This is a genomic window from Dietzia sp. UCD-THP (genome assembly GCF_000349585.1).
In the GTDB taxonomy this organism is placed as follows: domain Bacteria; phylum Actinomycetota; class Actinomycetes; order Mycobacteriales; family Mycobacteriaceae; genus Dietzia; species Dietzia natronolimnaea_A.
Genome location: NZ_KB714668.1, coordinates 78,537 through 132,736, shown reverse-complemented (window position 1 = coordinate 132,736; position 54,200 = coordinate 78,537). Strand labels below are relative to the sequence as shown.

Here is a 54,200-nt window from a genome sequence, read left to right as displayed (position 1 = left end):
CCGAAGCACGTCCCTAACAGCTGCAGGCGCTCAACGTGAGCATGTCGGGCAGGGCGCCGAGGGCGAGAAATTGATGAGCTCCCGCGAGGTAAGGGCGAGAGCCAGCTCGAGGATTGGACTCAGTAATCGAGCCTATTTCTCGGACGTAGACGCCGTCGGCGTTCAGCCTCAAATCTGGTGCCGTAGCGATCACGAACAGTCATCGTTACGAGGCGGTCATGGGCCACTGCCTCCGTGGCCGCATCCACCTCAGCAATATGACCGGATACGACATCAGGATCGATATCCCTGTCACCAGGTCCCACAGCACCGTCGCCTAGGCTGCCTTGCTCGTCGTTGCCCTGGCTACGTTGGCGGCGCCGCTCCCGGATTTCACTCCACAGAAAGTAGCCAAGCCCAATTGGCGCTAGAACTCCGAATGCAAGCCATTGAAGCCCATAGGACAGGTACGAACCCGCCTCGACTTCCGGTATCGGAGTTGGCTCGAGTGATCCTGGTTGACCTCCGGGGAGCTGGAGATGATAGCCAGCAAGATCGAGATCCAGAACCCGACCGATCGTCGAGGTTTCAATGGAGCGCACCATGTGACGATCGTGCAGAACTATCGGTTCGGCCGGGGTGTCGGTGGGCATTCTGAGCCTGGCGGTGATGGTCACTGGATCGGCTACCGCGGCCGGGTAGGTCGGCACCGTGTTGTTCTCGCCAACGCGAACCCATCCACGATTAATAAGCAGATCATCGCCGCCCTCGGTCCGAAATGCGGTGAGAACTTGGTAAACCTGTTCCCCGTCGACAGCTTGCTGCCGCAAGAGCACTTCGTCTTCGGGCAGATAGCGACCGGTTACTGTGACCCGATGCCACTCGGATTCGTCCAACGGCGCGTCCCGCGCCGTCAATTCCGTCAACGGCACTGGATCGGCTTCGACGCTGTGAAGAAGTTGGGAATTGCGCGTCTTCAAATCCTCGTTCTTGCCTAACTGCCATGGCGCCAACAGTGTGAAGCACGTATAGACGAACAGTGCGACGGCGATGAAGGAAATCAACCACCCCGGCGTCATCACGCGAAAGACCCTCTGCACGCCGTTCACGATAGGCGTGATGGCAAGACGGTCGGCATCGGGGCCCTCCTGTCGGCACCAGCTCCGGCGATCATTAATCGTGCCCGCCTCCCGCCACTGTCGGCAGGGATGGTTCCGATCCGGCGAGATCAGCGTGTTGCGTGCCGAATTGTGGCATCCGGGCCTGGATCGGAAGTGTCGAGCAGCAGGTCGTTGTCTACGTCCTCAGATGACGACGCCGTTCGCGGCCAACCATGACACCGAGTCGATCCACTGGCCGGCGGGATTCTGTACGCCGAAGTGCACATGCGGACCAGTCGAGTAGCCACGGTTACCGACTTCACCGATCACCTGGCCGGCGGTGACCTGCTGGCCTTCGGTGACGTAGTTGGCATTGTTGTGGCCATACTCCAAGAGATAGCCGTCATCGGTCTTGATGCGAATCCATAACCCATAACCGGAAGCGGGGCCGGAGGCCACGACCGTGCCGGACTTGGCTGCATACAAGGGTGTGCCGATCGGCGCAGCGATGTCGGTGCCATTGTGGTTAGCGCCCCACCGCGAGCCGAAGCCAGAGGTGATCGTTCCATCAGTCGGCCTGTGAGCTTGGCTGGCGACCGAAAACGCCGAAGACGACGACTGAGCAGTATCGAATCCGAGCGCCTGGCTCAGCCCGGGGGCCTGACTTGCATACTGGCGGACCGCGTCAGCTCCGATGCCATAGCGGGCGGCAGCCTCTTCGACCATCTGTCCGACGTGCTCGGGATCAGACGATTGGGCAGCGGCCACAGGGGCGACACTAAGCGCCGCGCCACCGGCGATTGCGGCGCCAGCCAGCGTGGTGGCGGCGATCCGGCCCACTCCCCTGGATCGGTTGGCGCGATGACGCCCACCAGCAGAGATGCGGTGGCCCACACCAAGCGAGTCCATGAGATCGGCGAACGGAACGCTCTTGGAGGAGCTCGACATGATTGATTCCTTCAACTTAAGCGATGGTCGCAGCTTCATACCGACGACCACTGGAGACTCCCGAAAAGGTAACAGTTGCATATCGTCCTGTCACGGAGAGTTTCCTGAGAATCCAGAAATCAGCAGTTCATACGCCATTTGTTATTCATCTACGGCATCGCCCGACCGTTACCCCGACGTGATTTTTGGTTCGAACGCGGGCCGGCCGGAGCCACCCCGCAATCGTCCCGGGTGACTAAACCGCGATCAACGCAAGCAGGATCAAGGTCCTTACTCCTGCCCCCTCCTCGTACCCGCCGCACGTGTGATGTCGATCGCTGCTGCCGCAGACTCATCGGGACAGTCGGTCTCCACCTGCGCAGTAGAAAAGAAGAAGCCGTACCGATCCTGAAGCAAGTTGGAGGCGGATTGGAGAACGATCTGCGGATCGGCGCTTGCGGAGGTGCGCAGGTGGCCGGAGAACACGAAACGTCCACTGGTTAGTGCCCAAGCATGGGCATGATGGACGTCTTCCACCCCATCTATCGCTGCCAGGTCTTCAGTCACGTCAGACAGGTAGACCTCGTCGGGTGTGCCCTCCATGAGCAGATGGGTGGCGTCGCGCAGGATGCTCCAGCTTGCCCATACAAGCACGAAGCCGAACGCCAAACCGAGCAGCGGATCGATCAGCAAGAACCCGGTGAACTTGATCACTAGTGCGGTGACGATGATGAGCAGGCTGCCGACGAAGGTCTGGATGATGTGCCACAACGCGCCACGAACGTTCATGTCGCTGCGGCTTTGTTTCCAGATCAGGCTCAGGGCAACGATTTCGGTAAGCAAGCCTCCCGCGGCTGCCCACAGCATGGGCGTCGTGGGCAGGTCAACCGGAGCATTCATGCGCATGGCAGCCATCACGATCACCACCATCGCCATGATTAGCAGGAAACCGCCATTGACCAGCGCGCCTACGATCTCGGCGCGGTACCAGCCAAAGCTGCGATTTTCGTCTGCGGGGCGGCGGGCGAGTCGAGCAGCGAAGATGGCGACTAGGACACCACCGACCGCCGAGAAGGTGTGAAAAGCGTCCGAGATCACCGCAACCGAGCCGGTCCACAGCCCGATCGCCAACTCGATGACGAAGTAGATTCCCGTCAGCCAAGCCGAGATAGCCATGCCCCACCCACGAGCCTGCACCTGCCCGTGTCCACCATGCCCATGCGCCATGGGGGTCTCCTTTTTTGCACTCGGAATCCGGTTCTCGTGTCAGCTGCATACTGTGCATCGGTCTCGCGGTGCCCACAGCTTCTCTTGGGAATCTTGATCAGACCTTCATCGAACCCCGACCGAACCAATGGGGTAGGGGCGGCACAATCGTCCGGTGTGACTGTGCAGGCAAGAGTGGTGCTGATGCTGTGATGACGACGGATGTGTTCGGCAAGGGTGCGCAGCCCGGTAGCTGGGGCAGACGGGCAAGATGCCAACTGGCCGCAGTGGTGGTGAGTTCGCTTGTACTTACTGGCTGCGCTAGCGGCACTGATGCCGTCGCTTCAGGTGAGACGTTCGATTTTGTCAGCCCGGGCGGCCAGATTGAGATCTTCTATGATCCGCCGGCGGACCGCCAGAAGATCGCGCCGATGTCTGGCCCGGAAGTAGTAGATCCGGAGGCCACTGTGGCGGTCGCAGACTTTCCTGGCGAGGTGGTGCTGATCAACCTGTGGGGTCAGTGGTGTGCTCCCTGCCGGACGGAAACCGACGACCTGCAGCGACTACAGGACAAGTACCAGGCGCAAGGGTTCACCAATCTCGGCGTCAACTTGCGCGACCCGAATCGGCAAAAGCCTGTCGACTTCATCAAGGACAACGGGGTCACCTATCCCTCAATTTGGGACCCATCGCAGGCCGCGGTGGCAGCGCTACATGGTTTCCCCACCTCGGTGGTGCCAGCGACACTGATTCTCGACAAACAGCACCGAGTCGCTGCGGTATATCTAGCAGAGGTCACCGACACCCAGTTGGAGCCGGTCATCGAGAGACTGCTGGCCGAGCCTGCTGAAAGCGACGCTGCATGAACACGGTGCTGATCGCGCAATCCATTGGCCAGACGTTCCAACAAACAGCTGCTTCCGGGCCTCTACTTCTCGCGTTGGGAGCATGTGTCCTTGCGGGACTCGTCTCGTTCGCCTCGCCGTGCGTAGTCCCGCTCGTGCCCGGGTATTTGGCATATATGGCCAGCATCGTGGGTGCAGAGCGCCCGGCGGTGACCGTGCAGGCCGCCGAGCAACGCCGCGCCGAAGCCGGCACGCTCACTCTTGAACAGCAGCGTCAGCGGGTGTCATCGCGACGACGAGTCGTCCTCGCCGCGGTGCTATTCGTTGCTGGATTCACGGTGGTCTTCGTGCTGCTGTCGGCGATGGTGCTGGGCACGGTGCAATACCTCGCCCCCCAGCAAGAATTGCTGCAGCGGCTCGGCGGTGTGGTGACCATCTTGATGGGTCTGGTGTTCATCGGGGCCATACCCGCCCTCCAGAGGGACACTCGAATGCAGCCGAAAGCGCTTTCCACCTGGGCGGGCGCGCCGCTACTTGGCGCCGTCTTCGCCCTGGGATGGACGCCGTGTCTCGGACCGACGCTGGCAGCGGCGTTGTCGGTGGCCGCCGGAACCGGACTCGACGCCGCACGCGGAGTACTGCTCATCGTGGCGTACTGCCTGGGGCTCGGACTGCCTTTTATCGTGGTGGCCTTCGGTTCGACGAGAGCCATCCGCACGGTGGGCTGGCTGCAACGACACACGCGAACGATTCAGATCGTCGGCGGCATCATGCTCATTGTCGTCGGAATCTTGCTGCTCAGCGGCATATGGACGCAGTTCGTGTACTGGCTCCGCGACTTCGCCGTCTCAGACACCACTTTGCCGATCTGACAGTGCTCCGATGGTCTCTCCTAACTCGAGTCGAGTCTGTCTGTCCGAAAAGAACCTTGATCGGATCTTGACGAAACGATGACCCAGATCTCGCATTTCGCCCCGCAGAATCGAGTTTCTAAGACAGGCAAGGAGTTGAGTCTGATGGGGTGGTTTTACGGTGTGAACTGGATCGACATCGTCCTGTTGATCGCGTTCGTACTCGGTTTCTGGGCGATGGTTCTGGCCTTGACGACCAGTCTTTTCGGAGGGCATCGGCACCTACGCGGGTCTCACTCTCCTGCTACTGGGGTCGTCTCTTCCGGTATCTCTTTCGGATCTCACGTAGGGACCGCGACTTCGCGAACCGCCGATCATGATGAACGCTGACGCCACGGGGCGGGCAGGTGCGCTAAGACGTGCGCCGCGCGTGCTGGTCTCCCGCCGGTCTTTCTTGGCCGGATCGCTTCTCGCCGGCGCCGGCGCTCTGACTGCATGTTCTGGTTCCGGAGCAGCCACGGGCAGTCCCGTGGGAGCCTCGTCAGATCTCGTGAGGCGGCTTGAACAGGAGCGACGCTCCCCCGGCCAAACGGTGGTATCCGCGCAGTTGACCCCCCGTCCGGTCGACGTTGATCTGGGTGGCCGAGTCGTCTCAACGTGGGGATACGACCAACAATTGCCAGGCCCACTGGTGCGGGCCCAAGCTGGAGAGCGGCTGCAGATCACCGTGGACAACCAGCTGCCCCAGGAGACCAGCGTGCACTGGCACGGGATCGCCATGAGCAACGACATGGACGGGGTTCCCGGGTTGACACAGGACCCGATCGCACCAGGCACCACGTTCACCTACGACTTCACCGCCCCAGACCCAGGCACGTACTTCTACCACTCACATTCGGGTCTGCAACTCGATCGGGGCCTGTACGGAGTGGTGATCATCGATGATCCGGACGAGCCCGGCGACTACGACCATGAATGGCTCGTGGTCCTTGACGACTGGGTCGACGGGACCGGTCGGACTCCCGACGATGTCGCCCGTGATCTGGGCATCGGTGCCGACACCGCAGATGCCGGGATGCAGGGGATGGACCACGACATGATGGACATGCACGGGGGTGAGGGGTCGATGATCTCCCCCATCCTCGGCAGCGCCGGGGATGTCACCTACCCGCACTTTCTGATCAATGGTCGACTCCCTGTCGACCCCTACGTCTGGAGAGCGTCGCGGGGCCAACGCGTGCGCATCCGGTTCGTCAATGCCGGCGCCGACACCGCGTTCCGGGTCGCGCTTGGCGGGCACCGGATGACCGTCACTCACACCGACGGCTTTCCCGTGCTTCCCGAGGACACCGATTCCCTTCTGATCGGCATGGGTGAACGGTTCGATGTTGTGGTCACGCTCGGCGACGGCGTGTTCCCGTTGTTCGCTCAGCCCGAAGGCAAGGATGGCCACGCGCAGGCCCTCGTACGTACAGCAGCGGGCGATCTCCCGACGAATTCCCGACCAGTCGAAGTGGACCGGCGTCCGCTATTGGGTACCGACTTATCCCCCAGCGAGGCAGTACGTCTGTCTAGCCAAAGTCATGATCGGTACCACAGTGTTGACCTGGGCGGGACGATGTCGCCGTACCGGTGGACCCTCAACAGCCAAGTCCACCCGGATTCGGCGCCGCTGGAGGTCAACAGTGGGGAGCGGGTGCGGATGCGGATGCGGAACATGTCCGACATGTTCCACCCGATGCACCTGCACGGACATACGTTCGCGCTCGCGGACAGCGGGCTTCGCAAAGATACCGTCACGATTCGGCCGATGCGCACCATTGAGATCGAGTTCGACACCGATAATCCTGGCCAGTGGGCGTTGCACTGCCACAACGCCTATCACCAAGAGGCCGGGATGATGACCACTCTGTCCTACCTCGCCTGACCGGCAAGGTAATCCACCCGCGGGCCCAAAGGTCCGCAGAAGAAAAGGAACCTCAGATGAATCGAAAGAAGCTTGTGATCACCGCCGCTGCCGCCGCGGTCCTGCTGGGACTGTCCGCCTGCACCAGCGACGAGACCGACACGGCCAGCGAGACCACGACCGCCGTCGAGACCACTGCGACCAGCGGGAGTTCGACCACCGAGCAGGCAGAGGAATCAGCTCAGCATTCCGAGGCTGACGTGATGTTCGCCCAGATGATGATCCCCCACCATGAGCAAGCCATCGAGATGAGCGACATCATCTTGTCCAAGGATGATGTCCCCGCCGACGTCACCTCGCTGGCCGAGGAGATCAAGGCGGCCCAGGGGCCCGAGATCGCGCAGCTGACCGACTGGCTTGAGCAGTGGGGCGAGCCGACGCAGCCCGAAGGCATGGACATGGACATGGGCGGTGACCATGACATGGCGCAGATGGAGGGCATGCTCTCCGATGAGGAATTGCAGCAGTTGTCCGACGCTCCCGGCCCTGAGGCTGCCGAGTTGTTCCTTAACCAGATGATCGCCCACCACGAAGGTGCCGTGGCCATGGCCGAAGACCAGGTGGAGAACGGCACGTACCCGCCGGCTGTCGATCTGGCGCAAACCATCATCGACACCCAGCAGCAGGAAATCGACACCATGCGGCAGTTGCTTGACCCCATGTAGAAAACGAAGCCTTGTATACCCGGCGGGGTCGATGGCAGTCCGACCCCGCCGGAGACCGTCTGGGCATCAACACATTTTCTTGTCCCTGCCAGAAACGAGATACGCATTCATGCTTTCGCACCGAAAGCGGGCCTGGGCCTCAATAGCCATCCTTGCATCGGCTCTCATCGCGACCGCGTGTTCGAGCCCGCAGCAGACGCCAGCACCCGAATCCGGGGACGCCTCATCGACGGTCGGCACCGCATTAACACCCGCGCTTGACCATGTGCACGGACTCCACCTCGATGCTGAGGGAAGGGTGCTGGCCGGCACGCATACGGGGCTTTTCGTCCTCAACCCCGATGGCGCGACCACCCGCGTCGGCGACGCCGACGACGACTTCATGGGGCTCACAGGCGCGCCCGGGACGGATAACCTCTACGCTTCGGGCCATCCTGGCCCGTCAAGCTCCGCCCCCAATCCTCTCGGACTCATCGAGAGTGTCGACGGCGGCCAGTCGTGGGCGACGAAATCCCTCTCCGGCGAAGTCGACTTTCACGCCCTGACCACTGACGGAAACACCCTTGTCGGATTCGACACCGCCAACGGAATTCGAACGTCCACCGACTCGGGCGTCAGTTGGACCGACGGCATCGAGATAGCCGCGAGAGCATTGGCGATTACCGACGAGGGCATCTGGGCCACAACCGCAGGAGGCCTACAACTCAGCACCGACATCGGGCGCACATTCGCATCAGTACCAGCTGCTCCCGAACTCCTGCTGATATCTGCAGCCGAAGACGGCACCCTCTGGGGGATCGATACCGACGGCACCGCCTGGCGCAAGAACGTCAACGACGATGAGTGGCAGCAGGGACCAGTTGTCGGTGATGTCGAAGCCATCATCGCCGCGGACCAGGACACTGCCTACGCTGCTGATGGACGGTCATTTCATACATTAACGATTCCCTGAAACGTCGTCGGCGGCGCAAACCAAGGCCGACCGAAGACGGAATGGAAACTACCGGTCAGAACGCATACGAACTCGAGGGAGAAGTGGTGAGGAAAGAAGCGATGCTCGCAGGCGGAGCCGCACCAGAGCGCACACCGGCGAAACGGCTTGCCTCGGTCGCGGTGGCCTTGGTGGCCGCAGTAGGGCTGAGCGCGTGCACGATCGGAGATACCGAGGACACCTCGACGGCCGCTGCACCGAAAGAAGCCCCCGCCGCTGCGGCCGTCATTCACACCTCGTTCGAAGATGGGACAGTGGCCGCGACGCCGCGGGAACCGATCGTCTTGGATGTGACAGACGGTGCGTTCGACGATGTCACGGTCACAAACGAAGAAGGCCGCGAGGTCGAAGGCGAGTTTAACGCGGAACGCTCCCAGTGGCGCACCACCGAGACTCTGGGCTACAACCGGGATTACTCGATCGAGGCGAGCGCTACTAACGACGACGGTGAGACGATTACAGACTCGTCCTCGTTCAGGACCGTGGTCCCGAACTCGACCACCAGCGCGAGCCTGGTGACCGGTCAGGGCCACACGGTAGGTATCGCGCAGCCGGTCGCGGTGCGTTTCGAGTCCGCCGTCGGCGACCGTAAGGCCGTCCAGGACGCCATCGAGGTCACCACGACCCCCGCCGTCGAAGGAGCCTTCTACTGGGTGTCGCCCTCGGAGGTTCGCTGGCGCCCCGCCGAATTCTGGGCACCGGGCACCGAGGTCGACGTCGACGTCAACATCTACGGCACCGATATGGGCGAAGGCCTTTACGGAGCCCAGGACGCAAACAGCAACTTCACGATCGGCGATGAGGTCATCACCACGATCGACGACAACACCAAGACAATGACGACCCGAATCAATGGCGAGGTCGTCAGCAGTAGCCCGGTCTCACTAGGAAAGGCATCGACACCCACCCCGAACGGCACCTACTACATCGGCGACCGATACGAATCGCTCATCATGGATTCATCGACGTTTGGTGTGCCGGTCGACTCGGCCGACGGCTACCGGCTTTCAGTCAACTGGGCCACCCAGATGTCCTACAGCGGGATCTACGTCCATGCCGCCCCATGGTCCGTTGAACAACAGGGCTTCACCAACGTCAGTAACGGCTGTATCAATGTCACCGACGCCTACGCCAAGTCGTTCCAGAACAGCAGCAACCGGGGCGACGTGGTCAAGGTCATCAATACCGTCGGACCGACGCTTCCCGGGACCGACGGGCTGGGCGACTGGAACATCCCGTGGGAAACCTGGCGTGCTGGAAATGCCGACCTAGCCTAAGAGGCCCTCGGCCAGGGTTCCGAACAATTGGTTGCGGATACAGACATGGCCGGGTGTTGGCCTGCGTTAATACGCGTCGCCCGTCTCTATGACGAACTGCTCGACTGCGGCAGCAAGGGCCTGGTTCGCGCTGCACCGCCAGCACGGTGAGCTCGTCTCCGCGCTTCCAAAGACCTTGCCGCCACGGCTCTTGCGCCCGCCTACTGGTCAATCCATACGGCGTCCGGGCGATCAGAGTGCAGGCGGAGTGAGCCGCGGACACAAGCGAACATCACCCTTGACCACTACCCCTACGGGGTATAGGTTCATTGGTGTTCGGATTGATCCGAGCCATCGGATGTCTCAACGAACTACACCCGTCAACGGAAGGAGCCGTCATGGCTACCAGCACCAAGGAGTACACCGTCCAGGGCATGACCTGCGGACACTGTGAGTCGTCGGTCAAGGAGGAAGTCGGCGAAATCGCGGGCGTCTCCATGGTGGAGGCCTCGAGCAAGACCGGAACGGTGTCGGTCTCCGGCGAGGGCTTCACCGACGAGCAGGTCGTCGCCGCCGTCAAGGAAGCCGGCTACACCGTCACCTCTTGACGCGAAGCGATCTCGCCAGCCCCAGCAGCTGGCGAGATCCCTGGCCCCGAGCACACCACCCGTTCACCGTGAAGGATTGATCCTCGATGACCCAGACTCAACCCTCCCAGATGCACCCCGCGGTGGATCTGATCGACATAGATCTGGGCGTCACGGGCATGACCTGCACTTCGTGCTCGGGGCGGGTCGAGCGCAAGCTCAACAAGCTCGACGGGGTGGACGCCACGGTCAACTTCGCCACCGAGTCCGCGTCCATCTCCTTCGACCCGAGCAAGGTCGACACGGACGCGCTCATCGAGACCGTGCGCGGTGCGGGATACGACGCGTTCACGATGAAGAATGACGACGACCAGGCTGTGGACGCAACTTCCGCAGGTGGCGGCGCCGGTCCCCGAGACCAGATCGAGGAGGCCAGGGAACGCGAGACCGCAGACCTCAAACACCGTCTGATTGTCTCGGCTGCACTCACGGTCCCGGTGGTCTTGCTGAGCATGATCCCGGCACTGCAGTTCACCAATTGGCAGTGGGCCGTGCTGACCATGGCCACCCCCATCTTCTTCTGGGGAGGCGCACCCTTCCACAAGGCCACCCTCGCCAACCTGCGGCACGGCTCGTTCACCATGGACACGCTGGTCTCCATGGGCACGGCGGCCGCCTACCTCTGGTCACTGTGGGCACTGTTCCTCGGCAACGCCGGCATGCCCGGCATGACCATGGAAGTGCATCTGCTGCCCACAAACTCCACGATGGACGAGATCTATCTGGAGACCGCCGCCGTGGTGATCTCCTTCCTGCTGCTGGGCCGCTGGTTTGAAACCAAGGCCAAGGGGCAGTCCTCCGCCGCACTCAAGGCGCTCCTCGACATGGGAGCCAAGGACGCCGCCGTCCTCCGCGACGGCGTCGAGGTCCGCATCCCCGTGGGTCAGTTGAAGGTCGGCGACATCGTCGTGGTGCGCCCGGGCGAAAAGATCGCCACCGACGGTCGCGTCACCGAAGGTTCGTCCGCGATCGACGAGTCCATGCTCACCGGCGAATCCGTCCCGGTTGAGGTCACGTCCGGCTCCACGGTGACCGGCGCAACCATGAACACCTCGGGAAGACTGCTGATCGAGGTCACCCGCACCGGCGAGAACACCACACTGTCCCAGATGGCCAAGCTGGTCACCGAGGCGCAGTCCAAGAAGGCCCCGGTCCAACGACTGGTCGACCGCATCTCGCAGGTCTTCGTGCCCATCGTGATCGTCATCGCGATCATCACCCTGCTCGTGCACTTGTTTGTGGTGGGAGCGGGACTGGCCACCGCGTTCACCGCCGCCGTGGCCGTGCTCATCATCGCCTGCCCGTGCGCACTGGGCCTGGCCACTCCCACCGCACTCCTGGTCGGTACCGGCCGCGGCGCCCAGATGGGACTGCTCATCAAGGGGCCCGAGGTCCTAGAGTCCACCCGGCGCGTCGACACCATCGTCATGGACAAGACCGGCACCGTCACCTCCGGAGTGATGTCCGTCAGCCAGGTCACCACTGCCGCCGGATTCGACCGGACGGATCTGCTGGTCAAGGCCGCTGCGGTGGAGGCCGCGTCCGAGCACCCGATCGCCCAGGCCATCGCCCGCGAGGGTGCAAAGAGTCTGGCGGGCGAGGGCCCCGTGGCCGACAGGGAGGCCGGATCCGCCATTCTGCCGGAGGTCACCGGGTTCACCAATACTGCAGGCCGTGGCGTCACGGGCACCGTCGACGGTGCCGTGGTGACCATTGGTCGCCCTGAGGGCTCCCTGCCGGCGGACCTGCGGACCGCGTTCGACGATGCCCAGAAGCAGGGCGGCACCCCTGTGGTCGCCCAGATCGACGGCACCGTCGCGGCCGTGATCACCGTCCGCGACACCGTCAAGCCCACCTCCGCCGAGGCGGTAGCCGGACTCAAAGCTCTCGGATTGACCCCGTGGCTACTCACCGGCGACAACGCCGGAGCCGCACGTGTCGTGGCCAGCGAGGTCGGCATTGATCCGGCCAACGTGATCGCCGAGGTCATGCCCCACGACAAGGTCGCCCAGATCGAGAAACTGCAGGCCAAGGGCAAGAACGTCGCCATGGTCGGCGACGGCGTCAACGACGCGGCAGCTCTCGCCCGGGCCGAGCTCGGACTGGCGATGGGCGCCGGCACGGACGTGGCGATCGAAGCCTCCGACATCACTCTGATGAACGACGACCTGCGATCCGCCGTGGACGCGATCAGGCTGTCACGCCGGACCCTGGGCACCATCAAGGGCAACCTATTCTGGGCGTTCGCCTACAACGTCGCACTGATCCCCGTCGCTGCGATCGGACTGCTCAATCCCATGCTCGCAGGCGTCGCAATGGCGTTCTCGAGTGTGTTCGTGGTGACCAACTCCCTACGCCTGCGCGGGTTCACCTCAAGCCACGCGACCCCCAACCACGACCAGACCAGGAGCCAGCAATGACGGATACCCCGGACCTCGCCATCGACCCTGCAGCCGAGCACGATGCCGAAGCCGCTGGCTGCGAGACCCACAGTCACCACGGCTACATGAAGGAAAAGGACCGCTACAAGGCCCGGCTCAAGCGGATCGAGGGCCAGGTGCGGGGCATCCACCGCATGATCGATGAGGAGCAGTACTGCATCGACATCCTCACCCAGGTCAGCGCCATCAATTCCGCACTGCGCAACGTCGCCCTCGGCCTGCTCGACGACCACATGCGCCACTGCGTCGCCGACGCAGTGAACGAGTCCGACGAGGCCGCAGAGATCAAATTCAAGGAAGTGGCCGACGCCATCGCCCGCTTCTCCCGCTAAGCGGGGGCGGGTAGGTGCATGGGAGGCCCCGGCAAGGTCGCGAGCAGGATGCTTCGCGGATGTAGCCGAGCCCCGAAATTCGGTGAACACGCCTCACCAACATACCCCGTTGGGGTATAGTTTGCGGGTGGGAAAGCCAATGAACTCGCACGGCAGAAACCAGGAGAGAACATGACATCTGATCGAATTCAGGATCCGGTCGACGCCGCCGGTTAGCTCGACGAACTCGCGGGCCCTATCCCGGGCTGGCAACCCGGTTGTTCCAATCGTCCCAGGCCATCACCGCAGGTCGTCACCGAAAAAGCCTTCGGGTTCGAGCAATGTGGCTACGGAGTCGGGCCAAAGGCAGCTCACCCTGGCCCACGCCCTTGGGCGCCCGAAAGACCAGCAGCGGCGGAGGGTGCTTCCATCGTTCCGAGCGCCCTAGAAGGGAGCCGCCATCATCGTGGCGCCAGCCCGAACCACTCCCCTGACGAACATCTTGAGCAAACCTTCACACAATCTCCACCACAATCCGCTGGCTCACCCACGATCCTGACTGTCGGCCGGACCCCAGAACGCCAGGACGTGCGTCATCACCGACGGGAACGGCGATCCTGGGATGGGCGGTGTCACGAACGTGGTCGGCCGAGCACAGATGTCAGCACGATTCGATACCCTGCGGCGGTATCGGCTCGTGGCCCGGAGCAACTGCTACTTGGCCCCACGGGAAGAGATGTCCATGACCCCTAGAACACATCATGCGCTAGGGCTCACCGCTGTCAGGGAATCATGTTCTTGCTGTTTCACTCCCTCGAAACTCCTGCATATCGAAGCTGCCGGACGCATGCCGCTCGAAGATCACGCCAACCAGGTGGCAATGGACAAGACGGAAGGGACCAAATGAATCAGTCGCACGATCATCATGACCACGCCCACAGTCACGGATCCGGCGGAGCCGCGGCCGGGCACCTCAACGAGCGAGACACGGCGGTAGCTGAGCACCATCACCCGGACGGGCCCCAGGAGACGACGGGCCACGCCCATGCGGGGCAGCATCACGCTGGCCATGAAGACCATGGCGGTCATGCCGGGCACGGAGACCATGTCGGGCAGTTCCGACGTTTGTTCTGGATCATGCTCGTCTTGGCGGTGCCGGTGGTCGGCTTCAATGACATGTTCGCCGACCTCATCGGTTACCAGCTGCCCGACGCCGGATGGGTGCGGTGGGTCTCCCCCGCCCTGGGCACAGTGATCTACCTCTGGGGCGGCCGGCCGTTCCTGACCGGCGCGCTGTCCGAGGTCCGCGCTCGTCAGCCCGGCATGATGCTCCTGATCGGCTTGGCGATCACCGTGGCGTTCATCGCCTCCTGGGGCGCAAGCCTGAGCTTGTTGGATCATGAGCTGAACTTCTGGTGGGAACTGGCGCTGCTGGTAGTCATCATGCTGCTGGGCCACTGGATCGAGATGCGCTCCCTGGCGCACACCACCTCTGCACTCGACTCCCTGGCGGCACTGCTACCCGATGAGGCCGAGAAGGTCGACGGCGACGACGTGGTCACCGTCGCACCGGCCGATCTGGCGGTCGGCGACGTCGTGATTGTCCGCCCCGGTGCTTCTGTGCCCGCCGACGGCAAGATTATCGACGGCTCGGCCAGCATGGACGAATCCATGGTCACCGGCGAGTCCAAGGCGGTCCGCCGTGAGATCGGCGAGCAAGTGGTCGCCGGCACGGTGGCCACCGACTCCGGCTTGCGCGTCGAAGTCTCCGCAATCGGTGACGACACCGCGCTGGCCGGAATTCAGAAGCTGGTGGCCGACGCGCAGGCATCCTCCTCGCGTGCCCAGCGCATCGCCGACACCGCGGCCGGCTGGTTGTTCTGGTTCGCCCTCGCATCGGCGGCGATCACCGCTGTCATCTGGAGTGTTCTGGGGATGCCGGATGCGGCGGTGGTGCGCACGATCACCGTGCTGGTGATCGCCTGCCCGCACGCCCTGGGATTGGCGATCCCGCTGGTGGTCTCGATCGCCACCGAACGCGCCGCCCGCGGCGGCGTACTGATCAAGGACCGCCTCGCGCTCGAATCGATGCGCACCGTCGACGCCGTCCTGTTCGACAAGACCGGCACCCTGACCAAGGGCGAACCCACCGTCACCGGAATCGAACCGATCGAGGGACACACCCAAGACGAGGTACTCGCCCTCGCCGCGGCGGCCGAGAGCGACAGCGAGCACCCGCTCGCCAGAGCCGTGGTCGGGGCCGCAAGGGCCCGCGAACTGACCGTGGCGAAGGCGACCGACTTCTCCTCCTCGCCAGCTGTGGGCGTGAAGGCCACGGTGGAGGGCACCGTGGTCGAGGTCGGCGGCCCCTACCTGCTCGATCAGCACGCACGCGATGAACTGCCCGTCGCCGATCAGTGGCGTACCGAGGGCGCGATCATCCTGCACGTCCTCGCCGAGGGCCGGGTGATCGGCGCGCTGCGGTTGGCCGATGAGATCCGGCCCGAGTCCCGTGACGCCGTCGACGCGCTCCATGCTGCCGGTGCGCAGGTCGTCATGATCACCGGCGATGCTCAGGCCGTCGCTGACACCGTCGCCGCCGAGCTCGGCATCGACCGGGTCTTCGCCGGGGTCCGGCCAGAAGACAAGGCCGCCAAAGTCGCCCAACTCCAGCACGAGGGCCGCAAGGTCGCCATGGTCGGCGACGGGGTCAACGACGCGCCCGCACTGGCCCAAGCCGATGTGGGCATCGCCATCGGCGCCGGGACCGACGTGGCGATCGGCTCCGCCGGCGTCATCCTGGCCTCATCGGATCCCCGCTCTGTGCTCTCGGTCATCGAACTCTCCCGGGCGAGCTACCGCAAGATGAAGCAGAACCTGTGGTGGGCCGCCGGCTACAACCTCGCCGCCGTGCCTCTCGCCGCTGGAGTGTTGGCTCCGGTTGGATTCGTGCTGCCCATGAGCGTCGGCGCCATCCTCATGTCGCTCTCAACAGTCGTTGTCGCTCTCAACGCCCAACTGCTGCGCCGCCTCGACCTGCGTCCAGAATCCGTCACAAGAGCGATGGAGCGAGGATAAACACGATGAACACCAGACACCACTCGCGGCGACGAGTCACGTCCGCTTTCCTTGCTGCCGCCGCGTTGACTCTCGCCGGCTGCTCGACCGGACCGTCCGAGAGCGCTTCGACAGAACCACCCGTCACCTCGTTGGAGTCCTACGGCCTCGCCGGTCTCGATGCGACCCAGATCATCGAGAAACTCGACACCATGCCGGTGGCCGATAGGCCGGATGATCTGATCGCCTCGGTGCAGCCGAACGAACTGGCCTTGACCAGTGGCGATGTGAGCCTCGCAACGATGCCTATGCCAGATGACCAGTTCTATCTGTCAGTGGCGCCCTACAACACCAGCACCCACCCCTGCCAGTTCCACAGCCTGACCACCTGCCGCGGTGAGATGGCCACCGAGGAGGTGCACGTCACCATCACCGATACCGCCACCGGAGACACCCTCATCGACGAACCACGCACCACCTATGACAACGGCTTCCTCGGATTCTGGCTACCGCGAGACATCACTGCCACGCTCACCATCGATTACGACGACAAGTCGGCCACTATTCCGATCGCCACCGGAGACCAGGACCTCACCTGCCTGACCACCATGAGACTCGCCTGACAACCCCCCCGCCGGGTCGCGGCCACCGGCCGGCAGGGAAGGAGGTGCGTCCCGCATGGGCCACAGCACCGACAGTCAGAGGTAGCGGCAGATCGTCTCGGCTTGGCAGGTCGCAGGGTCCACTGTGCGATTGGCGGACTGGAGCTGGGCGACTGCCTGACGCAGCTGCAAGAGGTCGGCTATCTGCTGGTCGATCTCGTCCAGTCGAGTCACCAGGAGCGTGTCGACGTGAGCGCAAGGTGCCTGTCCGTCATCGCGAATCCGGAGGATCTCACCGATGCGGGCAAGCGATAGTCCCGCGCTCTGGCCCCGCCGGATAAAATCGAGCCGGGAGATGACGTGCTCGGGGTAGTCACGGTAACCGTTGAGGGTTCGTTGTGGGGGCGGGAGCAGGCCCACGGATTCGTAGTAGCGAAGGGTTTTCGGAGTGGTGCCCGCCGTGGCAGCCAGTTCGCCGATCCTCATTGAAATTACCGCTCCTTCGAGACCGCCTGGTTTGACCTTCCAGTGCGCTGGAAGGTCCATCCTAATGAGCGAAGAAAGAGAGGGGCCATCTGATGGAACCGGGTTTCGAATTCGATTTGGCGGTGGTGGGCTCCGGCGGGGCAGCCATGGCGGCCGCTATCACCGCTCGGCAGGCCGGCAGGACGGTGCTGGTGATCGAGCGCGGCACCATCGGCGGCACCTGCGTGAACATCGGGTGCGTCCCGTCCAAGACGCTGCTGGCCGCTGCCGGCACCCGCCAGGCCGCACTGACCAATCCCTTCCCCGGGGTCCCCACCCTTGCCCGGGACGTTGATCTGGGAGCGCTGGTCAAGCAGAAGGACCAGCTGGTCACTCGACTGCGAGAGACCAAGTACGCCGACGTCGCGAACGCCCATGGCTTCGAAATCCGCCGTGGGGAGGCTTCCTTCCTCGATCCCGACACTCTGGTGATCGATGGGGATCCGGTGGCGGCCGGTTCGGTGGTACTGGCCACCGGAGCAGAACCGGCACTACCGAAGGAGGTAACCGGGCTGGACGAGGTGGAGCATCTGACCTCGACCACCGCCATGGAATTAACTGAACTGCCCGACTCCATGATCGTCATCGGCGGTGGCTACGTCGGTATCGAACAGGCCCAACTCTTCGCCCATCTGGGCACCCGGGTGACCATCATCGGCAGGATCACCCCTGCTGCCGAGCCGGAACTGGTCGCCATCCTTCGCCAGGCCCTGGCCCAGGACGGGATCACGGTGGTCGAAGAGCACGCCACCTCTGTCGACCGGCAGCACGCACAGGTCACAGTCCGCACCGCTTCGGGCCGCAGCCACTGCGCAGAGCGTCTACTGGTGGCCACCGGGCGTCGCCCGTCCACAGACCGCCTCAACCTGCCAGCCGCAGGAATCACCACCGACCCGGACGGATTCATCCTCGTCGACGAGCATCAGCGCACCACCAACCGGCGCGTCTTCGCCGCCGGTGACGCCACCTCGGCACCCCAGTTCGTCTACGTCGCTGCTGCCACCGGAAAAGCCGCCGCCGCCAATGCCCTTCGCACCGATCCGCAGGGCCCAGGCGAGGTCGTCGACTACACCGGACTGCCAGCGGTGATTTTCTCCCGCCCCCACCTGGCCACCGCCGGGCTCACCGAGGCCGCAGCCCGGGCCGCCGGGCACCGCTGCCAAACCCGGGTGATGAGCTTCGAAGACCTGCCGCGCGCCTTAGTCGACCAGGACACCCGCGGGGCGATCAAAATGGTCGCCGAAACAGAAACCGGAAGAATCCTCGGACTCAGCGCCATCGGAGACCACGCCGGAGAAATCATGCTCGCGGCGACCTACGCCATCACAGCCCGGATGACCACCCGCCAGATTGCCGACATCTGGGCCCCGTATTTGACCACTTCTGAAGTCCTGCGCCTGGTCGCAGGCACCTTCCACACCGAACTACCCACCTCCTGCTGCGCCTGAACACCGCCTCCACGTGGGGGCTTGGCCATTCGCGATCGAGGTATCCTGCCGCCTGGGCTTCGAGTCGAGGAGGATGACGTCATGCCGAAGGACGTCAATCCCGTTACTGAACCACCCCACCAAAGCGAACAAGGTGCCCTGGCGCGAACTGCTCTGGTCGTCTCCGTCGTACTGCTGGCCACGGCGGACCTCGGAGCTAAGACTTGGGCGGGCGGAGCACTGGCCGACGGCCATACGGTGGACCTGGGACTAATGCAGCTGCGCCTGGGCTTCAACTCCGGGGTGGCGTTCAGCCTCGGCGATGGCCTTCCCGCCGGCGTCGTTCTCGCCATCACTGGACTCATCATCGGTGCGCTGGCGATCTTCGCCTGGCGGGCCACCCGCACCGCAACGCGCACAGTACGACTGGCGCTGGCCCTGATCCTGGGCGGAGCTGTGGCCAACTTCATCGATCGCGCCACCGACGGGGTGGTGACTGACTACCTGCACACCGGTTGGTTCCCTACCTTCAACCTCGCCGATGTCTTCATCACCGGTGGCGCTGTGGTGCTGATCGTGGCCACCCTTACCGGCCGCGACAGGATCGAGGTGTGGGAGACGCCAGAAGTTGCGGCCCGGCAAGTCAGGGGACCTCATGACAACTGAGGTGGCCGCGGCAGCATCGGCCTTGTGGTTCGGTCTCGTGGCCGCGTTCGGGGTGCGCTCCTAGCGCCTCCATCAGAGCACCGCTTTCGCCGACCTGCGCGACCTGCGCGGCCTGCGCGGCCTGCCCGGATCAGTCGAGTGGTTGAGGTGGGAGCTGGTGACGTCAGGTCTTGCGTGCCGACCGCGAGACGAGTCCGAGTTACACCGAGATTCTGCGACAGATGCTCACAGTGGCTGACCCACGCTCAGGGCGGCAGCGCTATCCCCGCTGCATTTCCGCCGATCCCGAGCCCGCTTGGTCGGCAGCCAGTCGATGCAGTTGCGCTCGCCTCTAGTTCGGCCGTACCTGACTGCTCAGGTGCCGACGTGGCCGCACCCGGCCGGTGCGGTGGCCGGCTCTGTCGTTTCTACAACCCACCCACGGCCGGTGGGTTGGACCAAAGCGCGGCATTATAGAGTCCTGGCTAGCCGTTGCAGCCCGAAACGCGCCGTAAATAATCCACGCCGGTGCGACGCTCCGTTTGGACAACAGGGGCGGTCGCGGTTCAGGTGCGTGGAGTTACATGGATGTGAGTGAGCTATGCGTAGGACTCCCTTCGTCGCGGTGATCGCCGCGGTCGCCCTGGGCCTGGCCGGGTGCACCTCGGAGAACACCGAGACCGGGACGGAGACGACCGCAGCCTCGACCGTCGGCGCGGCGCCCCTTGTGGTGGAGGATGCGTGGGTCAAGGCCACTGATGTCAATGGGGGCACTGAACACGGCGAGGCCGCCACTGGTGACCCCGGTTCTGCTGACCCGAATGCGCACGGCGACGGTGGCGCGATGGCACCGGTGTTTGGGATCGTGCGGAATCAATCCGATGAGGATGTCCGCTTGGTCGAGGTGGCCTCCGTGGTCTCCGGTGAGGCCGAGTTGCATGAGACCGTCTCGGGGGCGGCGGGTGGCTCGATGATGCAGGAGCGAGAGGGCGGCTTTGTCATCCCGGCAGGTGGAGAGCTTGTGTTCGAGCCTGGCGGGAACCACATCATGCTGATGGGCGTGCACGAATCGATCCGCACGGGTCAGGATGTCGCCGTGACCCTCACATTGGAGAACGGCGATACGAGCGAGATCGTCGCCTCCGCGCGGTCGTTCGAGGGGGGCAATGAGCAGTACCAGGGCGGAGAGTGACCGGCAATGGGTGACAGTAACGGCCGCTCGGCGTTGAATCGCAGATCCTTCCTGGTCGGCGGTGCGGCTCTCACCGGTGGTGCCGCTGTCGCCGGAGGAGCTGCGGGGTGGGGAGTTGGTGGGCGCACCGCGACCGCGCGGACCCCTGATCGCGACGCGATAGCCAACTCCCGGGCCGTCGGCGCGGCCACCGAGCCTTTCCATGGTGACCGTCAGTCCGGCATCACCACGGCGCCGCAGGCGCATGCGGCGTATATGGCATTCGATCTGCGAGACGGTGTTCGCCGCACCGACCTCATCGGCGTACTGCGAGCTTGGACGCAGGACGCGGCCCGGCTCACGCAGGGGCGCGGCGGTCTGGCCGACCTGCAGCACGAGTTGGCTGAAGGACCGTCCCGGTTAACGGTGACCATCGGCTTCGGCCCGGAGCTGCTCGGCAAGATCGGTCTTGGAGACCGCACCCCGGAGTGGTTGCAGCCGCTACCGGACTTCCCGCAGATCGACCGGCTCGAGGACCGGTGGTCCGGCGGCGATCTGCTGCTGCAGGTCTGTGCCGACGATCCGCTCACCGTCGCCCACTCGGCCCGGATTCTGTCCTCGGGTGTTCGCGACGCGGTTCTTCAGCGGTGGGCGCAGCGAGGGTTCCGTCGTGCCGTGGGCACCGACCCGTCCGGGCAGACACAACGCAACCTCTTCGGGCAGATTGACGGCACCGCCAATCCCGCGCCGGCCGATGCCGACTACGACCAGTTGTTGTACTCCGATGGCGCCGACCGGCGATGGATGCGGGGCGGTACCTCCCTGGTGCTGCGTCGTATCCGGATGACGATGGACACCTGGGAGGAGATCGAACGGAGCTCCCGTGAGCTCACGATCGGACGGAAACTCGACTCGGGCGCGCCATTGACCGGTGCCACTGAACACGATCCCGCTGACTTCGAGGCGATTGACCAGACCGGGTTGACCGTCATCCCCACCGAGTCACACATGGCCCGGGCTCGGCCGCGGGTCCGGGCCGAGACGATTCTGCGACGACCGTACAACTATGACGATGTCCCGGATTCCGGCCAGATCAGCAATTCTGGTCTGTTGTTCGCGTCCTACCAGGCCGACCCGGTACGTCAGTTCGTGCCGATCCAGCAGCGACTGGCAGAGCAGGACATGCTCAACACCTGGACGGTCCCGATCGGCTCCGCCGTTTTCGCGATCCCACCGGGGTGCCACGAGGGCGGCTACGTCGGCGAGAGCGCATTGGAGGGATAGCCGCACGCAACCACCGGGAGTTACGGTCGCCGTCCCGCTCGATTCGGGTCTGGGCCGCCTTCGTCTCGTGGGTCGATCGCGCTCCGGTTGCCCGCCTCACCGCCGAAGCAACGGCTGCCCGATTATCATCCAGTGATCACGTCGGGGCACGCATGAGTTAGAAAGCGGACAATCTGTTGAGTAAGAATCTGAAGCTCTCGCTAGCGCTGATCACGGCTGCGCTGGTCGTCCTGGTGGTGGCCTTACTGGCTGCCGGGAACGATTCCGGCTCCGAGCAGGCACGTCCTGATGACAGTCCGGGCACCGGAGTGTTGGTGCGTGAGGACAGTCCCCGACTGTCTGAGGGCGGTGACGCCGTCTTCGTTGAGTTCCTCGATTTCGAATGCGAAGCCTGCATCGCGCTCTATCCGACAATTGAGGACCTCCGCGAGCAGTACGGAGACCGGGTGACGTTCGTGGTGCGCCACATGCCCCTGCACGACAACTCTATGGCGGCGGCCCTGGCCGCCGAGGCCGCCGCCGAGCAAGGCCGGTTCGAGGCCATGTACCGCAAGTTGTTTGACACTCCCGAGCAGTGGGGCCACCAACAAACCCCGCAAATGGACACATTTTTCGGCTATGCCGAGGAACTGGGGTTAGATATGGAGCGCTTCGAGAGCGCATACAACGACCCGGCCACCCTCGAGCGCATCGAGCAGAGCAAGCAGGACGGTCAGAGCCTCGGGGTCAGTGGCACGCCGACCTTCTTCCTGGACGGGGAGCGCCTCGAGCCGACCAGCGTCACCGATCTCGAGAACAGCATCAATGCTGCCCTCGAATAGCTCAGCCACCCCGGTCGCACACTCCACCAACGCCGGCCCGGATCAGTACCCCCACCGCAGGCTCGCGGTGGTGCTGATCGTTGGTGGGCTCATCGGCCTGGTCGCGGCGGTAGTGCTGCTGGTGGAGAAGATCGCGCTGATCGAGAACCCGGGCTACGTCCCGTCCTGCAGCATCAACCCTGTCCTGTCCTGCGGGTCGGTGATGACCACCGCGCAGGCCGAGGCCTTTGGCATCCCCAATCCGATCATCGGCATCGCCGGATTCGCCGCCACCACGGCCCTGGGTGCTGCGCTCCTGGCGGGGGGAGCATTTCAGCGCTGGCTGTGGGCCAGCATCCAAGTAGGCGTCACCTTCGCGGTGGTGTTCATCCACTGGCTCATCTACCAAAGCTTGTACAGCATCGGTGCCCTGTGCCCGTACTGCATGATCGTCTGGGCGGTGACCATACCGATCTTCTGGTACTGCACCCTGTGCAATCTTCAGCCACTACGCCGCAGCGATTCGGCGGGTCTTGCGCGCCTCATCGCCGTAGTTACCGAATACCGGGGCGCGATACTTACCGCCTGGTACCTACTTGTCCTGCTGCTCATCACGCACCGCTTCTGGGACTACTGGACCACCCTCGTCTAGAAACGCTCGCCGAACAGCAGATCGCGTTCCGCGAGTCAGTCCTCGGCTCACTCGGGGGCGGCACACCGCAGTCTGCGCAGGCGCTCCCAGATCAAAGCAGCGCACGCCGGATGGCTCTCGGACCCGGTCCCCCGCCCGCTGTCCAACTCCTCGTACAGCTATCGACTGCTGTCGCAGACGATCAGGCGCGGTTGCCTCCACGCGAGCTGCGTCGATACTCGGATGCGAACCGGTCACCGTAGCGATCACGCATGGCCGCCGCTACGAGCCGGTCTGAGTCCGCGGCCTCGTCCGATGGACCATCGTCTCCAACCGTGGCCGCGGGAGGGCCCGACGGGGCCTGCGACGCTGTGGTGTCCTGCCCGGGACCTGCTGCCCGGTTCCCGCCCTTGCGTGGCCGCGCCGCGGCGGCATCGTTGTCCTCGTCGTCCAGACGACGGCGCTGACGTATCTCGCTCCACACGAAGTAGCCCAGGCCGATGGGAGCGAGGACCCCGAAGGCCATCCACTGCAGGCCGTACGACAAGTACGGACCCGACTCGGTGGACGGCACTGGCATCGGTTCCAAAGACCCGGGCTGCCCACCGGCGAGCTGGAGATAATAGGGCGACAAGTCGGTGCCGAGGAGGTCCCCGATGACGGGGGGGTCGATGTTGCGCACCATGTTCCAATCGTGCAGAACGATGGGTTGGGCGGGAGCATCCATCGGGATCCTGAGGCGGGCGATGATGGTCAGCTGGCCCGTCGGCGCGGACGGGAAGTCCGGGACCGCGTTGTCGTCGCCGACGCGGACCCATCCGCGGTTGACGAGCAGGGAGTCACCACTGTCGGTGCGGAATGCACGAAGTGCCTGGTACACGAGTTCACCGTCGACGGACTGCATCCGCAACAGGACATCCTCCATGGGCAGGTAACTTCCGCGCGCAGTAACCAGATGCCACTCGGAATCACCGAGAGATCCCTCCCGCCGGATCACTTCGTCCAACGGAACCGGCCCTGCCACGCTGCTCTCAACGAGCTGGCATTGCGTGCCTTGAGATCCTCGTACTTGTTCAACTGCCAGGGGGCAAGCATCGTGAAGCACAGGTAGGCGAAGAGGCTGATGAACAGAAGGGTGATCAACCATCCCGGCTTGAGCATGCGAGAGAACCGTTTCACCTGCCAAACAGTAATCGTGCCGGCTGTCCGATCACCCTGCGCATCACCACGGCGACGGGAGCCGGCTGCACGGGCCTGTCGGAAAACTGGGCTGACCGGGGGGCGCGCACCTCATTTACGACCTGTCCGGTGCCCTGGTGGTCCGTGATCAGCGTCGTCAGGTTTTCGACCTCCCGCCGATCGAACATGCTCGCCATCGAGCACCGCGCCCAGCGGCGCGCATGTTCATGCGGAGTAGTGACTACCGCTGCGTTCCCGGCCGAGGCCAGAGCCCCGGTGTGTTACGGGCCCGGCGTGGCTGCGCTGGGCGCCTACCTACTGGGCCGCCAGCACCTTCCGGTTGACCGGCGTTCCGCAGAATTCGGTGGTTCTGAAGCCATTCCGGGGTGTTCGCAACGCTGTGCCCTGCACGGGCATGTTGAGGTCTAGCAATTCGTGTCGACTCTGCCCGTGTCACCTAACCCCCCAAGCAGAAACGCGGGACTCATGACCGAATGGGACACTTGAAGAGCGCCCTGGAGTCTCGCCCCCAGCAGCGTCCGGGACCGTAGCCTGATTAGGCGTCGTTGGAGCCGATGACTGCTCGCAGAGCAACGGGCGTGCCAGCCTAGCTGCAATCAGATACCGACCTAGGAGATCAGCAATGATCGCATTGACCACGTGGACGGGCGGCATCCTCACCGCCACCGGACTCATCGCCTACTTCACCACCGGGATGGAGAGTGCCACCTCGCTGATACCGGCGTTTATCGGTGTGCTGCTGCTCATCGCGGCGTTCATCGCGAGCCGCGTCCCGAACGCCAGCCGAGGGGTGATGATCGCAGCGCTCGTCATCGCCGTGCTCGGGGCACTGGGATCTCTCATGCCGCTTGCCGACCTCGGCGCGTTGTTCGCCGGAGATGCAGAGCGGCCTGCTGCGGTAATCGTCAGCGGGATCATGCTGATCGTGCTCGTCGTGTACTTCGTGGCGGGCCTTCGTCAGATCCTGACCACTCGCGAAACGGGGCCAAAAGCAAATTGACAAAGACCCCGGCCTTTCGCGGTGGGGTGAACATCGGGAGGAAGATTCCCGCGGATCGTGAATCGGGGCGCTCGCCTCGCACCGCGGCTGACGCGGGTTGCCGGGGTCGAGAGCGTTCAGGACGTAGTCGGGGGCGCGGGGATCGGCCACGGCAACGTGCTCGGAGAGGTTCTGCTCGCAGCCGTCCTGGACCACCACGTTGGTCGCCATCGAACCGGGGGCCAGGCCCGACGTGTACGGCAGGACGACCTCGACGTACCGGGTAGCCCGTTGAGGTACCGCACGCCCGGCGCGTACGGAGTCCCGTCGGCCCACAACTCCTGCAGCACGAGCGAGCCCGGCAGCATCTGCGTGAGGAGCACCGCAACCAACTCGACGCCGCCGGTGGAGGCGGTAAGCATCTGGTCCGGTCACCGGCCTGCTGATCGAATCCCGTACGACTCAGCTCAATGACCGCGATATCAAGACGGTCCGCGGAACCCCGGTTTTCGCTCCCAGCCGGGACACGCTTCCACGTCGCGCACGCGGCCGGAAACCAGGAACCACTCCTGCCAGCGTTCCGGAGAATTCTCCGGTTCTGGAGTCATTTCGGAGTGGGCGCAACGCCGTGACCTGCAGGGGCTTGTTTGAGATCTAGTAAGTCGGGGATTCCCCGAAGAAATGCACTACCGCGCGGGGTTGCAACGCCGGCCCGGAAATTGGCGAACACCAGCACGCGCTCCCCCGCGGGGAGGCGGTCGGCACGCCCGAAGTGGACGGTGCTAGACGAGGACTCCTTGGGCCGCGAGCCACGGCACCGGGTCGACCCACTGACCGGCGGCGGTCTGTACGCGAAAGTGCAGGTGGGGGCCGGTGGAGTCTCCGCGGTTGCCGACGGTTCCGATCACTTCACCGGCGTTGACCCGCTGGCCGACGCTGACGTAGTTCTGGTCGTTGTGGCCATATTCCAGCAGTTCGCCGTCATCTGTGCGGATGCGGATCCAGATGCCGTACCCGGCGGCGGGGCCAGCGGCTTCGACAACGCCGCTCTTGGCGGCGTAGAGCGGCGTACCAATCGGCGCACCGAAATCAGTGCCGTTATGGAAGCTGCCCCAACGCGAGCCGAACCCCGAGGTGATCACGGCCTCCGTAGGGGCATGTGCGCCGCCGATCTGCGGACTCCCGGCGCTTTCTCCGAGGGAGCCGAGTCCGAGTCCGGCGGCGTACTGCCGGACCTCACTTGGGGCGAGGCCGAACTGCTCCCCGATCCTCTGGATCTCGGCGGGGCCGATGCCGAACTGCTCGGCCGCGGACTGGATCGCCTCGACGACCTGGGCCTGATCGATCGCGACGGGTTGAGCGGCGGCGGCTGGCGCGAAAGCCAGACCAAGGCCGCCCGAGAGGGCTACGCCGACGACGGCGCTACCAACAAACCGCGACACCGTCGCGGTTTCGCTGGCCACACGATGGCGGCCGCCGGCCAAAGTCGCGCTGCGCACGCCCAAACGCTCGGTGAGCTCTGCGACGGTCACGGGCCGGGTGGAGTCGATCATGGGGCTGTCTCCATCGTTCGGGGTGATGTGTTCCCGCGACGTCTAGGCGATGCGGGTGACCGATTTCGTCGGCAACACGACCCAATATAACAACTCGGTATCGATCGTGTCACCCCTCAGCGCGTAATTCGTGATCATCGCCAGCCCCAGTGCGCCCAGATCGACTCCCGGTCGGGGAGAAGTCGTCTCCACCTCGGAAGCTCAGCCAGCGCCTAACCCTGGCGGAGCTGTCACCTCACTGGTCCTCTCTGTGACGGTCGTCTCGGCCGTGCATCTGCCTTGCGACCCGGTTGGTCAGCCACTACCTTTAACCGGGGTCAGGTCACGAAACGATTACGGTTAGACGACGACGGGATTCGGTAGCAGTGGAGAAGCGAGCAGGACCGAAGCACGCCTCTCAGTCGACCAGCCCCCCGCGGCGCCGCCGCGGAGCCCATCGCCGGCCTTCACCGAACAACCACCGCAGTATCGCCGCGGTCGTGGCCCTGGCCGCGGGTGCCTCTATTGCCGCGGCGGCGCCCACCAGTGATCAGCAGATCGTCCTCCTCGCGACCGACGAGCACCCGACCGGTGGCGCCGCTGACGCGCACACCAAAGATGCCCTGGCCGCGACCCCCTCGGCTCCGCTCCCCCTCACCTCCGATGACGCGAACGTGTCAGGCGAGCCGGGACCCACCGCCGCGGGTTTCGTCGCCAGTCTGCAGAGGGGCACCGAACTCAACTACGAGCGTGAGATTGCCGAGGAGCAGGCGCGGCGTCCCGTTGTCGCCCTCCCGGCGGTAGGCGTCTCAACGTCCTCCTTCGGCCCCCGATGGGGCACGTCCCATTCGGGTCTCGATGTCGCCAACGCCATCGGCACACCGCTGTTCGCCGCGACCGACGGAATCGTCATCGATTCAGGCCCGGCCTCCGGTTTCGGCATCTGGATTCGGATCATGTCGCCGGACGGCTTCATGACCGTCTACGGCCACAATGAGAGCAATACCGTTCAGGTCGGTGACACTGTCGTCGCTGGTCAGCAAATCGGCGTGATGGGCAACCGCGGCTTCTCCACCGGCCCACACGTGCACTTCGAGGTATGGGCCGACGGCGGCTCGCGGGCTGTCGATCCGTCGGCATGGCTGGCAGAACGGGGCATCATGGTCAACTCGGGGTCGGGCAGCAGCGCCCTATGACGCCTGAACTCTGACGGCGCAGGCTGGCCGACAAGGCCCTGGCTCCCCCACACTGGGCTTCTAACTGTGACGAACAACTGACAAGACGACGCCCACCGGCACACTCACTGCGAGGCTGGCAATGACAATCCGGTAGAGCACGAGATACCACGTACGCGGGCGCGCGTGACGCACAGTGGCCAGGAACAACGTGAGCGATATCAGCAACAGCACACCGCCCGCGGCCACCACGATCACGGAGCCGGTCAGGGTGCCACCGAGTACCGCACTGTTGGCCAAGTTGTAGGCGAGAAGCTGGACAACACGCAGGCGACCGAACAGTGTGCCGCCAGTAAGCAGTGCCTGTCCGACGCCCAGCCCTACCTGGGCCACCCCCGCAACTAGCACCAGGTAGGCCGCCACCCAGGAACCCTCATCGAAACCGGTGGGACCGGTGACCGCGGCGACAAGGCCGCCCGCGATGATGGCGGTGAGGCCGACGAGCACGAATTCTCGCATCGCCCGCCAGTGCGAGCGTGTGAACTCGGCCTGATTACGTGCGCTGTGACTCAGTTCGTCGCCCATTCTCTGTTTCCCCTCGCCGTGATCGGTGTCGTGGTCCTGGTAGCGGGGTTGCTCGCCACTGAGGTGGAGACCACCGGGTTGTCGCACCCGCCGGTTGGTGGGGTTGGGGATGTTGCGGCGGGCGGCCATCTCGTTCATGGGCTCGCTCCTATCGCCGACGTGCCTGGGGGACGAACAAGGGGGTGTGAGGGAACCATCCTCGACGACGAGGGTCCGCTTGTCCCCTACTTCCGGTCGGTCTGGGACATCTCGCGGAGCATGTCGTTATAGGCCTTGAGCTCGGCGTCGTCGTCCCGCTCGGCCTGCCGCTCCCCCCTCCGCGCCTCACGCATGTCCGTCTGGAACCACTGCCAGGCCAGGGCGAGCATGACGATGAACAGCGGGATCTCCCCCGCCGCCCACGCCACCCCGCCGCCGACCTGCTGGCTCTGCAGCAGATCCGGGACCCAGGGCAGCCCGATCCCCGAGTACCAGCTCTCGGCCAGCACGGTCTTGTAGTTCATGAGCACGATGCCGAAGAAGGCGTGGAACGGTAGCGAACCGAGCAGCACCATGAGCTTGTAGAAGGGCGAGAAGTGCCGCGGCGCCGCGTCCACGCCGATGATCACCCAGTAGAACAGGTAGCCGCTGATGAGGAAGTGCACGTTCATGAACATGTGGCCCAGGTGCTCGGAGGCCAGCGTCTCGTAGAACCCTCCGAAGTAGATCAGGTAGAACCCGGCCACGAACTGCACCGAGGCGACGATCGGGTGGGTGAGGAATCGGGAGAGCGGGTTGTTGATGAACTCCACGGTCCACTCGCGTGGTCCCGGCGGGTTGCCGCGGCCCGCCGCCGGGAGCGCCCGCAGTGCCAGTGTCAGCGGCCCGCCTAGGGCGAGCAGGACCGGAACGAGCATCGAGATGAGCATGTGCCCGACCATGTGGCTGGAGAAGTCGGCCATCATGTACATCCCCATACCGGAGCTGGTGGTCAGGAACAGCAGCACGCACCCGAGCACCCACGCCACGGTTCGTCCCACCGGCCAGGAGTCGCCGCGTCGGCGCAGGGTGATCAGCCCCCATACGTAGAGGCCGAGCAGGATCACCGAGGCCAGACCCAGCACCAGGTCGAAGCGCCACAGACCGAACACCGTCTCGAAGGAGAACGGCCCCGGCAACTCAAAACCCAGCAGCGACTCCTGCCGGGTGGGCACATAGAGCGGTGCCGGGGGCGGGGTGCGGCCGAGCGAGACCGACAGACCCAGGGTGCCCGCCATGATCACCGTTTCGACCAGTCCGATTCGTAGCAGCGTGCCGCGGTCCACCGGGGCGTTGGCCGACGTTCCCTCGATGCGGTTGATGATGCGCCGGCGCACCGCCAGCCCGAACACCGCCAACAGTGCCAGGCACAACGCTTTGGCCACAATCAGCAGCCCGTAGGTCGAAGACAACAGGTCGGCGGGGTGCAGACGGACCAGCCCGTTGATGATCCCGGTCAGCCCGAGCGCGACGATCGCCACCGTGGCCACCACCGAATAGCGGCGCAATGAAAGCGCTACCCGGCCCCCGCCACGCATCGCGTGGGCGATCACCGCGACGAGCCCACCGACGTAGAACGCGGCAGCGAACAGGTGGATAATCAGCGAGTTGGCGGCGATGTCGTGGGCGGTGCCGCCCGAGGCGTGGCCCGTCGCGGCAACGGGCAGGAGCGAGAGCACCGTGACCCCCAGCCAGATGACCGACCAGCGCCAGCTCACGGTGAGCCGCTGCCCGATCCCGGCGACCAGTGCAATGATCGCGGCCCAGCGCCACGAGGACGCCACCTCGATCTGAGTGATCGCCACGATCCACTGGTCCGGCGGCAGGGACTGCCAGAGCGTGCGCCCGGACACATCCGACAGGGTCAGCGGGATGAGCAGGGCCGCCGCGATCGCCCACGCGATGTTGATCCACGAGGAGATCTGCTGTGCGCGGTAGCCGTCCACGTCGAGGGTCTTGTCTTTCTGCGGCGGGGTGAAGAACGCGGCGAACAGCGCCATTCCCACCGCCACCGATGCCAGCAGCTCGGCGATCGCGCGGACCGCCGGGAGCCCGGCGGTGGTGAGCAGGCCCGGGTTCGGGACGCCGAGGAGCTCGAGTGCCAGGTCCGTGGACATTCGCGAGAGCGGGACCACCACACCTGCCGCCACGACCGCGAGCAGCACCACGACCGGCACCACACCGCGGGTACGCAGCGGTCTGGCGGTGGCGGAAGCTTTGGACGAGGGTGCCTTCGACGACGGCGACATGATCCCTATCGTAGGAAGCGGGTATCCCGGGGTCCGATTCGCGCCTGCTCTGCGCACCCCCGTGACCGGCGACGTTTCATGCGGGCCGTCCACCTGCCGGCGGACTAGCGGGCCTGCTCGCATGCGCCCACTCGGCCGCCGCTCTCTCGGACTCCGGGCCTCAGCTGATCAGACAGTCTCGGGTTCGGGCGGTGATCGCGTGGGTCGGCCAGCCTGCCGAGGCCTTCAGGGTCGTACCTTCACCCGCATTGGTGGCCGTCTCCGCGCCCGCCGATCCCTTTCCTGCCGCCGCGCCGAGCAAGTCCGCTGGCCGGACCCGCACTACCCATCGTGCAGAAATGTGAACCGTTCATCTCCGGCTCGTAGCGGGTCAAGCGTGTCGGACTGCGGGAGATTCACGGTCACGCACGGCGGCAGTCTCCAGTTGAATGGTGGCATGGTCAATGGAGACGGGGAAATGCTCCTTGACGCAGGTGAGGATCTCCTCCAGGATCTGCGGGGCGTGACCGGATTCGAAGCACTGATCATCGATCACGACATGCGCGGAGATGACCGGCAGGCCGGTCCCAATCATGGATGCGTGCAAGTCGTGCACGTCCCGAACATGGTCCAGCTCCAGTATGTGATCCCGAACCTCATCCAGATCGAGCCCCGTAGGCGCGTACTCCATCAGCACCCGAACCGTCTGCCGCAGAAGCGTGAACGCGCGCGGGATGATCAAGGCGGCGATGAACAGCGCGGCAATGGTGTCGGCTCGCTGGAAACCGGTGGTGTTGATGACGATCGCCGCAACGATCACCCCCACCGACCCCAAAGCGTCGTTGAGCACCTCCAGAAATGCCGCCCGCATGTTGAAGTTGTCGCCTCGCCTGGAGGCCAGCACCACAATGGCGGCGATATTGGCGATCAGGCCGATCACGCCGAACACCAGCAGTTCGGTACCGGGCACGTCCGCCGGCTCGAAGAGTCTGCGGACGCCTTCGATCGCGGCATAGCTACCGACGACGATCAGCAGGACAGCTTGCCCTAGTGCGGCGATGACTTCGATCCGGGCGAATCCCCAGGTCCGTTTACTGCTCGGTGGACGCAGCATCATCGTCGCGGCTATGACCGCAACCAACAATCCCGACGCATCAGCCAATGCATGAGCGGTGTCGGTCAACAACGCGAGACTGCCAGTGACCACGCTGCCCACCGCTTGGGCCACCACGATGATCGCGGTGATGCAGAACGCGATCAGCAGCCGACGACGCGTCCCGCGATCGGCCTGGGGAGAAGTACTTCCATGGTCGTGACCGTGGCTATGCCCCATCTCGACTCACTCCTGCCCGAGGTCAAGGTCGGGGTGGTCCTGGTGATCGCGCAGCGACGGCGACACCCCGGACGCACTCAACAGCGCATCGGCGGCTTCCACCAGGTCCGCCAGCCGGGCCGGCTCAGCCAGCGAGAACCACGAGGAGCGCCCCTCGATCCGCATTCTGACTAACCCGCAATCCCGCAGGCAAGCCAGGTGCTTGCTCACCGTGGACTGTGCCAGATGCATGTGATCGACCAGATCCCGAACCCGATGCTCACCACTGACCAGATGCTCCAACAACGCCAGTCGAGTTGGTTCTGCCAGAGCATGGAACAACGCTGCATAGGTGTTTCGATCCTCGAACGTCACTGAATCGGGCACCCCATAATTGATCGCCATAGAGCGATGTTAGCACGAACCGTCGATAAGTTCGGGTGGGTCTCGGCCATCGGTGTACGCATTGTTCTTGCTCAGTCGTGCCTGGCAGCTGATGCCCTCCCGTCGATGCCGGGGCGCAGCGCAAGGCCGTCCGGTCGATACCGAGTGTTGTGATGGTTGCCGTCGTTTTTTTCCGGCGGTGTGCGGTGCGGGGCACGCGGGCACAGTGTCAATGAGGGAGCGGTGCCAGCTGGTGCATGTGCCGGCTGTCGTCGCGGTCGGCAGTTCTTGGGCTCGAGGGTCGCTCGAGCTGCCTGGTGCGTGCGGCACGCAGGCCATTGAGTATCACGAAGACTTCGGCGACCTCGTGGACCAGGACGACCGCTGCGAGTCCCAGAATTCCGGTGATCGCCAGTGGAAGCAGAACGATGATGATCGCCAAGGACAGGATGATGTTCTGATTGATGACGCGACGACCGCGGCGGGCGTGGTCTATGGCGCGCGGGATCAGTCGCAAGTCATCGCCGGTGAATGCGACATCCGCCGACTCGACCGCTGCGTCGGAGCCGGTGGCCCCCATGGCGATTCCGATGTCCGCCGAGGCGAGCGCGGGGGCGTCGTTGACACCGTCGCCGATCATCGCCACTGGCCCCCGGCCGTCGGCACGCAACTCGGCGATTGCCTGCGCCTTGTCCTGCGGACGCAGCTCGGCACGCACGTCGGTGATCCCCGCCTCGACGGCCAGTGCATCAGCGGTGCGGGCGTTGTCGCCGGTAAGCATCGTCACGCCCATACCCCTCGACGCCAGCGACGTCATGGCCTCGCCGGCCTCTGGACGCAGCTCGTCGCGCACCCCGATGGCCCCGACCGGGTGGTCGTCGCGGTGGACGACCACCACGGTGATGCCGCGGGCCTCCATCGCGTGAACGTGATCTGCCAGAGGACCTGGGTCGAGCCAGCGCGGGCTGCCGACGGCGATGTGCGCGCCATCGATAAGGCCGGCGATTCCCGCGCCCGCGGACTCGGTGACCGCCGATGCGGCGGGGACCTCGGTAGCTGCGGCGGTGATCGCTGCGGCCAGCGGGTGGGTGCTGTGGGTTTCCAGAGCGGCCGCCCAGCTCAGGACCTCGTCCTGGGCAGCGTTGCCAGTGGTGAGGACCTGCGTGACGGTGGGCTGGTTTCGGGTCAAGGTGCCGGTCTTGTCCACTGCCACATGCCGGAGGTAGCCCATGCGCTCGAACGCGGCACCGGATTTGATGATCACCCCGAACTTGCTGGCCGCACCGATCGCGGAGACGACCGTAATCGGCACCGAGATCGCCAGTGCGCACGGCGAAGCGGCGACCAGTACCACCAGTGCTCGCTCGATCCACAGTCCGGAATCTCCGAAGATCGAGCCGATCAGGGCGACCAGAGCAGCCAGGATGAGAACACCCGGCACCAGCGGGCGGGCCAGGCGGTCGGCGATACGTGCCCGCTCCCCCTTCTCTGTCTGTGCCTGCTCAACCAGTTCGACCACTGTGGTCAAGGAATTGTCTGTCCCTGCGGCGGTGGCCTCGACCTCCAGGACGCCGGAGGTGTTGATCGAGCCGGCCAACACCGCGTCACCGGGCCCGACCTCGACGGGAATGGATTCACCCGTGATCGCCGAGACATCCAGGCTGCTCTGCCCGACACGAACGATCCCGTCGGTGGCCAAACGTTCGCCGGCGACCAGACGCAGCACATCGCCGCGTTCCAGAGACTCAACGGGCACGGTGCGGGTGCCCCCGGTGGCGCCGAGGACGGTGGCACTGGAGGGAATCAGCGCCAACAGGGCCCGCAAGCCCGAGCGGGCCTTGTCCATCGCCCGATCCTCCAGCGCCTCGACGATGGAGTACAAGAAGGCCAGAGCGGCGGCCTCCTCGATGAACCCGAGCCCGACCGCACCGGCGGCGCTGATCGTCATCAGCAGCCCGATACTCAACCGACCCCGGACGAGCAGACCCCGCACCGCGCCTGGAACAAACTGCGAGGCGCCCAGAAGGAGAGCGGTCCAGAACAGCCACGCCGCTGCAGTCTCCGCCCCGGGGCCGTTGGCGAGCCACTCGAGGATCACACCCAGCAGGAGCGTCAGGCCAGAGAACACCGGGATGAGGACGGCACCGTTGCGCCACCACGAAGCGGACTCGTCAGGGCCGGCCACTGGCCCGGCCGGCTCACAACCACACGCGGACGTTGTCACCGCCGACCCCCTTCCGAACTGCAGCAACCCTCGACCGGACACTGCATGTCCAGACAGGGCGCGTTCTCGTCAACGGCAAGAGTCGTCTCGACCAAGGCGTTCAACGCACGTGCCAGATGGGCATCGACGATCTCGTACCGATTCTGCCGACCCTCGAGTTCAACCACGACGATCCCGCAATCCCTGAGACAGGCGAGATGATTCGACACATTTGAACGCGTCAACCCCAGCTCCTGGGCAATCTCGGCGGGATACACGGGCCCATCCAGCAGCCTCATGAGAATTCGAGAACGAGTCGGGTCGGCCATCGCACGACCGAGTCGGTTCATCACACCTTGACGCGAAGCAACAGTCAGCATGCACTGAATAGTACAGGACTCAGTGAACTGTCCCTGGCGGTGTGACCACGCATCTAAAGACGACGAAACCGCAAGGCCAACACAGTCAATGGGCACAGGTGTACCTGGCCTACCCCCGGAACCCACCCGCTTGCCGCGCCGTTCTGGGGCGTTTAACAGGGCGGATAGTGGCTATGGCACGATCGGACAGCGGGAACATCTCGCCAGTGCCGGTCACGTCACTGGTGTTCGAGAGAGCCACCCCGTGCGGCACCGCCGGTTCGGAGCCGAGGGGGCAATGACCCGTCGCAGACCGGAGTGAAAAGCATGGGCAGTATCCGAGCAATCGGTTTCCGCGCGCGCCTCTGGGCGGCCCTGTGTGCGGGCGCCTTTGTCCTCTCCGGTTGTGGGAGTGGCACCGATGCGGTCGCGCAGGGCGGCACGTTTGAGTTCGTCAGTCCAGATGGACAGCTGGAGATCCACTACCCCGAGGAAGAACGGAAACCGGTTGCCGAACTCGCCGGGCCGGATCTGCTTGACCCAGACCAGACCATCGGGCTCGCTGACTACAAGGGCGAGGTGGTGATCCTCAATACGTGGGGCCAATGGTGTGGGCCTTGCCGCACCGAGGTCGACGATCTTCAGCGCCTTCAGGAGGAGTTCGAATCCCAGGGCGCCACCGTGCTCGGGATCAACGTGCGTGATCCCAATCGCGATAAGCCGGTCGACTTCGTGCGCGACAACGGCCTTACCTACCCGTCGATCTGGGACCCGTCCAACGCGGCCGTAGGTGCACTTCGCGGCTTTCCCACCTCGATCGTGCCGACAACCCTCGTGCTTGACCGGCAACACCGGGTGGCCGCCGTGTATTTGGCGGCGGTCACCGATTACCAACTTCGGGACGTCATCGCCGAATTGGTGGCCGACGAGGAGAGTGCCACGCCGTGACGAATGTTGCCGACCTCGTCTTCGCCGGTGCCATGCCGCCGATGGACGGCCTGGTGCTCGCGCAGGGTATCGGTTCGGCGTTCCAACAGACAGCGGCCAGCGGACCCCTTCTGCTCGCCCTCGGCGCCTGCCTACTAGCCGGTCTGGTCTCGTTCGCCTCGCCATGTGTGGTCCCGCTCATCCCCGGCTATCTCGCCTACCTCGCTAGCGTCGTCGGCGCCGAGCGACCACCGGTCACCGTGGCGCAGGCCGAACAGCGCCACAGCGAGTCGCGAACGATCACTCTCGAGGAAAAGAAGGCCAGACAACGCTCGCGCTACCGGGTCGTCGGGGCATCTCTGCTCTTCGTTGGCGGGTTCACCGTTGTGTTCGTCTCGCTTAGCGCAATGGTCCTCGGAACGGTTCAATACCTCGCACCACACGAGGAGTTGCTCCAGCGCATCGGCGGGGTCATCACCATCCTCATGGGTTTGGTCTTCATCGGCTTCGTACCGGTGCTGCAACGAGATACCCGATTCCAGCCGAAGGCTGTCTCTACCTGGGTCGGCGCGCCTCTCCTGGGCGGAGTGTTCGCCCTCGGCTGAACACCCTGCCTCGGACCAACGCTCGCCGCCGCACTGTCCGTCGCCGCCGGAAGCGGCTTCAGCGGCACGCGCGGTGTCATGCTCATCGTCGCCTACTGCCTCGGGCTGGGGCTGCCATTCATCCTCGTCGCCTGGAGCTCCACCTGGGCAATCCGAACCGTCGGCTGGCTACAACGCAACACTCGACGAATCCAGATCATCGGCGGCCTCCTACTCATCGCAGTGGGCATAGCACTGTTCAGTGGCGTGTGGGCACTGTTCATCAGTTGGCTACGGGACTTCGCAATCACCGGCACGACGCTGCCGATTTAACCTTCTGCGCGGCCCTTCCGGGGCGGTAGCGCCCGAGTCACAGAGCCCAGAAATGTCTAACCTGTTCAGACGCCCAGTCAGTTCAGCGCCTACTGTACAGTTCAGTGAATGCTGACTATATCGTCTTGTGTGGATGTGATGAACCGGTTGGGGCGGGCGATGGCCGACCCCACCCGGTCGCGGATACTGCTGACCCTGCTGGAGCGGACGGCCTACCCGGCGGAGCTGGCCCGCGATCTGGAACTGACGCGTTCGAACGTGTCGAACCATCTAGCGTGCCTGCGCGACTGTGGCATCGCGGTCGCCGTGCCCGAAGGCCGCCAGACCCGGTACGAGATCGCTGATCCGCACCTGGCGCGGGCGTTGGCCTCCCTGGTCGAGGTCACCCTCGCAGTCAATGAAAACGCCTCCTGCCTGGACCCGGCCTGTTCGGTGCCGGGTTGTTACGCCACGGAGGTGCAGGGGTGATCCTGTCCTCAGCCCTGCAGGCGATCGGTCTGTTCATCGCCACCAATATCGACGACATCATCGTCCTCTCACTGTTCTTCGCCCGCGGCGCAGGCCAACGCGGCACCACCGCACGCATCCTGGTCGGCCAGTACCTTGGATTCCTAGGCATCCTCGGCGCCGCTGTGCTCGTGGCCTTGGGCGCCGGGACGTTTTTGCCCTCGGAGGCCATCCCGTACTTCGGGCTGATCCCATTAGGCCTGGGACTATGGGCCGCGTGGCAGGCCTGGCGTGGGGACGATGACGACGACGACGCCAAAATCGAAGGTAAGAACGTGACCGTGTGGACCGTGGCCGCGGTGACCTTCGCCAACGGCGGGGACAACATCGGCGTCTACGTCCCAGTCTTCCTCAGCGTCGGCCCGGGAGCCGTGGTGGCCTACTGCGTCGTGTTCCTGGTTCTGGTCTCGGTCCTGGTGGGCCTGGCCAAGTTCGTGGCCACCCGTCGGCCAGTCGCCGAGGCTTTAGAACGCTGGGAACACATCTTGTTCCCCATTGTCCTGATCGGCCTGGGCATCTTTATCCTGGTCAGCGGCGGAGCCTTCGGACTCTAATCACGGCCGGCCCTCCCGCCGCCCACTCTCACTGCCACTGCCGACCAGGATCGTCAGCGACGTGAGGCCGAAGGCAAGGCCCTGTCCCGAGGAGGACGAACAATGATCACGTGGCTGGAGCGGTGGCAGATACCCCTGTACCTGGTGGCCCTGGGGGTCGGTGCCGTGTTCGGGCTGGCCACCCCTTCCGCCGCCCCGGGTCTGGAGCAGGCAATCAACCCGGTACTGATGGTGCTGCTGTACGCCACATTCCTGGGCGTGCCGCTTACCCGGCTCGGTCGCGCGCTGCGTGACGGCCGGTTCCTGGCCGGGCTGTTGGTGCTGAATTTCGCCATCGTCCCGGTCGTGGTCTACGGGCTCTCCCGGTTCGTCGCTGACGACCAGGCCCTGCTGCTGGGTGTATTGCTGGTGCTGCTTGCCCCGTGCATCGACTACGTCATCGTCTTCTCCGGGTTAGCTGGCTCCGCGCACGACCGGCTACTGGCCGCGGCCCCGCTGCTGATGCTCGTGCAGATGCTGTTGCTGCCTGCCTACCTGGGCCTATTTATGGGCCCCAGCCTGTTCGAGGTCTTGGACGTCGCCCCGTTCCTTGAGGCCTTCCTGTTATTGATCGTCACACCCTTGGTTCTGGCGGCCATCACGCAGTACCTGGCCGCACGGTCCGCCTCCGCCCGGAAGCTCATGGACGCGATGGAGTCACTGATGGTGCCGCTGATGATGGCCACCCTCGCCGTCGTGATTGCCTCGCAAGTCGACGCCGTCCGGACGGATCTGTCCTCACTGCTGCGGGTCATCCCGGTCTATGTCGGCTTCCTGGTCGTGATGATCCCCTTGGGAATCCTCACCGGCCGGGTCTTCAGCCAGGATGCCCCGTCGACACGGGCGTTGGTCTTCTCCGGGGCGACCCGCAACTCGCTGGTCATACTGCCCCTCGCCCTGGCCCTGCCCGACCCATTTGCCCTGGTCGCGGTCGTCGTGGTCACCCAAACCCTCGTCGAACTCGTCGGCATGGTCACCTACGTCCGGCTCATACCCCGCCTCATTCCACACCACCCTGGAGCCCGCTCCCTAACAACTTCGCCAGCTCCCAAGGGCAACCCGCCCTGATGTCCGCACAGGCCCTGTGGGGACCGACACCAGCCCAGGGCGCGTAATAACCAACGGGAGGGATCCGAGCCCCGCCGAACTGGCGGCATAGCTCGCACTCCCCTCACCCCCGAGGGAGATCACTCTGGTGGTGGCTGCGCCTATTTCACGGTTCTGCCAACTGATGCGGCGATTCTCCGGGCAGCCTGTTTGGCATAGGGCCCCACACCGGTGATCGTTGCCGCTCCGGGACCGGTCCAGTCGCCGTAGCCGACCACATGGAGGCCCGGATGCTTTGGTCGACCGTGGTCGAGCAACCGGCGTATCGGCCCGATCGCGGAGCGAAAACCCGTGCACCAAATCAGGTGATCGGCGTCGATCTCATCCAGTGAGGTGAACATCGGCGTGGCCTGCAGCCGTCCGGTGTCCCGAGCGCGGCGCACCTCTGGCAGGACGACGATGTCTCCTAAGGCTGAGTCTGTCCCGGGGTCGGGCTCGCCGCGCTGCAGGGCAAGGGCACGTAGTCGGTTGCGGCGGAACAGCACCCGTCCGTCGACCTCGTCGGGCATCCAGCGTGGTGGCTGACGGGTGTACCAGGTCACCTCGGCGACGCTCGTGAGTTCTGCGGCGATCTGGGCGCCGGAGTTCGCGCCGCCCACGACCGCGACTGTGGTACTTCGAAAGGGAGTTGTACCGGGGTAGTTGGCGGAATGCCACTGCGTGCCGGCGAAGGTTCCTGGGTGGGAGGGAACAAAGGGGGCGGACCACGTCCCGGTGGCCGCGACCACGTTCTCGGTCGTCCACGACTTCGTGCCCGCCCAGACGTGGTAGGTGCCCTTCTCGTAGATCACCTCGTTGACCGTGACGGGACGCTGGACCGGAATCCGGTAGCGCCGTTCATAGGCAGCGAGATAGTCCACGACATGGCAGGCCGGTGGAAACCCGTCATAAGGGGGCATCGGCCAGCCCGGCAGATTGGAGAACTCAGCGGTGGAGAACAGGCGCAGGGACGGCCAGACGTGTAACCAGCCCCCACCCGGGTTGGGTTGATTATCCAGAACGAGGGTGTCCACGCCTGACCGCAGCAGGTAGTAGGCGGTGGCCAGACCTGCTTGCCCACCGCCGATGATGATTGCCTCGTGGTGCTCCGGGGTCCAGTCTGTGTCCGAAATGGTGGTCAGCTCCTGTTCACGTTCGGGCACTTAGTGCTGCGGCCACGGTGAGCAGGACGGCCATGATGACTGCCATTGCAGGGTATCCACCGATGAGGCTGGCCAATAGGGGTCCGGACACGGGGGCGAGTGCGGTGACGGCGGTCATTGGTGCGTTGAATAGGGCGTTGATGGCGCCGAAGTTTTGGGTGCCCCACCGGTCGGAGACGGCGGTGGCCTGGAGAAGGGTGTGACAGCCGCGGGCCGCGCCTGTACCTACGGCCAGAGCGATGAGCAGCCAGGTCGGGCCGGGAGTTGTTGCCAGTCCCCACAGGCCGAGTGCACCGGCGCCGAGGATCACCAGTGTGCGGTGTTGGGGTGTGGTTCTTCGGGTCAGTGGTGGGTAGCCGAGTCGGCCGATGACTTGTCCTGCGCCCACCAGTCCGAAGGCCAGTGCTGCGGTCGAGTAGTCGATTCCTCGTTCCAGCAACAGTGGGATGAGGTTGATCGTGACGGCGAATAGCGTGAACGTGGCTGCCGTCATCACTACTTGCAGGGTGAGGAATTGGCGGGTTCTGGTGACCTGGCGGATCTCGGTTCGGGACTGCTGCACGGTCGGCTCGCTGGCGGTGTCTGACCAGGTGGAGTTGAGAAAGAAGGCGTGCAGGGGCACAGATACGGCGGCGAGGATGCCGGCCATGATGAGGTAGCTGGTGCGCCAACCGAACTGCTCGATCAGGGAGGCAGTGAGCGGGGCGAAGATGGTGGAGGAAAGCCCGGCGACGAGTGTCAGCGTCATCAGGGGGCCGACTCGTCGCGGGCCGTACCAGCGGGTGATGACAGCGAACGCGGGTGGATAGAGGACAGCCGATTGGGCGAACCCCGCCACGAGCCAGGCCAGATAGAACATGGGCAGGTTGGGAGACCACGCCACCAGCGCCAGGGCAGCCACACCGATGACCGCCCCGAGGGTCATCACCGTGCGTGGCCCTCGGGAATCCAGAACGGAACCGACTTTGAGGCCGGCGACTGCCGAGATTGTGAGACCAGCTGACAGTGCGCCGGTGATGGCGGTGCCACTCCAGCCGGTGTCCTGGGAGATCGGCGCGACAGCCGCGGGCAGTGAGTAGAAAAGTAGGCCCCAGCTGGTAGTTTGCGCGATACACAGAGCCGCGAGTCCGCCCCGGGGGCGGTCGATCCCAGGCGGTGTCGCGTCTCGTTCCGTCATTGGATCCGATGCCGGACACGACGTGTGACCACCGGGTTGCGGCGGGTCACCTGTGAACCGTGGCCCACCAGGCGCGGACTCGATCGTCGATGTCGTCGACGATCTGGCGGGTGATCTCCGGAGTCTGCTCCGCGGGGTCGACAAGGTCCCAGTCCAGATAGTTCTTGCCCGGATACACCGGGCAGGCATCCCCACACCCCATCGTGATGACGTAGTCGGCAGCCCGCACCACGTCATCAGTCAGTGGCTTCGGGAACGCCCCCGCCATGTCGATTCCGCGCGATGCCAAGGTCTCCACCACGACAGGGTCGACCTCAGAGGCCGGGAGTGAGCCAGCTGACCGGACCTCGACGCCGCTACCGGCGTAGTGCTTGAGCAGGGCCGCGGCAATCTGGGAGCGGCCGGCATTGTGGACACACACGAACAGCACTTGTGGGACGGTCGACTGGATCTTGCCCTGTGACAACGCCAGTGCACGGAGCCTGTCTGAGGCGAAGTTTCGGGCCAGCGCCGCGAGATACCGCTTGATCGTCGCCGTGCGAGCCAGCGCGGTGTAGGACTCGAAGACGTACCGCTCTATGGTCTCGGCCGAGAACATGCCCTCGTACGTTCGAGCGAGGTCATCGGCCGTGCGCTGCAGGACGTGGACGTCCAATTCGGGTGCGTCGATAGTCATGGCGGGGACCTTTCAGCAGCAGGAAGAGGTGGAGGTGGTGGCGCCGAGCGAGATCAGTTGTGGGGTTGCCGGTGCATCGCACGAGCCACCGAGGTCGGTGGAGCAGACTCCGGTCTCGGGCAGGTCGAGGTGCACATCATCGGCGGCGGCCCGGTCACCGGCGAGTGCGGCGGCGATGGAACGGACCTGCTCATAGCCGGTGGCCATGAGGAACGTTGGTGCCCGGCCGTAGCTTTTCATTCCCACGATGTAGAAGCCGGTCTCGGGATGCGCCAGCAGGCTCTCGCCGTGCGGTGCCACGCTTCCGCAGGAGTGGAACTCCGGATCGATCAGCGGCCCGAGCTGATACGGAGCGTCCACGGCCGGGTCGAGAGCGAGCCGAAGCTCGGACAGGATGGACAGGTCGGGGCGGAATCCGGTGGCCGGGACGAGTAGGTCCACCTCGAGTCGAGTGGGACCCTGTGGGGTGCTGGCGTGCACGGTCAGATTGTCGGTCTTCGGGGTGAATTCGTTGATGGTGAAGGAGGTGTGGACCTCGATCACTCCGGACTCGACGGCTTCGCGCAGGCGGGTGCCGAGCGCTCCGCGGGCCGCCAGTTCATCGCGGTCCTCGCCTCCGTAGACGCTCGACACCTCAGGGGTGCGCACCGCCCAGCTGATCCGCGTTGCAGGGTCCTGCTTCGCGAGGTCAACCAGGTCGAGCAGGGTGTTGGCGGCCGAGTGTCCGGCCCCCACGACCAGGACGTGACGTCCGGCGAAACGGTCGCGCTCTGACCCGGTCACGGCCGGAAGCGGCGCGGTGATCAGGCCCTTGTCGATCGCCGCGTTCTCACCGGGTGCGGGTAGACCGGAGCGGCCGAGCGGATTGGGCTGGCCCCAGGTTCCGGAGGCGTCGATGACGCTGCGGGCCCGCACATCGGTCACGGCGCCATCAGCGGCCTGGACTCGGACCAGGAACGGGGTCTGCTCGCGGCCCGCCGAGCGGGTCTTGTCGATTCCTTCTCTGGAAACCGCCACCACGCGGGCGCCGGTGCGGATGACATCGTCGCCCAGGAGCTTGGCGAGCGGGGCCAGGTAGTGCTTGATCAGCTCGTGCCCCGTGGGCAGAGCGTCCGGGTCGGGCTCGGTCCAGCCGGTGGGCTCGAGTAGGCGTCGGGCGGCGCTGTCGATGTCGTACTGCCAGGGCGAGAACAGGCGGGTGTGCCCCCACTGCTCGATAGCGGCGCCGATGGTGGCGCCGGCCTCGAGCACTAACGGGGTCAGACCCCGTTCTCGCAGGTGCGCGGCCGTGGCCAGCCCCACGGGGCCGGCGCCGATGACTACTACCGGAAGCTCGTTGAAGTTCGTGCTCATTGGGTGTTCTCCTTCGGTGCCAGTTCGGCGATCAGGGTGGTGATGCGCCGCTTGATGTCGTCGCGGATCGGGCGGACAGCGTCCTTGCCCTGACCGGCTGGATCGGCCAGTTCCCAGTCCTCGTACCGCTTTCCCGGGAAGACCGGGCAGGTGTCTCCGCAGCCCATCGTGATGACCACGTCGGCGGCCTTGACCGCGTCGGTGGTCAGCACCTTCGGTGTGGCGGTGGTGATGTCGATGCCTTCTTCTGCCATCACCTCCACCGCGACGGGATTGAGCTGCTCGGCTGGCTGCGAACCGGCGGAGAGGACCTCGATCCGGTCCCCCGCCAGATGCGAGAGGTAGCCGGCGGCCATCTGGGAACGCCCGGCATTGTGGACACAGACGAACAACACGCATGGCTTGCCATTGGTGATCTCTGCGAGCAGATCGCGTACTCGGTGGTCGATGTCGTCGCGGACCAACCGCATCCGCTCCATCCCCTCGATTCCGCGGGCGGAGGGCTCGTCGGTGTTCCACACCTCGATCGTGCCCGCCATCCCGTCGACCGGTTCGACCTGGGCTTCCTCTCCCAGAACGATCACCCGGTCCACCCGCCGGAGCAGGTCGGGATCGATGGCCGTGGGTGTCTGGTCGGACATGTCGGCGCTGAGCTCGGCGACCGCTTCCGCGGCTAGGGCGTTGACCGCGGAACCGGGCCGGGTGCCCGCGGAGTGGACCTCGATCGCCTCCCCGGTGTGCAGGCGCATGAGCGCTGCTGCCATCTGGGACTTGCCGCCGTTCTTGACGCACACGAACAAGACGCTGGGAGTGTTGGTCATGGCCGGGCTCCTTCGGTGTTGCGGGCCGGGTCCGTGCGAGATGGCGGGAGGGTTGGGTCTCCCGGGAACAGTTTCGGTCCGGCCCAGAGCGCGACGTAGACGAGCCCGATCAGAACAGGAACCTCGATCAGCGGGCCGACCACACCCGCCAGGGCCTGGCCCGAGGCGATACCGAAGGTGCCGATCGACACTGCGATCGCGAGTTCGAAGTTGTTGCCCGAGGCGGTGAAGGCGACGCTGGTCGACTTGGCGTAGTTCAGCCCCACCGCCTTGGAGACGAACCAGCTGAAGAAGAACATCAGGACGAAGTACAGCAGTAGCGGCGCGGCCATCCGGGCCACGTCCAGCGGCTGCGAGGTTATCGCCTCGCCCTGCATGGCGAACAGCAACACGATGGTGAACAGCAACCCGTACAGGGCCCACGGGCCGATCCGGGGGAGGAAGGTCTCCTCGTACCAGTGCCGTCCTTTCGCCCTCTCCCCCAGCACTCGGGTGAGGAAACCGGCCAGCAGGGGGATGCCGAGGAAGACCAGCACGGAGATCACGATGGACCACACGGAGAACTGCGCTGAGGTGGTCTCCAGTCCGAGCCAGGAGGGGAGCAGCTGCAGGTAGAACCAGCCCAGGGCGCCGAACGCCACGACCTGGAACACCGAGTTGATCGCCACCAGTACCGCGGCGGCCTCCCGGTCCCCGCACGCCAGGTCGTTCCAGATGAACACCATCGCGATGCACCGGGCGAGTCCCACGATGATCAACCCGGTACGAAACTCGGGAAGATCCGGCAGGAAGATCCACGCCAACGCGAACATGAATGCCGGCCCGAGGATCCAGTTCAGGATCAACGATAGCGTGAGGAGTTTGCGGTCGCCGGTCACCCTGTGGGTCTCGTCGTAGCGCACCTTCGCCAGGACGGGATACATCATCACCAGCAGGCCGATCGCGATCGGCACCGAGATGCCGCCGATCTTCACCGAGTCCAATGCGGCATCCAGGCCTGGGACGAAGCGCCCGAGCAGCAGGCCGGCGGCCATGGCCACGAGGATCCATGCGGCCAAGTAGCGGTCGAGAAACGACATCTTCTTGGCGACCGGCGCAACAGCCCGGGCTGTGGTGGTGCTCATTGGCACGAAACTCCCTCATATCGATGAACGTCTATGCTGGAGGCTATGCTCACATATCGGCATGTGTCAATGTATTGTTCAAGGTGAGGTGATCGAGGAAATGACTTCAGCAAACGACGTCCTTCCGACTCGGACGCAGAACGAGTGCTGCCCCCTGTCATCAGCTCCGATCACCGCCGAGACCGCAGATCAGATGGCGCGCACGCTCAAAGCACTGGCGGACCCGACACGCCTGCGACTGCTGTCCCACATCGCCGCGCAAGGCTGCGAGTCGGTGTGCGCGTGCGACTTACTCGACGTGGTCGACATCAGCCAGCCCACGATCAGCCACCACCTCAAGAAACTCGTCGACGCAGGACTCTTGACCCGAGACCAGCGCGGCAAGTGGGCACACTACTCAGTCGTGCACGAGACGTTCGTCGACCTACGCCGCTTCCTAGACTTGGCCTGAGGCCACCCGGAGCGGTAGCCGTTTCACCAGTAGGCAATCCGGCCGGAGTCGCTACGCGGACCACGCAGCTGCAGCCCGCGAAAGTGAGTCGCTGCCAGAATGCAGGTGGCTGGATGCCTACCCATCTATGGCACGTACACCACGGCCGGTAACCAGGTCTTATGTAAAGTTGTAGTTTGCGTATAGCGTCAGATGAATCATCCCTGCATGAGCGTCTCTCCTGTGTAGTTCTGCGATCTCCGGCCGGGCCTGCGGAATCAGCGACTGCTGTGCGCGATCGGCGTCGGGCCGCGGTGTAGAAGAGCGCCACCGAGTCGTGCAACGTCGAGGTACCACTCGGCGCGAAACGATGCCGCCGAGCCCCTCCTATGCGGCGCCAGACCCGTAGCAATGCGGGAACTTTGGTCTCTGGGCGATATCGATTGTGACTCGAACCAACATTGTTACGACCGTTCACCAGCGGTGATACTCCTGGGGCGGATGGGAACACGAAAGTTCAATGTGAGCGGCGTCACATCGGAGTTTGATTCTCCCCGTACAGTTTTCCGCCCCTCAGGAGGTCTCGCATGAGATCGCGACCAAGAAGTCCCCCGCTTGCTGCGGCTCGTCGCAACAGCGGCCACAGCCACCATGGTGATCGCGGCCCCAACCCTGGTGGCAGGGGCTCAACCAGCCACCACCGCCCGCAGTGAGGCACCGGCAACGACGTCACCACCGGTGCCGACTGCACCGTCCACGAATCCGAGCCCCTCCTCCCCCGCCGCAGGCCCTCCGTCTCAGGACACGCCACCCGAGCAGCGCCGAGACCAGGCAACCCCCTCACCGAGGTTCCACACAACGGCCTGCGCAGCCTTCTGGAACCCGAACTTCGGTCGCAACTTCACCGTCTGCGGCCGCATCCTGGACAAGTACCACCAGCTCGGTGGCCCGGGAGGGTTCCTCGGCCCGCCGACATCAGACGAACTCACCAACGCTGACGGCATCGGAAAGCGCACCTCATTCCAAGGCGACGCCACCATCTACTGGCACCCCGACACCGACGCCCACCCGGTCGGCGGCGCCATCGGAAGCAAATGGGCCCAATTCGGATACGACCCCGGACCACTCGGCTACCCGATCACCGACGAAATCACCAACCCCGACGGAATCGGGAAACGACAAGCATTCCAACACGACTCCAGCATCTACTGGCACCCCAACACAGGAGCCCACCAGATTGGCGGACAAATCGGCGCACGCTGGGGAGAACTCGAATGGGAAGCCAGCTACCTCGGATACCCCACGACCGACGAACTATCCACCCCGAACGGAGCAGCTCGTTTTAACCACTTCGAGAACGGGTCTGTCTATTGGGCTCAGCCAACTGGCGGGCACGACCTGACGAGAGAGATGATGGCGATTTGGGGAGCGTACGGATTCGAGACTGGACTGATGGGACTTCCTGCAGGAAACAACATCCCAGACTCCGACATTTCCGTACTAGCGCGGGGACAACAGGCGGCGCCAAGACTACGAATCCCTGGCGAACCACAAGAGCAGGTCTTCCAAAACGCAATCGGTCGATTCGGGACGGACGGAGAAGCATATGTACGAGGCAGGTAAAACCAAGCAAATTGGACGGAGAGCCCGCCTTCCTCTCGTCATCGCCTCGATAGCGGCACTCATTTTATCGGTGGCAGCGACAGGACCCGAAGCTATCGCCCAGACGTCCACCGAGGCTATACAACCAAGTGGGACAGTGGGCGATGAAGGCAACGTAACTCCGTCAGATCCCGATACGATAAACGAGGAACCACCACAAATGGTGGCAGCCGCTGCGCCTCCGTGGTCGTACACGGGAGAGCAAATGGCCACGAGCCGAATTGCTAGGTGTGACACTTGGAAAACGCCCCAAGGTGGAACATACTCATCCAGTATTCTCCGACGAGGGTACTGGTTCGATGGGGCAACGGGAGACCAACCGTTTGGCTACGATAAGGCACGGGGTAAGCACTGGGTATGGAACAGAAACATATGGAAGGCGACGGTAGGAAACGCGGGGGGCTGTAACGAGTCTCAGTCGAATCCCACCGCTGGAGTATTCACAAACTGGTTCGACCGCTTGACATGTCGTGTCATTAACTCAATTCCCGTCGATTGCAGTCAATGGGAAAGTAAGCGGGTTCGCTCTATCGAAGTGCGATCAACCACCCAGAACACCCCGCCTGGCAGCGAGATGCTAGGCAATCTCAGTATCTACTGTGAGAATACGCCGCCTAGCGACCAACTGTGTCCGATTTGGGTAGGCTACGCAGTCCCTCCACATCCTGACGATACTCCGCCACCGTACAACTAACTAGGTAACCCGTCGGGGCATCGCAGTTGAGCGATGCCCCGACACCGGCGTTGCCCAGGTTACGCTTTTGTGCGACAGATATTGAATCCTAAAGTTACCATTACATTAGAGCGGCAAAGTTATGAACCAAGACGGGCCAACCGAGAACCACTGGACTGACACGTTTTCAGAAAATGAGCACTCGCGGGCTTTTCCATTCATCACCCAATGCCATCGCGAATTGCAGTCGCGGTACTGCGACGACGCCAACCGAGATATGCCGTCGCGCTTCCTTTGTTACTTGCTGAACGAGATTCGCACTAACACATTAACCGAATGCTGGTGCGTAGGCGTACGCGACGCTGGAGTACTTGGCGATGGCAGCGCATGGATCAAATATAGTTTTGGCGAATTGAAATTTGCTATTGCTCTTCGAATTGACGCCTCCGTTATCAAGGCGCACACCGACCACTTAGCGAGGTATGCAAGCGAACTTGCAGCTTTCACAATTGGAGAGCCGGGCATCAACTTGGCAAATTCAGAAATCGTGGACGGCACCTACTGGTTTAGGGTGGACAGATAGTTAACCGTTCTGTGTACGCTATTCAGGGCAGTTGGTGGGCAGTTCGGCGAGGGCGTCTGGGTATGCGCCGTGGCCGTTCAGGGCGAAGCCCGCGAGGCCAACGACGTCGCGGCGCCAGCGCAGGAGCCCGAGGAGTAACGGCTCCCCTACTTGGTTGGCTGCGTGGCGGCTGGAGCGTGCTCGCCGACGGCGACTCCCCCATCCGTTCGGACTTGGGTCGGGGAACGCCGGAAACACGTAACGTTTCCTGTTCCCGGATGCTGTGGATCTGAGTGCGGTGACGACGGACGCAACGCTGGCATTGCTGCCGCCCAGAACTGCACCCGTTCTGGGCGGCCACTAATTGATCCGACAGACATTGCGGAAAAGCGACACCGCCCGGGACGCCCGGGCCAAGGGGCGCACCGCCGAGGAGTCCGCTCGAGAAGGGCCTACTCCGCGGTCATCGGGTCATAGTTTTCGTGATCGGCCGGGGTTGTGCGATCGTCCTCGAGTTCTCCTTGTAAGGCAGAGCGGAGCCAATCATGATCGACCTCGGCGTCGACTGCGTCCGCGAGAACCGCGACCTGCTCGGCCACGGGGAGCTGAGAGACGTCAGGCGCCAGGTCCCCCGTGTACTCCTCGGTCACGTGACTGGACTCGGAGGACAGGTTCTCGGTCGCTGCCCGCGCCGTCGGAGAGGAACTCAGGGAGCCGGACCCTCCACCGAAGAGGCTGACCTCCCATTGCCTCGTGCCGTAGTAGAGCGTCTGGCCATTCACCTGCGGCCACGCTGACAGCAGCATTTGCGCACGGCCCAAGTTGCTGTACGGATGGATCGCCGGCGCGTAAAGGGCTGGCTGCTCGACTCCGGTGACCTGAATGGCGGGCATCGTCCATAGGCCTTCCGGGCGAGGAGCGGTCCGGGTGACGGCGCCAAGGATGCCGTCGCAGTACGAGAGCACGACTCGTCCGTCGATGACTTGAGCGGAGAGCTCGCCGATGGCGTTGTTAGGAACCGTGGGGGTGAGGATCGGGGTCGTGAAACCACCGCGGCGCCATGCCCATGTTCCGCCGCCGTCTCGACCCCAGAACTCATAGGTTGAACGGTTCCACATGCTGCGCCAGTCCACGCGCACGAGATGGATGCCGCCGCCGTTCCAACGGCCCTCGTTGGTGCCGTAGATGTAAACCCAAGGTTCGCCGGGGAGCATGAGCATCGTGTTGTTCTGGAAGTGACTCCACTCCCCCACGTTAGGGAAGTCGAAGTTCTCGCGATTGACCTCCAGATCCCACGTGCGTTCCCAGTTCTCGGCGTGGGCTTCGGTCGAGGTCCACATGCGCGAGTGGAAGGTCGCCCAGCTCCCGCCGGGCGAGATCGGATCCCAGGACCGGATCGCGAAAGTTGTCATCATGTACCGGCCGTCGGGCAGGTGGATCAGGTCGTTCGGAATGTTGGTGAAGCCGTCCGGGAGCTCGCCAGCATGGACCGTTCCGCGGTGCTGATAGTTGATCATCTCTTTGGCGTAGGCGCCGCCGATGGCGTTGTCCCACCGGATGCCGTTCTCAATGTCTGGGTTGGACTGGCGAAACCCGACTGGAGACCTCCAGCCGCTGCCGCCGACGTGGTCGACGAAGGTGTCGCCGAAGATCGTGATCGTGTACCCGTGGTTGGTGATCGCCGGGAACCCGAGATCGGTTGCTGAGGCGCCCCAACGCCCAGTTTCGTTCGGGCCTGTCAGCTCTTTGACCAGTCGTGCCATCGTCATGCCTCCTGTGTCGAGAAGTCGCCTTGGCGACGAAGTGAGCAACGTCAGTTTGCGTCGTTCACATCCACCGTGCCATGCGGGTACGACACGAAACTGAACGATTAGTTCACGAAGGAGGTGAATCTCGTTAGAGTCCGGGGATCATGCCCGGGTACAGGAAGACGTTGGACGCTGGAGTAGACGATCCAAGGCCCAGAATGGGGCGCAGCTTGTGTGGGTTCCCGGCTTGGTCGGCCTGCCAGCAGTTGTCGTACCCGCGGAACCCGGTACACACGATCTTCGTGGTCGTGCCAAACGGCGAGATGATTCTCGGCAGGCCGATGAAGGGATTGTAGAACTCCAGACGGTCAGGGGTGAGCGCAAAGCTGGTCACGTCGACTGGCCGGACGGGAGATCCCTGCCCGGGATCAACGGGCCAGGCGTCCTGAGCGTTCGCTTGTCCCACACCGACAAGCATTGATGCAGTGGCCAATGTGACGGCGGCGAGCGTGGCAAGGGTGCGGCGCATAATCAATTCCTTGCTGGGAGGGACGGTCTCAACCCGGTTATCGTCGCAGAAGTCGTATGCGTTAACAACGGAGCAAGCTGGCGTTCTCAGGCGCTCAGCGCTACTGGGAACTTGAGGGTGCACCCATCCAGGTGAACCGGTGACCGGTCGGATGGCCAGTTGCACCGCCTCAGGCCTGAAAGCGTAGGTGCCACTCGATGGCGTCGCCCACCACCAGAGTCGTGACGTGGCCGTCCTCGGCCACGAACCGGACGCTGACTCGGGAAAGTGGAGCATCGGACATGCGCCGAGCGTAGCCGCGCCAACGTGCACTTCTCGAAGAGAGCCGTGCCCCCAACATCTCCACCGGCGGGCGTCTCCTCTCTCTCCCCCGCCCCCGATTCCTAAGAACTGCGTAGGCCGTCCCAGTTCCTTGGTTTTGGGACGTTGCGCGGTTTCTTTCATCAATAGGCCGGTCCGGGACGAAGCAGACTGGACCGGCACCGCTGGCGTCGAGGATGACGAAGAAGGTGACCACCGTCATTTTCACCTCCTACCAGCCGAAGGCGATGGTCCAGGCTGTACCGGGTGAGCTCAGCTGGGCGCGAAACCGCCAACCTCGATAGATACCCACACGGGCACGATCAGCAAGACCACGACACTGAAGCCGGCTACGGCCGATCCGGTCAGGAGCCGTCCGCGCCGCCACCTCCACAACAGCAGCCCGCTGGCCGCGTACACCGCTACAACGGGAACTGCCCACGAAAGCCAATAACCCACCGTCGGACCGGGCACTCCAGGCGCTCGATCCTGCGTCGGCACCGCCGACAGTTCTGGAACCGCGAACACGCCGCGGAAAGTCTGGACCGCCCAGGTAACCGTGTACCAACCGACAACGAGGCCCACGAGCAGGCCGACCGCCGGCAGGAGGGAAACTAGCAACCCACGAAGAACGCTCTCGCCCGATCGGCCAGCGGCCGCCGAGCCCGCATCGGCATCTCCGCTGGCCATCCGATCACCATAGTTGCCCGCCTTCATTAGAGGCTTGCAGCTCATCGACAATCGCGCGGTAGGGCCTCATCCACCAAGCCTCGCCGAGCCCGAGCGTCCGACGAGCGGAAGAATGGGCCGTCACGAAAATCTGTGCGGGAGGCCGTGCACTGAAACGGGAGACCTCGCGCGCCCGGGGCTGGTGCACGAGTAGGTGACTGTTCCAGTTCCTGGGTTCTGGGTTCTGGGACGACGCGGCCTCGCCGTTGCCTATGTGTACTACGGCGGTGATGCGGCAGGATCGACAGATGCAACGAAACCCGGCCCTCACGACGCTCCTGGTGGCCAGCTCCGCGATCATGCTTACCTCATGTGGGAACTACGTGAACGTCGAACTGAGCGGGCGAACGGGTGTGTCCCACGACGGAAATGGCAACCTGTCGTTTCACGTCAACACCTGTGAGAACTCGACAGAACGAGTCGATATCGTCGCCGGACGCGAGGGCCTCGCAGGCGACGAAGAGAATCCCGTCATCGGCTCTTACACCCTCGACGAACCCGTCGGTGGATCATTCGTGATTCGCGATCAGGCCCCTTCCCCTTGGGCGGTGGATCAACAGCTCGACCTGCCGGAGGATCCTTCACACTTCTTCATCGTCTCGGCGCGGCCCGAAGACAAGGGAGGCCCCGCCTTCATTAGGCCTGAGAAGTACTTCTCCAGCGCGGCCGTCACGTACGACGAACTCATGGCCGCACGGGCGGGCGCCGTCGTGACCGGCATCGACGATGGCCTGACCTCTGTCACTCAGGAGGAATTCGACGCCGCGTGCCCCAGTGAGTAGTGCTACCTCTCGAAGGCTGACTCGGATGCCTAACTCGGCCAGTTCCGACACCGGGCCCAGGCCTCGTACCCCCTGATGGCGCGGTGCTTACCGCGAGGTCGCCCGCCTCGCGCCGGCGATTCGGTGAAGAGCCCAGAGGATCAACCCCACGACCGGCAGCAGCAACGGCACCACGAACCATAAAAACGACTCGGGCCACGACGCTCCCCGCCGCCGCTCCGTGACGGCGATCGGGACCGGGATCAGCAGCCACGCCAAGCCGGCGAGCAGCCACATGATGTCGTAGGCCAGGGGGACCGCTGCAATCGCACCGTCTGCCGCGAAAATCGTCATGTCCGATCAGAGTCCCGTGACGGAGTAGTCACGCTCGATGCTTGCCGTAACTGCACCCCACTGGCTGCCTTGAACTCGGTCCTGATGCCTGCGGAACGAAGCGGCGTCGTCAAAGACCTCCTCGACACGCCAGACCAGACTGTCCTCGGTCGGGATCACTAAGAATGACCTGCAGCCCGGCTCGGCTCGCGTCAGCTCGACATGACGCGGTAGGTGGGTAGCGACAAGGGTGGCTTCGCGCTCGTCGCGACAGATTAGTCGGCCTTCGAGATGAACTTCGCTCACCGATCCAGTCTCGGACACTTCCTTGCAGGTTGGTCCCTGAACAGCGCAGACAGGCCGATCATCGATGGCTACGAAGGCCGACGTTGCAGGGCGCGGTACAGCGTGGACCGGCCGACTCCGAGATCGCGGGCGATCGCCGACGGCCCCTCCCCCGCCTCGATGCGGGCGCGGGCCTTGCCGATTTGTTCGTCGGTCAGGACGCGTTTGCGCCCTTTGTACTTTCCCTTCGTCTTGGCGATGGCGATGCCTTCAGCCTGGCGTTCACGAATAATGGCCCGCTCGAACTCGGCGAACGCCCCCAGCAGCGACAGCATCAGATCCGCTCGAGGATCCTGGGCGCCGGCGGCATAGGTGGCCCGCTCGTGAACGAACTCCACACTCGCGCCCTTCGCGGTGATCTCGCCGACGATCTGCTTGAGATCAACCAGGGAACGGGCGAGACGGTCCATCGAGGCGACAACCAGCTCGTCCCCGTCTCGCAGGTACCTGATGCACTCTTCGTGTGACTTTCGCTGTTAAAT

The 54,200-nt window shown here is 64.3% G+C and carries 53 protein-coding genes and 3 pseudogenes; 28 read left to right on the top strand and 28 right to left on the bottom strand.

Annotated features, from left to right (window positions below):
- Positions 1-119: 119 nt before the first annotated feature.
- The 3 genes from H483_RS38985 to H483_RS37755 form a co-directional block, all read right to left on the bottom strand.
- Complete coding sequence (locus H483_RS38985) at positions 120-1,088, bottom strand: SURF1 family protein (protein WP_227022437.1); 969 nt, start codon at positions 1,086-1,088, stop codon at positions 120-122.
- Between the two features lie 195 nt (positions 1,089-1,283).
- Positions 1,284-2,027: a M23 family metallopeptidase gene (locus H483_RS38980; RefSeq protein ID WP_081615259.1), complete on the bottom strand. Its 744-nt coding sequence runs from the start codon at positions 2,025-2,027 to the stop codon at positions 1,284-1,286.
- Positions 2,028-2,297: 270 nt separating this feature from the next.
- A complete protein-coding gene (locus H483_RS37755; protein WP_017838603.1) occupies positions 2,298-3,233 on the bottom strand; it encodes a cation diffusion facilitator family transporter in 936 nt (311 codons plus the stop codon).
- A 191-nt stretch (positions 3,234-3,424) separates the two neighbouring features.
- On the opposite strand from H483_RS37755, the gene H483_RS37750 reads away from it, so the two are divergent.
- From H483_RS37750 to H483_RS37710, 9 genes are all read left to right on the top strand, one after another.
- Positions 3,425-4,078, top strand: a complete 654-nt coding sequence (locus H483_RS37750; protein WP_081615263.1) for a TlpA disulfide reductase family protein — start codon at positions 3,425-3,427, stop codon at positions 4,076-4,078.
- Complete coding sequence (locus H483_RS37745; RefSeq protein WP_031265423.1) at positions 4,075-4,929, top strand: cytochrome c biogenesis CcdA family protein; 855 nt, start codon at positions 4,075-4,077, stop codon at positions 4,927-4,929. Before H483_RS37750 ends, H483_RS37745 begins: the two co-directional genes overlap by 4 nt.
- Before the next feature lie 358 nt (positions 4,930-5,287).
- On the top strand, positions 5,288-6,835 hold the full coding sequence (locus H483_RS37740) for a multicopper oxidase family protein (RefSeq protein WP_042330407.1): 1,548 nt from the start codon (positions 5,288-5,290) through the stop codon (positions 6,833-6,835).
- Positions 6,836-6,891: 56 nt separating this feature from the next.
- Positions 6,892-7,539 carry a DUF305 domain-containing protein gene (locus H483_RS37735; protein ID WP_031265420.1) on the top strand — a complete coding sequence of 216 codons (648 nt, stop codon included), beginning with the start codon at positions 6,892-6,894 and terminating at the stop codon, positions 7,537-7,539.
- A gap of 79 nt (positions 7,540-7,618) precedes the next feature.
- Positions 7,619-8,491: a F510_1955 family glycosylhydrolase gene (locus tag H483_RS37730; protein WP_238556428.1), complete on the top strand. Its 873-nt coding sequence runs from the start codon at positions 7,619-7,621 to the stop codon at positions 8,489-8,491.
- A gap of 86 nt (positions 8,492-8,577) precedes the next feature.
- Positions 8,578-9,807 carry an Ig-like domain-containing protein gene (locus tag H483_RS37725; protein ID WP_371204944.1) on the top strand — a complete coding sequence of 410 codons (1,230 nt, stop codon included), beginning with the start codon at positions 8,578-8,580 and terminating at the stop codon, positions 9,805-9,807.
- A 377-nt stretch (positions 9,808-10,184) separates the two neighbouring features.
- Positions 10,185-10,394, top strand: a complete 210-nt coding sequence (locus H483_RS37720; RefSeq protein ID WP_007625927.1) for a heavy-metal-associated domain-containing protein — start codon at positions 10,185-10,187, stop codon at positions 10,392-10,394.
- 86 nt (positions 10,395-10,480) lie between these two features.
- Positions 10,481-12,853 (top strand): cation-translocating P-type ATPase, encoded by a 2,373-nt coding sequence (locus H483_RS37715; RefSeq protein WP_017838596.1) that lies wholly within the window; start codon positions 10,481-10,483, stop codon positions 12,851-12,853.
- Positions 12,850-13,206, top strand: coding sequence for a metal-sensitive transcriptional regulator (locus H483_RS37710; RefSeq protein WP_017838595.1), 357 nt, complete (start codon positions 12,850-12,852; stop codon positions 13,204-13,206). The genes H483_RS37715 and H483_RS37710 overlap by 4 nt, the downstream gene beginning before the upstream one ends.
- Positions 13,207-14,046: 840 nt before the next feature.
- Here H483_RS37710 and H483_RS40650 read toward each other — a convergent pair.
- A complete protein-coding gene (locus tag H483_RS40650) occupies positions 14,047-14,274 on the bottom strand; it encodes a hypothetical protein (RefSeq protein WP_241737405.1) in 228 nt (75 codons plus the stop codon).
- A gap of 48 nt (positions 14,275-14,322) precedes the next feature.
- Between H483_RS40650 and H483_RS37700 the strand changes: the two genes are divergently transcribed.
- Both H483_RS37700 and H483_RS37695 read left to right on the top strand, forming a co-directional pair.
- Entirely contained in the window at positions 14,323-16,263 is a 1,941-nt protein-coding gene (locus tag H483_RS37700) for a heavy metal translocating P-type ATPase (protein WP_017838594.1), read from the top strand.
- Between the two features lie 131 nt (positions 16,264-16,394).
- The gene (locus H483_RS37695; RefSeq protein ID WP_007625919.1) at positions 16,395-16,865 is read left to right on the top strand and encodes a CueP family metal-binding protein; all 471 of its coding nucleotides are present in this window, start codon (positions 16,395-16,397) and stop codon (positions 16,863-16,865) included.
- 75 nt (positions 16,866-16,940) lie between these two features.
- Here H483_RS37695 and H483_RS37690 read toward each other — a convergent pair whose 3' ends face one another.
- On the bottom strand, positions 16,941-17,330 hold the full coding sequence (locus H483_RS37690) for a heavy metal-responsive transcriptional regulator (protein WP_007625918.1): 390 nt from the start codon (positions 17,328-17,330) through the stop codon (positions 16,941-16,943).
- Between the two features lie 92 nt (positions 17,331-17,422).
- On the opposite strand from H483_RS37690, the gene merA reads away from it, so the two are divergent.
- From merA to H483_RS37660, 6 genes are all read left to right on the top strand, one after another.
- Positions 17,423-18,817: a mercury(II) reductase gene (gene merA / locus H483_RS37685; RefSeq protein ID WP_017838593.1), complete on the top strand. Its 1,395-nt coding sequence runs from the start codon at positions 17,423-17,425 to the stop codon at positions 18,815-18,817.
- Between the two features lie 81 nt (positions 18,818-18,898).
- Entirely contained in the window at positions 18,899-19,462 is a 564-nt protein-coding gene (lspA, locus tag H483_RS37680; RefSeq protein ID WP_081615258.1) for a signal peptidase II, read from the top strand.
- Between the two features lie 604 nt (positions 19,463-20,066).
- Positions 20,067-20,633: a copper chaperone PCu(A)C gene (locus H483_RS37675; RefSeq protein WP_227022070.1), complete on the top strand. Its 567-nt coding sequence runs from the start codon at positions 20,067-20,069 to the stop codon at positions 20,631-20,633.
- Between the two features lie 6 nt (positions 20,634-20,639).
- Entirely contained in the window at positions 20,640-21,896 is a 1,257-nt protein-coding gene (locus H483_RS37670) for a Dyp-type peroxidase (protein ID WP_017838590.1), read from the top strand.
- A gap of 176 nt (positions 21,897-22,072) precedes the next feature.
- Complete coding sequence (locus H483_RS37665) at positions 22,073-22,717, top strand: thioredoxin domain-containing protein (RefSeq protein ID WP_017838589.1); 645 nt, start codon at positions 22,073-22,075, stop codon at positions 22,715-22,717.
- Positions 22,701-23,348 (top strand): vitamin K epoxide reductase family protein, encoded by a 648-nt coding sequence (locus tag H483_RS37660; protein ID WP_017838588.1) that lies wholly within the window; start codon positions 22,701-22,703, stop codon positions 23,346-23,348. Before H483_RS37665 ends, H483_RS37660 begins: the two co-directional genes overlap by 17 nt.
- A gap of 181 nt (positions 23,349-23,529) precedes the next feature.
- Here the strand turns inward: H483_RS37660 and H483_RS37655 are convergent, their stop codons facing one another.
- Genes H483_RS37655 through H483_RS37650 form a run of 3 tightly spaced genes read right to left on the bottom strand, consistent with a single transcriptional unit; the run spans position 23,530 to position 24,703 of the window.
- Positions 23,530-24,324, bottom strand: a complete 795-nt coding sequence (locus tag H483_RS37655) for an SURF1 family protein (RefSeq protein WP_238556435.1) — start codon at positions 24,322-24,324, stop codon at positions 23,530-23,532.
- Positions 24,321-24,488, bottom strand: a complete 168-nt coding sequence (locus H483_RS39785) for a hypothetical protein (RefSeq protein WP_159981201.1) — start codon at positions 24,486-24,488, stop codon at positions 24,321-24,323. The genes H483_RS37655 and H483_RS39785 overlap by 4 nt, the downstream gene beginning before the upstream one ends.
- 14 nt (positions 24,489-24,502) lie before the next feature.
- Positions 24,503-24,703, bottom strand: a complete 201-nt coding sequence (locus H483_RS37650; RefSeq protein WP_017838586.1) for a hypothetical protein — start codon at positions 24,701-24,703, stop codon at positions 24,503-24,505.
- Positions 24,704-25,149: 446 nt separating this feature from the next.
- Between H483_RS37650 and H483_RS37645 the strand changes: the two genes are divergently transcribed.
- Complete coding sequence (locus H483_RS37645; protein WP_017838585.1) at positions 25,150-25,527, top strand: hypothetical protein; 378 nt, start codon at positions 25,150-25,152, stop codon at positions 25,525-25,527.
- Positions 25,528-26,288: 761 nt separating this feature from the next.
- Here the strand turns inward: H483_RS37645 and H483_RS37640 are convergent.
- Positions 26,289-27,059, bottom strand: coding sequence for a M23 family metallopeptidase (locus H483_RS37640; RefSeq protein ID WP_017838584.1), 771 nt, complete (start codon positions 27,057-27,059; stop codon positions 26,289-26,291).
- A 479-nt stretch (positions 27,060-27,538) separates the two neighbouring features.
- Here H483_RS37640 and H483_RS37635 point away from each other — a divergent pair, with 479 nt between their 5' ends.
- The gene (locus H483_RS37635) at positions 27,539-28,234 is read left to right on the top strand and encodes a M23 family metallopeptidase (RefSeq protein ID WP_017838582.1); all 696 of its coding nucleotides are present in this window, start codon (positions 27,539-27,541) and stop codon (positions 28,232-28,234) included.
- A 60-nt stretch (positions 28,235-28,294) separates the two neighbouring features.
- On the opposite strand, the gene H483_RS0120335 is transcribed toward H483_RS37635, so the two are convergent.
- From H483_RS0120335 to H483_RS38965, 6 genes are all read right to left on the bottom strand, one after another.
- On the bottom strand, positions 28,295-28,936 hold the full coding sequence (locus tag H483_RS0120335; RefSeq protein WP_017838581.1) for a hypothetical protein: 642 nt from the start codon (positions 28,934-28,936) through the stop codon (positions 28,295-28,297).
- An 86-nt stretch (positions 28,937-29,022) separates the two neighbouring features.
- Complete coding sequence (locus H483_RS37630) at positions 29,023-31,065, bottom strand: cytochrome c oxidase assembly protein (protein ID WP_017838580.1); 2,043 nt, start codon at positions 31,063-31,065, stop codon at positions 29,023-29,025.
- Positions 31,066-31,435: 370 nt separating this feature from the next.
- A complete protein-coding gene (locus H483_RS37625) occupies positions 31,436-32,377 on the bottom strand; it encodes a cation diffusion facilitator family transporter (protein WP_017838579.1) in 942 nt (313 codons plus the stop codon).
- A 6-nt stretch (positions 32,378-32,383) separates the two neighbouring features.
- Positions 32,384-32,761: a helix-turn-helix transcriptional regulator gene (locus H483_RS38970; RefSeq protein WP_042330374.1), complete on the bottom strand. Its 378-nt coding sequence runs from the start codon at positions 32,759-32,761 to the stop codon at positions 32,384-32,386.
- 208 nt (positions 32,762-32,969) lie between these two features.
- Complete coding sequence (locus H483_RS37615) at positions 32,970-34,964, bottom strand: heavy metal translocating P-type ATPase (RefSeq protein WP_031265412.1); 1,995 nt, start codon at positions 34,962-34,964, stop codon at positions 32,970-32,972.
- A complete protein-coding gene (locus H483_RS38965) occupies positions 34,961-35,323 on the bottom strand; it encodes a helix-turn-helix transcriptional regulator (protein ID WP_063973160.1) in 363 nt (120 codons plus the stop codon). Before H483_RS38965 ends, H483_RS37615 begins: the two co-directional genes overlap by 4 nt.
- Before the next feature lie 306 nt (positions 35,324-35,629).
- Here H483_RS38965 and H483_RS37610 point away from each other — a divergent pair, with 306 nt between their 5' ends.
- The 5 genes and pseudogenes from H483_RS37610 (at position 35,630) to H483_RS37590 (ending at position 39,314) form a co-directional block, all read left to right on the top strand.
- Positions 35,630-36,250 (top strand): TlpA disulfide reductase family protein, encoded by a 621-nt coding sequence (locus tag H483_RS37610; protein WP_017838574.1) that lies wholly within the window; start codon positions 35,630-35,632, stop codon positions 36,248-36,250.
- Positions 36,251-36,291: 41 nt separating this feature from the next.
- Positions 36,292-37,146, top strand: a pseudogene (locus H483_RS37605) (cytochrome c biogenesis CcdA family protein).
- Between the two features lie 108 nt (positions 37,147-37,254).
- Entirely contained in the window at positions 37,255-37,614 is a 360-nt protein-coding gene (locus H483_RS37600; protein WP_031265411.1) for a helix-turn-helix transcriptional regulator, read from the top strand.
- Complete coding sequence (locus tag H483_RS37595) at positions 37,611-38,207, top strand: cadmium resistance transporter (protein WP_017838570.1); 597 nt, start codon at positions 37,611-37,613, stop codon at positions 38,205-38,207. The genes H483_RS37600 and H483_RS37595 overlap by 4 nt, the downstream gene beginning before the upstream one ends.
- A gap of 102 nt (positions 38,208-38,309) precedes the next feature.
- Positions 38,310-39,314 (top strand): arsenic resistance protein, encoded by a 1,005-nt coding sequence (locus H483_RS37590; protein ID WP_017838569.1) that lies wholly within the window; start codon positions 38,310-38,312, stop codon positions 39,312-39,314.
- A 140-nt stretch (positions 39,315-39,454) separates the two neighbouring features.
- On the opposite strand, the gene H483_RS37585 is transcribed toward H483_RS37590, so the two are convergent.
- The 7 genes and pseudogenes from H483_RS37585 to arsB form a co-directional block, all read right to left on the bottom strand.
- On the bottom strand, positions 39,455-40,495 hold the full coding sequence (locus tag H483_RS37585) for an ArsO family NAD(P)H-dependent flavin-containing monooxygenase (protein ID WP_017838568.1): 1,041 nt from the start codon (positions 40,493-40,495) through the stop codon (positions 39,455-39,457).
- Positions 40,482-41,672, bottom strand: a complete 1,191-nt coding sequence (locus H483_RS37580; RefSeq protein WP_042330372.1) for an MFS transporter — start codon at positions 41,670-41,672, stop codon at positions 40,482-40,484. Before H483_RS37580 ends, H483_RS37585 begins: the two co-directional genes overlap by 14 nt.
- Positions 41,673-41,718: 46 nt before the next feature.
- Positions 41,719-42,348: an arsenate reductase ArsC gene (locus H483_RS37575; protein WP_017838566.1), complete on the bottom strand. Its 630-nt coding sequence runs from the start codon at positions 42,346-42,348 to the stop codon at positions 41,719-41,721.
- A gap of 12 nt (positions 42,349-42,360) precedes the next feature.
- Positions 42,361-43,701, bottom strand: coding sequence for an FAD-dependent oxidoreductase (locus H483_RS37570; protein ID WP_017838565.1), 1,341 nt, complete (start codon positions 43,699-43,701; stop codon positions 42,361-42,363).
- Entirely contained in the window at positions 43,698-44,117 is a 420-nt protein-coding gene (locus H483_RS40300) for an arsenate reductase ArsC (protein ID WP_256378867.1), read from the bottom strand. The genes H483_RS37570 and H483_RS40300 overlap by 4 nt, the downstream gene beginning before the upstream one ends.
- Positions 44,118-44,135: 18 nt before the next feature.
- Positions 44,136-44,522, bottom strand: a pseudogene (locus H483_RS40295) (low molecular weight phosphatase family protein); the annotation flags it as partial.
- Positions 44,519-45,646, bottom strand: a complete 1,128-nt coding sequence (arsB, locus tag H483_RS37565; protein ID WP_017838563.1) for an ACR3 family arsenite efflux transporter — start codon at positions 45,644-45,646, stop codon at positions 44,519-44,521. The gene arsB and the pseudogene H483_RS40295, both read right to left, overlap by 4 nt.
- A gap of 88 nt (positions 45,647-45,734) precedes the next feature.
- Between arsB and H483_RS37560 the strand changes: the two genes are divergently transcribed.
- The 3 genes from H483_RS37560 to H483_RS39370 all read left to right on the top strand — a co-directional run bounded on the left by H483_RS37560 (position 45,735) and on the right by H483_RS39370 (position 48,994).
- Entirely contained in the window at positions 45,735-46,097 is a 363-nt protein-coding gene (locus H483_RS37560) for a metalloregulator ArsR/SmtB family transcription factor (protein ID WP_238556426.1), read from the top strand.
- A 630-nt stretch (positions 46,098-46,727) separates the two neighbouring features.
- Complete coding sequence (locus tag H483_RS40645) at positions 46,728-47,699, top strand: LGFP repeat-containing protein (protein ID WP_081615256.1); 972 nt, start codon at positions 46,728-46,730, stop codon at positions 47,697-47,699.
- Positions 47,700-48,553: 854 nt separating this feature from the next.
- Positions 48,554-48,994 (top strand): hypothetical protein, encoded by a 441-nt coding sequence (locus tag H483_RS39370; RefSeq protein WP_143337767.1) that lies wholly within the window; start codon positions 48,554-48,556, stop codon positions 48,992-48,994.
- 431 nt (positions 48,995-49,425) lie between these two features.
- On the opposite strand, the gene H483_RS37555 is transcribed toward H483_RS39370, so the two are convergent.
- The 3 genes from H483_RS37555 to H483_RS38310 form a co-directional block, all read right to left on the bottom strand.
- Positions 49,426-50,742 carry a DUF4185 domain-containing protein gene (locus tag H483_RS37555; protein ID WP_017838561.1) on the bottom strand — a complete coding sequence of 439 codons (1,317 nt, stop codon included), beginning with the start codon at positions 50,740-50,742 and terminating at the stop codon, positions 49,426-49,428.
- 127 nt (positions 50,743-50,869) lie between these two features.
- A complete protein-coding gene (locus H483_RS37550; RefSeq protein WP_017838560.1) occupies positions 50,870-51,250 on the bottom strand; it encodes a hypothetical protein in 381 nt (126 codons plus the stop codon).
- 573 nt (positions 51,251-51,823) lie between these two features.
- Positions 51,824-52,240 (bottom strand): hypothetical protein, encoded by a 417-nt coding sequence (locus tag H483_RS38310; RefSeq protein WP_017838558.1) that lies wholly within the window; start codon positions 52,238-52,240, stop codon positions 51,824-51,826.
- Positions 52,241-52,527: 287 nt separating this feature from the next.
- Here H483_RS38310 and H483_RS37545 point away from each other — a divergent pair, with 287 nt between their 5' ends.
- Positions 52,528-53,061, top strand: coding sequence for a hypothetical protein (locus tag H483_RS37545; protein ID WP_017838557.1), 534 nt, complete (start codon positions 52,528-52,530; stop codon positions 53,059-53,061).
- Positions 53,062-53,148: 87 nt separating this feature from the next.
- Here H483_RS37545 and H483_RS37540 read toward each other — a convergent pair whose 3' ends face one another.
- The 3 genes and pseudogenes from H483_RS37540 to H483_RS37530 form a co-directional block, all read right to left on the bottom strand.
- Entirely contained in the window at positions 53,149-53,394 is a 246-nt protein-coding gene (locus H483_RS37540; protein ID WP_017838556.1) for a hypothetical protein, read from the bottom strand.
- A 6-nt stretch (positions 53,395-53,400) separates the two neighbouring features.
- Positions 53,401-53,679, bottom strand: coding sequence for a putative quinol monooxygenase (locus tag H483_RS37535; RefSeq protein ID WP_031265402.1), 279 nt, complete (start codon positions 53,677-53,679; stop codon positions 53,401-53,403).
- Between the two features lie 68 nt (positions 53,680-53,747).
- Positions 53,748-54,194 (bottom strand): annotated as a pseudogene (locus H483_RS37530) (recombinase family protein); the annotation flags it as partial.
- Between the last annotated feature and the right edge of the window lie 6 nt (positions 54,195-54,200).

What these genes read in the sequence shown, in the direction of transcription:
- H483_RS38980 (WP_081615259.1), bottom strand. Translation starts at nt 2,027, where the DNA reads ATGTCGAGCTCCTCCAAGAGCGTTCCGTTCGCCGATCTCATGGACTCG.
- H483_RS37755 (WP_017838603.1), bottom strand. Translation starts at nt 3,233, where the DNA reads ATGGCGCATGGGCATGGTGGACACGGGCAGGTGCAGGCTCGTGGGTGG.
- H483_RS37750 (WP_081615263.1), top strand. Translation starts at nt 3,425, where the DNA reads ATGACGACGGATGTGTTCGGCAAGGGTGCGCAGCCCGGTAGCTGGGGC.
- H483_RS37745 (WP_031265423.1), top strand. Translation starts at nt 4,075, where the DNA reads ATGAACACGGTGCTGATCGCGCAATCCATTGGCCAGACGTTCCAACAA.
- H483_RS37740 (WP_042330407.1), top strand. Translation starts at nt 5,288, where the DNA reads ATGAACGCTGACGCCACGGGGCGGGCAGGTGCGCTAAGACGTGCGCCG.
- H483_RS37735 (WP_031265420.1), top strand. Translation starts at nt 6,892, where the DNA reads ATGAATCGAAAGAAGCTTGTGATCACCGCCGCTGCCGCCGCGGTCCTG.
- H483_RS37720 (WP_007625927.1), top strand. Translation starts at nt 10,185, where the DNA reads ATGGCTACCAGCACCAAGGAGTACACCGTCCAGGGCATGACCTGCGGA.
- H483_RS37715 (WP_017838596.1), top strand. Translation starts at nt 10,481, where the DNA reads ATGACCCAGACTCAACCCTCCCAGATGCACCCCGCGGTGGATCTGATC.
- H483_RS37710 (WP_017838595.1), top strand. Translation starts at nt 12,850, where the DNA reads ATGACGGATACCCCGGACCTCGCCATCGACCCTGCAGCCGAGCACGAT.
- H483_RS40650 (WP_241737405.1), bottom strand. Translation starts at nt 14,274, where the DNA reads ATGACCGCCATGGTCTTCATGGCCAGCGTGATGCTGCCCCGCATGGGC.
- H483_RS37700 (WP_017838594.1), top strand. Translation starts at nt 14,323, where the DNA reads ATGCTCGTCTTGGCGGTGCCGGTGGTCGGCTTCAATGACATGTTCGCC.
- H483_RS37690 (WP_007625918.1), bottom strand. Translation starts at nt 17,330, where the DNA reads ATGAGGATCGGCGAACTGGCTGCCACGGCGGGCACCACTCCGAAAACC.
- merA (WP_017838593.1), top strand. Translation starts at nt 17,423, where the DNA reads ATGGAACCGGGTTTCGAATTCGATTTGGCGGTGGTGGGCTCCGGCGGG.
- lspA (WP_081615258.1), top strand. Translation starts at nt 18,899, where the DNA reads ATGCCGAAGGACGTCAATCCCGTTACTGAACCACCCCACCAAAGCGAA.
- H483_RS37670 (WP_017838590.1), top strand. Translation starts at nt 20,640, where the DNA reads ATGGGTGACAGTAACGGCCGCTCGGCGTTGAATCGCAGATCCTTCCTG.
- H483_RS37660 (WP_017838588.1), top strand. Translation starts at nt 22,701, where the DNA reads ATGCTGCCCTCGAATAGCTCAGCCACCCCGGTCGCACACTCCACCAAC.
- H483_RS39785 (WP_159981201.1), bottom strand. Translation starts at nt 24,488, where the DNA reads ATGCTCAAGCCGGGATGGTTGATCACCCTTCTGTTCATCAGCCTCTTC.
- H483_RS37650 (WP_017838586.1), bottom strand. Translation starts at nt 24,703, where the DNA reads ATGGCGAGCATGTTCGATCGGCGGGAGGTCGAAAACCTGACGACGCTG.
- H483_RS37645 (WP_017838585.1), top strand. Translation starts at nt 25,150, where the DNA reads ATGATCGCATTGACCACGTGGACGGGCGGCATCCTCACCGCCACCGGA.
- H483_RS37640 (WP_017838584.1), bottom strand. Translation starts at nt 27,059, where the DNA reads ATGATCGACTCCACCCGGCCCGTGACCGTCGCAGAGCTCACCGAGCGT.
- H483_RS0120335 (WP_017838581.1), bottom strand. Translation starts at nt 28,936, where the DNA reads ATGAACGAGATGGCCGCCCGCCGCAACATCCCCAACCCCACCAACCGG.
- H483_RS37630 (WP_017838580.1), bottom strand. Translation starts at nt 31,065, where the DNA reads ATGTCGCCGTCGTCGAAGGCACCCTCGTCCAAAGCTTCCGCCACCGCC.
- H483_RS37625 (WP_017838579.1), bottom strand. Translation starts at nt 32,377, where the DNA reads ATGGGGCATAGCCACGGTCACGACCATGGAAGTACTTCTCCCCAGGCC.
- H483_RS38970 (WP_042330374.1), bottom strand. Translation starts at nt 32,761, where the DNA reads ATGGCGATCAATTATGGGGTGCCCGATTCAGTGACGTTCGAGGATCGA.
- H483_RS38965 (WP_063973160.1), bottom strand. Translation starts at nt 35,323, where the DNA reads ATGCTGACTGTTGCTTCGCGTCAAGGTGTGATGAACCGACTCGGTCGT.
- H483_RS37610 (WP_017838574.1), top strand. Translation starts at nt 35,630, where the DNA reads ATGGGCAGTATCCGAGCAATCGGTTTCCGCGCGCGCCTCTGGGCGGCC.
- H483_RS37600 (WP_031265411.1), top strand. Translation starts at nt 37,255, where the DNA reads ATGCTGACTATATCGTCTTGTGTGGATGTGATGAACCGGTTGGGGCGG.
- H483_RS37590 (WP_017838569.1), top strand. Translation starts at nt 38,310, where the DNA reads ATGATCACGTGGCTGGAGCGGTGGCAGATACCCCTGTACCTGGTGGCC.
- H483_RS37580 (WP_042330372.1), bottom strand. Translation starts at nt 41,672, where the DNA reads ATGACGGAACGAGACGCGACACCGCCTGGGATCGACCGCCCCCGGGGC.
- H483_RS37575 (WP_017838566.1), bottom strand. Translation starts at nt 42,348, where the DNA reads ATGACTATCGACGCACCCGAATTGGACGTCCACGTCCTGCAGCGCACG.
- H483_RS37570 (WP_017838565.1), bottom strand. Translation starts at nt 43,701, where the DNA reads ATGAGCACGAACTTCAACGAGCTTCCGGTAGTAGTCATCGGCGCCGGC.
- arsB (WP_017838563.1), bottom strand. Translation starts at nt 45,646, where the DNA reads ATGAGCACCACCACAGCCCGGGCTGTTGCGCCGGTCGCCAAGAAGATG.
- H483_RS40645 (WP_081615256.1), top strand. Translation starts at nt 46,728, where the DNA reads ATGGTGATCGCGGCCCCAACCCTGGTGGCAGGGGCTCAACCAGCCACC.
- H483_RS39370 (WP_143337767.1), top strand. Translation starts at nt 48,554, where the DNA reads ATGAACCAAGACGGGCCAACCGAGAACCACTGGACTGACACGTTTTCA.
- H483_RS37555 (WP_017838561.1), bottom strand. Translation starts at nt 50,742, where the DNA reads ATGACGATGGCACGACTGGTCAAAGAGCTGACAGGCCCGAACGAAACT.
- H483_RS37550 (WP_017838560.1), bottom strand. Translation starts at nt 51,250, where the DNA reads ATGCGCCGCACCCTTGCCACGCTCGCCGCCGTCACATTGGCCACTGCA.
- H483_RS38310 (WP_017838558.1), bottom strand. Translation starts at nt 52,240, where the DNA reads ATGGCCAGCGGAGATGCCGATGCGGGCTCGGCGGCCGCTGGCCGATCG.
- H483_RS37545 (WP_017838557.1), top strand. Translation starts at nt 52,528, where the DNA reads ATGCAACGAAACCCGGCCCTCACGACGCTCCTGGTGGCCAGCTCCGCG.
- H483_RS37540 (WP_017838556.1), bottom strand. Translation starts at nt 53,394, where the DNA reads ATGACGATTTTCGCGGCAGACGGTGCGATTGCAGCGGTCCCCCTGGCC.